General features: G+C 42.6%; 58 protein-coding genes (1 of these 58 running past the window's edge). 27 read left to right on the forward strand and 31 right to left on the reverse strand.

Annotated features, from left to right (window positions below; genetic code table 11):
- Positions 1-129: 129 nt before the first annotated feature.
- A complete protein-coding gene (locus CWC03_RS00005; RefSeq protein WP_138580071.1) occupies positions 130-1,500 on the reverse strand; it encodes a TIGR03503 family protein in 1,371 nt (456 codons plus the stop codon).
- A gap of 98 nt (positions 1,501-1,598) precedes the next feature.
- Positions 1,599-2,309: a DNA polymerase III subunit epsilon gene (gene dnaQ / locus CWC03_RS00010; protein WP_128726883.1), complete on the reverse strand. Its 711-nt coding sequence runs from the start codon at positions 2,307-2,309 to the stop codon at positions 1,599-1,601.
- A 69-nt stretch (positions 2,310-2,378) separates the two neighbouring features.
- Between dnaQ and rnhA the strand changes: the two genes are divergently transcribed.
- On the forward strand, positions 2,379-2,849 hold the full coding sequence (gene rnhA / locus CWC03_RS00015) for a ribonuclease HI (protein ID WP_045989215.1): 471 nt from the start codon (positions 2,379-2,381) through the stop codon (positions 2,847-2,849).
- Between the two features lie 61 nt (positions 2,850-2,910).
- On the opposite strand, the gene CWC03_RS00020 is transcribed toward rnhA, so the two are convergent.
- Positions 2,911-3,660 (reverse strand): class I SAM-dependent methyltransferase, encoded by a 750-nt coding sequence (locus tag CWC03_RS00020; RefSeq protein ID WP_045989216.1) that lies wholly within the window; start codon positions 3,658-3,660, stop codon positions 2,911-2,913.
- A gap of 52 nt (positions 3,661-3,712) precedes the next feature.
- Here CWC03_RS00020 and gloB point away from each other — a divergent pair, with 52 nt between their 5' ends.
- Together gloB and CWC03_RS00030 are read left to right on the forward strand one after the other, a co-directional pair.
- A complete protein-coding gene (gloB, locus tag CWC03_RS00025; RefSeq protein WP_138580072.1) occupies positions 3,713-4,480 on the forward strand; it encodes a hydroxyacylglutathione hydrolase in 768 nt (255 codons plus the stop codon).
- Between the two features lie 226 nt (positions 4,481-4,706).
- A complete protein-coding gene (locus CWC03_RS00030) occupies positions 4,707-6,281 on the forward strand; it encodes a lytic transglycosylase (protein ID WP_138580073.1) in 1,575 nt (524 codons plus the stop codon).
- Between the two features lie 76 nt (positions 6,282-6,357).
- Here CWC03_RS00030 and CWC03_RS00035 read toward each other — a convergent pair whose 3' ends face one another.
- The 3 genes from CWC03_RS00035 to CWC03_RS00045 are packed head-to-tail and all read right to left on the reverse strand — an operon-like array spanning position 6,358 to position 7,852.
- A complete protein-coding gene (locus CWC03_RS00035; protein WP_138580074.1) occupies positions 6,358-6,801 on the reverse strand; it encodes a flavodoxin in 444 nt (147 codons plus the stop codon).
- On the reverse strand, positions 6,801-7,535 hold the full coding sequence (truC, locus tag CWC03_RS00040) for a tRNA pseudouridine(65) synthase TruC (RefSeq protein ID WP_138580075.1): 735 nt from the start codon (positions 7,533-7,535) through the stop codon (positions 6,801-6,803). Before truC ends, CWC03_RS00035 begins: the two co-directional genes overlap by 1 nt.
- Positions 7,535-7,852, reverse strand: a complete 318-nt coding sequence (locus CWC03_RS00045; RefSeq protein ID WP_138580076.1) for a YqcC family protein — start codon at positions 7,850-7,852, stop codon at positions 7,535-7,537. The genes truC and CWC03_RS00045 overlap by 1 nt, the downstream gene beginning before the upstream one ends.
- Positions 7,853-8,010: 158 nt before the next feature.
- Between CWC03_RS00045 and CWC03_RS00050 the strand changes: the two genes are divergently transcribed.
- Positions 8,011-9,039: a DUF3549 family protein gene (locus CWC03_RS00050; protein ID WP_138580077.1), complete on the forward strand. Its 1,029-nt coding sequence runs from the start codon at positions 8,011-8,013 to the stop codon at positions 9,037-9,039.
- Entirely contained in the window at positions 9,040-9,345 is a 306-nt protein-coding gene (locus CWC03_RS00055) for a DUF3301 domain-containing protein (RefSeq protein ID WP_010370922.1), read from the forward strand.
- Between the two features lie 75 nt (positions 9,346-9,420).
- Here CWC03_RS00055 and CWC03_RS00060 read toward each other — a convergent pair whose 3' ends face one another.
- Both CWC03_RS00060 and CWC03_RS00065 read right to left on the reverse strand, forming a co-directional pair.
- Complete coding sequence (locus tag CWC03_RS00060; RefSeq protein ID WP_138580078.1) at positions 9,421-9,768, reverse strand: DUF805 domain-containing protein; 348 nt, start codon at positions 9,766-9,768, stop codon at positions 9,421-9,423.
- 911 nt (positions 9,769-10,679) lie between these two features.
- Positions 10,680-11,312, reverse strand: a complete 633-nt coding sequence (locus CWC03_RS00065) for a nucleotidyl transferase family protein (protein WP_138580160.1) — start codon at positions 11,310-11,312, stop codon at positions 10,680-10,682.
- A 274-nt stretch (positions 11,313-11,586) separates the two neighbouring features.
- Between CWC03_RS00065 and CWC03_RS00070 the strand changes: the two genes are divergently transcribed.
- The 3 genes from CWC03_RS00070 to CWC03_RS00080 all read left to right on the forward strand — a co-directional run bounded on the left by CWC03_RS00070 (position 11,587) and on the right by CWC03_RS00080 (position 12,919).
- Positions 11,587-11,814: a DUF2789 domain-containing protein gene (locus tag CWC03_RS00070; protein WP_130163707.1), complete on the forward strand. Its 228-nt coding sequence runs from the start codon at positions 11,587-11,589 to the stop codon at positions 11,812-11,814.
- A gap of 71 nt (positions 11,815-11,885) precedes the next feature.
- A complete protein-coding gene (locus CWC03_RS00075) occupies positions 11,886-12,146 on the forward strand; it encodes a hypothetical protein (protein ID WP_138580079.1) in 261 nt (86 codons plus the stop codon).
- Positions 12,146-12,919: a Zn-ribbon-containing protein gene (locus tag CWC03_RS00080; protein WP_138580080.1), complete on the forward strand. Its 774-nt coding sequence runs from the start codon at positions 12,146-12,148 to the stop codon at positions 12,917-12,919. The genes CWC03_RS00075 and CWC03_RS00080 overlap by 1 nt, the downstream gene beginning before the upstream one ends.
- A 28-nt stretch (positions 12,920-12,947) precedes the next feature.
- Here the strand turns inward: CWC03_RS00080 and syd are convergent, their stop codons facing one another.
- The gene (gene syd, locus CWC03_RS00085; protein WP_138580081.1) at positions 12,948-13,499 is read right to left on the reverse strand and encodes a SecY-interacting protein; all 552 of its coding nucleotides are present in this window, start codon (positions 13,497-13,499) and stop codon (positions 12,948-12,950) included.
- A 119-nt stretch (positions 13,500-13,618) separates the two neighbouring features.
- Here syd and queF point away from each other — a divergent pair, with 119 nt between their 5' ends.
- Positions 13,619-14,464: an NADPH-dependent 7-cyano-7-deazaguanine reductase QueF gene (gene queF, locus CWC03_RS00090; RefSeq protein ID WP_138580082.1), complete on the forward strand. Its 846-nt coding sequence runs from the start codon at positions 13,619-13,621 to the stop codon at positions 14,462-14,464.
- A 50-nt stretch (positions 14,465-14,514) separates the two neighbouring features.
- Here the strand turns inward: queF and CWC03_RS00095 are convergent, their stop codons facing one another.
- The 4 genes from CWC03_RS00095 to CWC03_RS00110 are packed head-to-tail and all read right to left on the reverse strand — an operon-like array spanning position 14,515 to position 21,591.
- Positions 14,515-15,375: a peptidylprolyl isomerase gene (locus tag CWC03_RS00095; RefSeq protein ID WP_138580083.1), complete on the reverse strand. Its 861-nt coding sequence runs from the start codon at positions 15,373-15,375 to the stop codon at positions 14,515-14,517.
- Between the two features lie 2 nt (positions 15,376-15,377).
- The gene (locus CWC03_RS00100; RefSeq protein ID WP_138580084.1) at positions 15,378-16,199 is read right to left on the reverse strand and encodes a transporter substrate-binding domain-containing protein; all 822 of its coding nucleotides are present in this window, start codon (positions 16,197-16,199) and stop codon (positions 15,378-15,380) included.
- Positions 16,196-19,855, reverse strand: coding sequence for an autotransporter assembly complex protein TamB (gene tamB / locus CWC03_RS00105; protein ID WP_138580085.1), 3,660 nt, complete (start codon positions 19,853-19,855; stop codon positions 16,196-16,198). Before tamB ends, CWC03_RS00100 begins: the two co-directional genes overlap by 4 nt.
- Positions 19,855-21,591: an autotransporter assembly complex protein TamA gene (locus tag CWC03_RS00110; RefSeq protein ID WP_138580086.1), complete on the reverse strand. Its 1,737-nt coding sequence runs from the start codon at positions 21,589-21,591 to the stop codon at positions 19,855-19,857. Before CWC03_RS00110 ends, tamB begins: the two co-directional genes overlap by 1 nt.
- A gap of 239 nt (positions 21,592-21,830) precedes the next feature.
- Here CWC03_RS00110 and CWC03_RS00115 point away from each other — a divergent pair, with 239 nt between their 5' ends.
- The gene (locus CWC03_RS00115) at positions 21,831-22,163 is read left to right on the forward strand and encodes a ribonuclease E inhibitor RraB (protein WP_039496902.1); all 333 of its coding nucleotides are present in this window, start codon (positions 21,831-21,833) and stop codon (positions 22,161-22,163) included.
- Positions 22,164-22,179: 16 nt separating this feature from the next.
- On the opposite strand, the gene radD is transcribed toward CWC03_RS00115, so the two are convergent.
- The 3 genes from radD to pyrC all read right to left on the reverse strand — a co-directional run bounded on the left by radD (position 22,180) and on the right by pyrC (position 25,544).
- Positions 22,180-23,922, reverse strand: a complete 1,743-nt coding sequence (gene radD, locus CWC03_RS00120; protein WP_138580087.1) for a DNA repair helicase RadD — start codon at positions 23,920-23,922, stop codon at positions 22,180-22,182.
- A 111-nt stretch (positions 23,923-24,033) separates the two neighbouring features.
- Entirely contained in the window at positions 24,034-24,339 is a 306-nt protein-coding gene (locus CWC03_RS00125; protein ID WP_138580088.1) for an H-NS histone family protein, read from the reverse strand.
- A gap of 167 nt (positions 24,340-24,506) precedes the next feature.
- A complete protein-coding gene (gene pyrC, locus CWC03_RS00130) occupies positions 24,507-25,544 on the reverse strand; it encodes a dihydroorotase (RefSeq protein ID WP_138580089.1) in 1,038 nt (345 codons plus the stop codon).
- Between the two features lie 185 nt (positions 25,545-25,729).
- On the opposite strand from pyrC, the gene CWC03_RS00135 reads away from it, so the two are divergent.
- The gene (locus tag CWC03_RS00135) at positions 25,730-28,090 is read left to right on the forward strand and encodes a bifunctional diguanylate cyclase/phosphodiesterase (RefSeq protein WP_138580090.1); all 2,361 of its coding nucleotides are present in this window, start codon (positions 25,730-25,732) and stop codon (positions 28,088-28,090) included.
- Positions 28,091-28,147: 57 nt separating this feature from the next.
- Here CWC03_RS00135 and metE read toward each other — a convergent pair whose 3' ends face one another.
- Positions 28,148-30,424, reverse strand: coding sequence for a 5-methyltetrahydropteroyltriglutamate--homocysteine S-methyltransferase (gene metE / locus CWC03_RS00140; RefSeq protein ID WP_138580091.1), 2,277 nt, complete (start codon positions 30,422-30,424; stop codon positions 28,148-28,150).
- A gap of 290 nt (positions 30,425-30,714) precedes the next feature.
- Here metE and CWC03_RS00145 point away from each other — a divergent pair, with 290 nt between their 5' ends.
- From CWC03_RS00145 to CWC03_RS00155, 3 genes are all read left to right on the forward strand, one after another.
- A complete protein-coding gene (locus tag CWC03_RS00145) occupies positions 30,715-31,602 on the forward strand; it encodes a LysR substrate-binding domain-containing protein (protein ID WP_010370874.1) in 888 nt (295 codons plus the stop codon).
- A gap of 100 nt (positions 31,603-31,702) precedes the next feature.
- A complete protein-coding gene (locus CWC03_RS00150) occupies positions 31,703-32,467 on the forward strand; it encodes a YdcF family protein (protein WP_138580092.1) in 765 nt (254 codons plus the stop codon).
- 145 nt (positions 32,468-32,612) lie between these two features.
- Complete coding sequence (locus tag CWC03_RS00155; protein ID WP_010370869.1) at positions 32,613-32,984, forward strand: hypothetical protein; 372 nt, start codon at positions 32,613-32,615, stop codon at positions 32,982-32,984.
- Positions 32,985-33,077: 93 nt separating this feature from the next.
- On the opposite strand, the gene CWC03_RS00160 is transcribed toward CWC03_RS00155, so the two are convergent.
- From CWC03_RS00160 to CWC03_RS00180, 5 genes are all read right to left on the reverse strand, one after another.
- The gene (locus CWC03_RS00160; RefSeq protein WP_138580093.1) at positions 33,078-34,703 is read right to left on the reverse strand and encodes a methyl-accepting chemotaxis protein; all 1,626 of its coding nucleotides are present in this window, start codon (positions 34,701-34,703) and stop codon (positions 33,078-33,080) included.
- A 218-nt stretch (positions 34,704-34,921) separates the two neighbouring features.
- Positions 34,922-35,113, reverse strand: coding sequence for a hypothetical protein (locus tag CWC03_RS00165; RefSeq protein ID WP_010378936.1), 192 nt, complete (start codon positions 35,111-35,113; stop codon positions 34,922-34,924).
- A 36-nt stretch (positions 35,114-35,149) separates the two neighbouring features.
- Positions 35,150-35,317 (reverse strand): DUF1328 domain-containing protein, encoded by a 168-nt coding sequence (locus CWC03_RS00170; RefSeq protein ID WP_010378934.1) that lies wholly within the window; start codon positions 35,315-35,317, stop codon positions 35,150-35,152.
- Between the two features lie 10 nt (positions 35,318-35,327).
- A complete protein-coding gene (locus CWC03_RS00175; RefSeq protein ID WP_138580094.1) occupies positions 35,328-35,774 on the reverse strand; it encodes a PA2169 family four-helix-bundle protein in 447 nt (148 codons plus the stop codon).
- A 165-nt stretch (positions 35,775-35,939) separates the two neighbouring features.
- Complete coding sequence (locus tag CWC03_RS00180) at positions 35,940-36,824, reverse strand: mechanosensitive ion channel family protein (RefSeq protein WP_138580095.1); 885 nt, start codon at positions 36,822-36,824, stop codon at positions 35,940-35,942.
- Positions 36,825-37,060: 236 nt separating this feature from the next.
- Here CWC03_RS00180 and CWC03_RS00185 point away from each other — a divergent pair, with 236 nt between their 5' ends.
- The 5 genes from CWC03_RS00185 to CWC03_RS00205 all read left to right on the forward strand — a co-directional run bounded on the left by CWC03_RS00185 (position 37,061) and on the right by CWC03_RS00205 (position 40,033).
- On the forward strand, positions 37,061-37,624 hold the full coding sequence (locus CWC03_RS00185; RefSeq protein ID WP_138580096.1) for a BON domain-containing protein: 564 nt from the start codon (positions 37,061-37,063) through the stop codon (positions 37,622-37,624).
- Between the two features lie 61 nt (positions 37,625-37,685).
- Positions 37,686-38,261, forward strand: a complete 576-nt coding sequence (locus CWC03_RS00190) for an outer membrane beta-barrel protein (protein WP_138580097.1) — start codon at positions 37,686-37,688, stop codon at positions 38,259-38,261.
- A gap of 764 nt (positions 38,262-39,025) precedes the next feature.
- Complete coding sequence (locus CWC03_RS00195; RefSeq protein WP_138580098.1) at positions 39,026-39,355, forward strand: hypothetical protein; 330 nt, start codon at positions 39,026-39,028, stop codon at positions 39,353-39,355.
- Positions 39,356-39,357: 2 nt separating this feature from the next.
- Positions 39,358-39,795: a phage holin family protein gene (locus CWC03_RS00200; protein WP_138580099.1), complete on the forward strand. Its 438-nt coding sequence runs from the start codon at positions 39,358-39,360 to the stop codon at positions 39,793-39,795.
- Positions 39,779-40,033 carry a hypothetical protein gene (locus CWC03_RS00205; protein WP_045989359.1) on the forward strand — a complete coding sequence of 85 codons (255 nt, stop codon included), beginning with the start codon at positions 39,779-39,781 and terminating at the stop codon, positions 40,031-40,033. Before CWC03_RS00200 ends, CWC03_RS00205 begins: the two co-directional genes overlap by 17 nt.
- 28 nt (positions 40,034-40,061) lie before the next feature.
- Here CWC03_RS00205 and CWC03_RS00210 read toward each other — a convergent pair whose 3' ends face one another.
- From CWC03_RS00210 to CWC03_RS00235, 6 genes are all read right to left on the reverse strand, one after another.
- Positions 40,062-42,014, reverse strand: coding sequence for a response regulator (locus CWC03_RS00210; protein ID WP_138580100.1), 1,953 nt, complete (start codon positions 42,012-42,014; stop codon positions 40,062-40,064).
- 109 nt (positions 42,015-42,123) lie between these two features.
- Positions 42,124-42,573: a response regulator gene (locus CWC03_RS00215; protein ID WP_010378908.1), complete on the reverse strand. Its 450-nt coding sequence runs from the start codon at positions 42,571-42,573 to the stop codon at positions 42,124-42,126.
- Entirely contained in the window at positions 42,563-44,047 is a 1,485-nt protein-coding gene (locus CWC03_RS00220; RefSeq protein ID WP_138580101.1) for a sensor histidine kinase, read from the reverse strand. Before CWC03_RS00220 ends, CWC03_RS00215 begins: the two co-directional genes overlap by 11 nt.
- The gene (locus CWC03_RS00225; protein ID WP_128726920.1) at positions 44,044-44,259 is read right to left on the reverse strand and encodes a histidine kinase; all 216 of its coding nucleotides are present in this window, start codon (positions 44,257-44,259) and stop codon (positions 44,044-44,046) included. Before CWC03_RS00225 ends, CWC03_RS00220 begins: the two co-directional genes overlap by 4 nt.
- 15 nt (positions 44,260-44,274) lie before the next feature.
- Positions 44,275-45,678, reverse strand: coding sequence for a sigma-54-dependent transcriptional regulator (locus tag CWC03_RS00230; protein WP_138580102.1), 1,404 nt, complete (start codon positions 45,676-45,678; stop codon positions 44,275-44,277).
- Between the two features lie 79 nt (positions 45,679-45,757).
- The gene (locus tag CWC03_RS00235; RefSeq protein WP_138580103.1) at positions 45,758-47,368 is read right to left on the reverse strand and encodes a diacylglycerol kinase family protein; all 1,611 of its coding nucleotides are present in this window, start codon (positions 47,366-47,368) and stop codon (positions 45,758-45,760) included.
- 360 nt (positions 47,369-47,728) lie between these two features.
- Here CWC03_RS00235 and CWC03_RS23725 point away from each other — a divergent pair, with 360 nt between their 5' ends.
- Positions 47,729-47,968, forward strand: coding sequence for a hypothetical protein (locus CWC03_RS23725; protein WP_138580104.1), 240 nt, complete (start codon positions 47,729-47,731; stop codon positions 47,966-47,968).
- A 108-nt stretch (positions 47,969-48,076) separates the two neighbouring features.
- A complete protein-coding gene (smrA, locus tag CWC03_RS00245; RefSeq protein WP_138580105.1) occupies positions 48,077-48,658 on the forward strand; it encodes a DNA endonuclease SmrA in 582 nt (193 codons plus the stop codon).
- A 27-nt stretch (positions 48,659-48,685) separates the two neighbouring features.
- On the opposite strand, the gene CWC03_RS23865 is transcribed toward smrA, so the two are convergent.
- A complete protein-coding gene (locus CWC03_RS23865) occupies positions 48,686-48,820 on the reverse strand; it encodes a hypothetical protein (RefSeq protein WP_282961445.1) in 135 nt (44 codons plus the stop codon).
- 136 nt (positions 48,821-48,956) lie between these two features.
- Entirely contained in the window at positions 48,957-49,883 is a 927-nt protein-coding gene (locus CWC03_RS00250; RefSeq protein ID WP_138580106.1) for a 2-hydroxyacid dehydrogenase, read from the reverse strand.
- Between the two features lie 116 nt (positions 49,884-49,999).
- Between CWC03_RS00250 and olsF the strand changes: the two genes are divergently transcribed.
- The 6 genes from olsF to CWC03_RS00280 all read left to right on the forward strand — a co-directional run bounded on the left by olsF (position 50,000) and on the right by CWC03_RS00280 (position 57,099).
- Positions 50,000-51,721 carry a bifunctional ornithine lipid synthase OlsF gene (gene olsF / locus CWC03_RS00255; protein ID WP_138580107.1) on the forward strand — a complete coding sequence of 574 codons (1,722 nt, stop codon included), beginning with the start codon at positions 50,000-50,002 and terminating at the stop codon, positions 51,719-51,721.
- An 83-nt stretch (positions 51,722-51,804) separates the two neighbouring features.
- Positions 51,805-52,287, forward strand: coding sequence for a TlpA family protein disulfide reductase (locus CWC03_RS00260; RefSeq protein WP_138580108.1), 483 nt, complete (start codon positions 51,805-51,807; stop codon positions 52,285-52,287).
- A gap of 109 nt (positions 52,288-52,396) precedes the next feature.
- Positions 52,397-54,460 (forward strand): TonB-dependent receptor plug domain-containing protein, encoded by a 2,064-nt coding sequence (locus tag CWC03_RS00265; protein ID WP_138580109.1) that lies wholly within the window; start codon positions 52,397-52,399, stop codon positions 54,458-54,460.
- A gap of 60 nt (positions 54,461-54,520) precedes the next feature.
- The gene (locus CWC03_RS00270) at positions 54,521-54,799 is read left to right on the forward strand and encodes a peptidylprolyl isomerase (RefSeq protein WP_010378882.1); all 279 of its coding nucleotides are present in this window, start codon (positions 54,521-54,523) and stop codon (positions 54,797-54,799) included.
- A gap of 92 nt (positions 54,800-54,891) precedes the next feature.
- Positions 54,892-55,155 (forward strand): GrxA family glutaredoxin, encoded by a 264-nt coding sequence (locus CWC03_RS00275; RefSeq protein ID WP_010378880.1) that lies wholly within the window; start codon positions 54,892-54,894, stop codon positions 55,153-55,155.
- A 129-nt stretch (positions 55,156-55,284) separates the two neighbouring features.
- Positions 55,285-57,099, forward strand: coding sequence for a DEAD/DEAH box helicase (locus CWC03_RS00280; RefSeq protein ID WP_138580110.1), 1,815 nt, complete (start codon positions 55,285-55,287; stop codon positions 57,097-57,099).
- A gap of 54 nt (positions 57,100-57,153) precedes the next feature.
- On the opposite strand, the gene CWC03_RS00285 is transcribed toward CWC03_RS00280, so the two are convergent.
- Positions 57,154-57,671, reverse strand: partial view of a M90 family metallopeptidase gene (locus tag CWC03_RS00285; protein ID WP_138580111.1) — the 3' portion only. 313 nt of this gene lie beyond the right edge of the window; 518 of the gene's 831 nt are visible here — the last part of the coding sequence; its start codon lies beyond the right edge, outside the window; the stop codon is at positions 57,154-57,156.

Here is a 57,671-nt window from a genome sequence, read left to right on the forward strand (position 1 = left end):
CCAACTGAACTACCACTCCGCGTCATATTCTTGCAGTGTTTGCTGTAAGGTGTGCTCCCTGACAGCGGCGTGAATAATACGAATGACCCCCTCATGAGTCAACCGTTTTTTGAAAAAAAACCGTGTTTTTTAGTTATCTTTCATTGAAAGGTTCAAAATATCACCTGATTTATCATTTTTTGAACCATTACCTGCTGCGTTATTTTCAGATGGCCCTAAATCATCAAGATCAATGACTTCTTCGGTTTTCTTAAATGGGTTTTTTAACATTGGTACTTTTAACTTAATTGGTTTTTTTTGCACAAAAATGCGAATAACTAACCCACCAAGCAATAATACAACTAAGTTACCAGCAACAATAATACTGACTAATAGGGCTGTGCTTATAGTCGGCTCTGGTTCTGGAGCGGGTTGTTTCGCTGCTGGTAACGCAGCGGCTTCCAACTCAGGCACTTTTTCAATGGGCCTTTCAATTTCAAAGTTATAGTTTGGCAGCGTAGCCATAAACTCACGGCCATTGATATTTTCACCAAATGCAGAGATTTCAATGCTATAACGACCCCAGTCATAATTCTTGATTGGTAGCTGACGATAAAGTCGCTCTTCTGCATCTAAAGTAAACATCTGCTCTTCACCATTGGGGTAAAAGATTTTACCTTGTAACAAGATAGTTTCTGGCTTTACAACCGTGTCGTCTAACGTGATAGTAAGACCATGTTCAAGCTCGTTTTCGCCCGCAAGCATCAATTCAAAGTTGAATGGCGGCTCAGCAATAACAATGGGAGATTTAATCACTCTTCTTTTTAGAATGGGCGTTTCAATGAAAAATTCTGGCTGCCACTCCCCTGCTGGAAAATTTAATTTAAACTCACCAGTAAAAATTCCATCCAAGGGCCTTTCATCAAACTCGCGACCATCATCTTTAAAGTCGGTCACGCTTTGCGTACCTGCACCAAAGTTGGCATATTCATCGTTATTGGTACTAGAGAACTCTACATACAAAGTCACGACATCCCGAAAGTAACCTACCTCTATCGGTTTGCCATCATTGGTCACACGACCTGTTACCTTCAATACTTCACCACGGAACAATAACGGAGGCAAAGCTTCAACTTCGAGCTCAATGTCACCCAATACCATAATGCGGCTGTTTTTTTGGATCTGTCCGATAACTTGCCAAGGGCCTGGCGTCGGGTTTTTTAGAATGATCAAGTCATAGCTGACTTCGTCGTACCATTGCAGCGCATCATTATCTAGCGAACTGGTCGCATAATATTTACTGCCATCAGGCTTCACAAGTACCACGGCAGGCGTGCCAGGTGCGCGAAAAAACAGTAAAGTAATCTCTTCAATATTATAATCAATGCGAAAACGGTTATCTAAAAGAGGGATTTCATTTACCTTGCCGTCCCGCTGTAACATCGTTATCTGTGGTGTTTGAGCGCCAACAATCGTACTTACTAGCAGTACAAACCCCAAGATAAGCTGTTTTAGATTCATGCATTAACCCTACGTTGCCTTGATGGCCTGAGTGATCTTTTTGGGATAAAGCCCTTAGTTAAGCATCTACCCCATCCCAACGATACCGATTGTATTCATTATTGTTGCCACAAGCTTTGTCCACAAGCTTTGTTTACAAGCTCTAAACGTTCTGTATGTGCTTGTTCTTCATCGGCAGAAGCACGTAAAACTTTAAGTGCAGGGCGATTACTGTCTAAACGAATAATGCCACCGCCTGAGCTAGCCTGCTCACCTTTATTTTGGTTCGCCAAATTGAGCTTTTTTTGGCCTCCCGTCATCGACAGGTAAACATCAGCAAGGATCTCGGAATCCAGCAAAGCGCCGTGCAACGTACGCTTTGAGTTATCGATATCATAGCGACGGCACAGTGCATCTAGACTGTTCTTCTGGCCTGGATGAAGATCCCTTGCCATCACCAAGGTATCTAGCACTTGGCAATAGTCATGGGTCGCCGGAAAGCCTTGATTTAGCTTAGCAAACTCGTGATCCATAAAGCCGACGTCGAACGGCGCGTTATGAATGACAAGCTCAGCTCCTTTAATATAGTCAAAAAACTCTTGCGCAATTTGATGAAAAAAAGGTTTATCGCGTAAAAATTCATTGGTGATACCGTGAACATCAATGGCTTCTTCTTCAATATCACGTTGAGGGTTGATATATACGTGGAAGTTATTCCCCGTTAGTCTGCGATTGACTAGCTCAACACAACCAATTTCAATGATCCTGTGCCCTGCTTTAGGATCAATACCTGTGGTTTCTGTATCCAGTACTATTTGCCGTGTGTGCATATCGTTGCCCGCTTAACTTTGCTATTATTTTGCCCTATTCGCACATTTTACATAAAAATAGGCAATTCAGTGCAAAAAACCGTAGAGATTTATACCGATGGCTCGTGTTTAGGTAACCCAGGTCCAGGTGGTTATGGTGTTTACCTTTCCTATCAAGGACATGAAAAAGAAATGAGTGCAGGGTATAAGCTCACAACCAATAACAGAATGGAAATGCTTGCAGCCATTGTTGCACTCGAAACATTAAAGCGTCCCTGCGATATTATTCTGTATACCGACAGCCAATATGTTAAGCAAGGCATTGAGTCTTGGCTTGAAAATTGGAAAAAACGCAATTGGAAAACCGCAGCCAAGCAACCGGTAAAAAATGTCGATTTATGGCAAAGACTGGACGCTGCCACCAGCCGACATACGATCCAATGGCGCTGGGTAAAAGGCCACGCTGGAAATAAATACAATGAGCTTGTCGATGATTTAGCGCGAGAAGCGGCTTCAGGTTCAAACCTACTTGTAGATGAAGGCTACGAAGCCGGTATTTAATACGCCTCTAGGAACAGTGTTCCTGTACCTACTCCATCAATGGTTACCTTAAGTCACAAAGCTAATCTTTATCTTGGCAGGTTTGCCTGAGCCCAGCTCCTTTCACAGCGGGTGTCCACTTAGGCTTTACATGCCACTTGGGTTTGATTGGAGTGAGCGGCATCACCCGCTTTCTTGCCACCAACATATACACGCTTCCCATCGGCTTTAAGTAATGACGACAAAAGCGGCGCCATGGCGCAAAACGAGAAAGCCTCGAGCCTCGCGCTAAAGACGCATAGATAAAGCGCTCGTCACCAACAATCTCAAACCCGAGTAAATCTAGCCAATCCTTCACCCGCGATGGAGTAAAGAAGCGCCCTGACCAAGGGAGTTTTTCTTTACTAAAGGGAAGCATTTGTGCCACGCCACATAAACTAAACGGATTAAAACCTGAGATCACAATATAACCACCGGGAATAAGCGTGCGATGGGCTTCGCGTAGAATATGATGCGGATCAGAGTGATATTCTAAACACTGGCTTAAAATACAAGCATCGACTGAGTTTTCGTAAAAAGGTAGCTCGTCAATTTCAGCAAACACCCCGACATGCTTGCCTTGCGGGGCAACACAAACTTGATGCTTAATCGGGCTGGCAGAGGTATTCATTTGACCGCTCAAACAGCCGAGTTTTAGCATGTGGTAACCAAACATTCTTGGTAGCCATTCATCCAGTCGTTTTTGGATCCCTACTTTTAAATATTCACCGTGAGGAAAGTCTTGCCACTCATCGGGTTTGGGTCCTTGTAGAAAACTTAACGCTGGTTTCATTTACTAAGCTCGTTATACTGGTGTTATTAATCACTTTATAGAGCATTGCGTTATGGTGCAAGTCGATGCAATCAAAGCATTTGATGACAATTATATCTGGCTGATAAAAGACCCTCTAAGTTCAAACTGTTGGGTGGTTGACCCCGGTGATGAACAACCTGTTTTAGATTACCTCGCCAAATTTGATTTAACACTGCAAGGCATATTAGTCACCCATCATCATTGGGATCATACCGATGGTATTGCCCCGCTTTTATCACATTTTCCTAGCTTAACTGTGTACGGGCCTAAAGATGGTAAATATAAAGGCATTACTCATGGCCTTAGTGAACACGATACGATCACACTTTTCGATACCACGCTGAACATTATTGCCACCCCAGGCCACACGTTAGACCATATCTGTTACGTTAATGATGAACTGGCTTTTACTGGTGATACGTTATTCAATGCAGGTTGTGGCAGGCTTTTTGAGGGAACACCTAGCCAAATGTGGCACTCCTTTGAAAAGCTACTCACACTACCTGACACATGCAAAGTGTATTGCACGCACGAGTATACGCTCGCGAACCTTGCTTTTGCTGAGGCTGTTGAGCCCACTAACCAAGCACTGATCCAGTATCACCAACAAGCAAAGTCATTACGTGCCAGTAACGAGCGCACAGTACCTACAACAATTAAACAACAAAAAGCAATCAATCCTTTTGTACGTGCCGCGAATGAAACCATCCTCACCCATGTTCCACCACAATTTATCACGTCAGAAAATACACCAGAAGCTCGCTTTGGTGCACTGAGAAAATGGAAAGATAACTTCTAAAATATTCAATAGTGACCTAATGTAACGCCAAAATGACACTTTTTTGGCGCACTTACATGGAAAGTATTGAATAAGTTATCCATTTTCTTAGCAAAACCGCCAAAGATGAGCAAATCTAACGATTTTTAGGAAGTCGAAATAAAATAATAAAGAAGCTTTAAATGCTGATACAAACTCGGTAATATTGCCGAGTTTTTGTCCGAACCCCAAGCAAAAGAACGCATTTATGAAAAAGCTCGCCTTTATTATTGCATCAACAGCAATATTAAGTGGTTGTGAAATCACACAAGAAACCCCATTGGAAGCTGCAACTGAACAAGTGAAGCAGGCCAACTTAGATCACGCGAGCCCTTATGATATCTCTCAAACACTCAGCACCTCATGGCAAGACGAAGATGAAGAGGCTGTGCCTGTATTTGACGATGTATGGGAGCGGATCCGTTATCAGTTATCTATCGAAGTACCGCAAAATAGACCTGTGGTCGCCGAACGTAATTACTATCAACGTCACCAAGCCTATTTAGACCGTATTGCAAAACGTGCAGAGCCTTACCTCTACTACATTGTTGAAGAGGTAGAAAAGCGCAATATGCCTGTTGAGATCGCGTTATTACCTATTGTGGAAAGCGCATTCGATCCCTTTGGCTATTCACACCGCACCGCTTCAGGTATTTGGCAATTTATGCCTCAAACAGGTGAACGCTTCAACCTCAAACAAAATTGGTGGTATGACGGCCGTCGCGATATTGTTGCATCAACGCAAGCGGCACTTGATTACCTCACCTATCTCCATAAAACGCTGGAAGGCGACTGGTTAAACGCAATTGCTGCTTATAATTCAGGTGAAGGTCGATTGCTCAGAGCAATCCGAAAAAATCGTAAAAAGCATTTGCCCACCGACTTTTGGTCTCTCGATTTACCTCGCGAGACCACTGCGTATGTTCCTAAATTACTTGCTTTGTCCGACCTATTAAAACGCTCAGATGAGTTTAAGGTCACGTGGCAACCTATCATCAATGCCCAAGTAGTTGATACTGTTGAAGTCGGATCACAAATTGATTTAGCGCTTGCCGCTGAGATGACTGATATTTCTTTAACTGAACTCTATCGCCTCAATCCAGGTTTTAACCGTTGGGCCACCGATCCAGATGGTCCACACCAGTTATTATTACCTATGGAAAAGGTTGACACTTTTCAAGAGAAATTAGCTAAAACAGAAGTAAAAGATAGGCTGCGTTGGCAATATTATACAGTGCAAAAAGGAGATAGCCTGTCGGTCGTTGCGACTAAATTTAATACTAGTATCGGCGCCATTCGCTCACTCAATAGCATCGATGGCAATATGATCCGTGTTGGCCAGAAGCTATTGGTGCCACTCAGTGATGGCGAATTGCAAAGTGAGCATTTACCACCAGAGGTGCGCCTTGCCGCCAACAAAGTGACCAAGAAAAAGCTCAGCCACACGGTAAAGTCAGGCGATACATTGTGGGATATCAGCCGCGAATATGATGTTACCGTTAAGCAATTAGCTAGCTGGAATAAGTTAAAAACCAATGCGGTTTTACGCCTTGGACAAAAGCTTACCGTCTTTAAAGATGAAAAGGCAGCGACTCAAACCGTCCTCGTCAACACCGAGCGCACAATCACTTACAAAGTGCGTAAAGGCGACTCATTAGCACGAATCGCCACTAAATTTAACGTTAGCGTGAATGAAATCGTCAAATGGAACAACCTGACTGGACAGAAGTATCTCCAGCCAGGTCAAAAGTTAAAACTGAAAGTTCAGACGAAACGTGTTTAGCGCTAAGACAGCGAGTTTAAAAATAAAAATCCAATATCCGTGATGATATTGGATTTTTATATATTGAAGATAAAACCTAAAGGTTTTTTGCCAATGCTTGAAGCCAAGGCTCAGCAGGCTCCCAAGGCTCAAAATATTCACAGGCATCGATGTCTAAGCGCGGTTGTGCCCGAGTGGCGTTCAACTCTTCAATCAGGGCATCAATTTGTTTTCCTGCACCACAAAAAGTATCGCCATAACTAGAGTCCCCCAATGCGACGACCGCTACTTTTTTGCCCGTTAGCATCGGAAATTCGCTTTGCATTTGCAAAAATAAAGGCAACAAGTTATCGGGAATATCACCAGAGCCGGTGGTAGATGAAATAAACAAAATGTTTTCAGCTTGCGTTACATCAGTGATGGAAGCTGGTTCAATAACACTTGCCTCATGACCCGATTTATTCAAAAACTCAGCACTGTCATGTGCCAAGTTTTCAGCATTGCCGTACATACTTCCTACAAAAATGGAAACTTTTGCCATTATTTATAATCCTTCTCGTTATCTGACCAACCGAGCTGAGCGAAGACAGCCAATGCTTCTTCCCCCAAATCCGCGGTAATTGAAATCGTCGTGTTGGTATAAGGATGTACAAATTCCAATTTAGTTGCAAATAACATCAATCGACGTAAGCCAAAATGATCGACAAAAAAGTGGTTGTGTTTATTATCACCGTGATTAACATCACCAATAATCGGATGTGCTAAATAGTTGAGGTGACGCCTGATTTGGTGTTTTCTACCCGTTTTAGGAAAGCACTCCACCAATGAGTAGCGGATACTTGGATACTTACCAAGAGGAATTGGCAAGCTACCCTGCAATAAACAATTTATCTGTGTTTGCGCCTCCTGCGGAGCTTTATCCTGACAGGCAAACTTATCAGCGATTTTATCGAGCTCTTCTTTGAGTGGTCTGTCGACGAATCTAGATTCAGGCGCAAACCCGCGAACAAGCGCTAAATAGCGTTTTTGAATATTACCGCTAATAAAGACTTCATTCATGTCTCGCGCGGCCTCAGAACTTAGCGCAAATAGCAGCACCCCAGATGTTGGTCTATCTAAACGGTGAACGGGGAAAACATGTTGACCAAGTTGATCACGCAGCATTTGCATCGCAAATTGTGTTTCTCGCTTATCCAAAAATGAGCGATGAACCAATAACCCTGACGGCTTATTTATCGCAACATAATGCGCATCTTGATATAAAACCTCAAGCATTACGCGCTCTTTGCAATTGTATTATCAAGGTTTTTTAAGCACTGGTGCACCGCATTAAAATAAAGGTGTTCACTCAGCACCATTTCAGCCATTGGCGCAATCGCCATATCTTCCGGTAATGCTTCATCACTTTCTACCATTGTTCGCATTTTGCCCAAGAATACAAATTGCAACCACTGCGCGAAGGTCATCGTATCGCAGCAAAATGGCTCTGTTGAGGTAAGTGCCTTAGCCGAAATTGGCTCATCTTGCCAAAGACCCGTTGCTTTTAAACAAGCCTCTAGTTCGTCTAACTGAATCAATAATTCCGAGTTCATCGGTTCTGTCTCTTTTTCAATTTTTTACATTATAGCAATTTGCATTATTTAGGAGCTAGCCAATTCTCTCAAGCGCACCTTTTTCATAGGCTTATCAGCGCCCCCAAAAGTAGCTATAATTGCCGCTATTGAAAATATAAGTAACATATAGAGCATTCATGACAGCGCAAATTTCAACTTTAGGTGAATTACTAACAAACGCCGGTACCCAGTGGCGAGTCTATGATATGGGTCGACGTATCACAAAAATAGATAAGAAGCAGTTTGCGCAAATCGAGAATACTCAAGCCCCTTATCCGTATCCGCTTGGTGGTCATGCCATCATGGCAATTCAATTTTGGGATAATGAGGCGACAGTTGATCCTTATGTTTGGTTTTTAAAATTTCCACTGGATGAGCAAAGCAAGCTCATTATCGCCAGCCGAGACCACTTTGCCTCCATGGTACTCGAAGCATTAGGTACACAACTCACGGGCGAAGCCGCTCAAGGGAAGCTCGATAACAACCCTTATGTCTTCACACCAAATGCGAACAAACTCGCTGCATTCAATGCGCTATTAAAGCGTGAACTTAATCGCCCAGCTTCTCAATATTACGAGCACGCCGAACTCTATTTTTCTGGCAAGCTTGGATTTGAACGCTGGCAAGAAATAGCGCTACAAGGAATTGCTGATTTTGCCCTACGTCTAGACCATGGTCATAACGCGAGCAACCTGCAACAGGCTTGGTCTGTTTTGCCAGCAGAAGTTAAAGCCCCATTAGCCGCAATGCTTGAGCACGTTACGGTCTCAACACCACAAACCGAAGACTTTTTAGCCGCTTTAACCCGCGCATGCAACGAGCAGAATAAAGACGCCGTAGTCACCAATTTGCGTGCAATGTCGGGAAGTCACGCACTTGGTCTAATCGCACAAGCAGTAGACACCATTTTAGCATCCGAGTTGAGATCAGATGCCGATTGCTTACTCACTATTGCAGGGCGTGCTTGGGAGACACTAACCGACCAGCAAAGGCTTTTTATCTATATGGAAAAAGCCGCTGAGAATAATCAAATCAATGGACTTTTCAGCAGTATTTTCGCAGACTTAGTTGCAATACCTATGTTACGCCCACATGTTTTAGGGATTATTAGGGCAGAAAATCGCAGTGAAACTCTGTCTCGTGCAATTGGAAGGTTATTTTCTTAAATGACAACACTTTGGCTTTTTATCATCGTATCATCTGGTATCGCGCTATTTTGGTATAGTCGCCAGATAGCAGAAGCGGCAAATAGGCATGCACAGCATCAAGCTGAAAGTTTACAGGTGCAACTGTTAAGTGTTGCCTGTATTAAGCGCCGTTTTGGGGTATTAAAAGACGGTAAACTTGGAATAAAAAGCCAATTTATGTTTGAGTTTAGTTCAGATGGCGAGTCAGCCTATCAAGGTAAGCTTTACTTAGAAAATGAGCGATTAGTCAAAAAAGAATTGCCCGCTTATAAAATCGCAAGTTAATTCGGTAAGTGCGAAAGTAGGCACTTAAATTCATATGAATACAAGTGCCTACTCTGAATTTATAGTACGACTATTTTAAACATATCCTTTGACGCTTGGTCCGTAGTCGTTTTCACCAACCTCACTATCCATGGTGGTGAAATATATCATCACTAATAAACCGACAATAGGCACAAAGCTCACAAGCAGCCACCAACCCGAGCGTCCAGTATCGTGAAGACGACGAATAGATACGGCAACCGTCGGTACTAAAACCGTCAAATAATAGATACCTGTCAAAAACAGGGTTCCAAAAAGTCCGTCGACAATCCCAATTGCAAAGCCTATCAACGCATTTATCAAGATAAACATCCAATATTCTTTGCGTCTTGAACGTCCACTAAAATCGGAATATCTTTTTAAAACTATTAGATACCATTCCATTTCTTTTTCCTTAGCTATTGCGCCAACATCGTGCACTAAAAATAAGACTAAAATGAGAGTGGAATGATCTAGCAATGAGATCGAAAGGTAATAATGAAACTGCAAGCGGAAAGTATTGAAAACTTCAACTTAGTTACTAGGAAAATAAATATCAAATTTACAAACGCCACAAAAAACTAAGGCGCTAGCCTATTTGCTGCGCCTCAATCCTGACGATTATCCCAAGAGGTATCCAATTCCTCTGCTTTACAACCCAAAAGCAATCCGCCAATTCTTCTTCCCCTGAACGGGTATGTACTCCGACCTACCCGAATCTCATCCTTGTGTCATCCATTAGCACTTCCAGTGCATCTCCATTTTAGCTCTCTTGGCCTCCACTTCGCTTCCCGCGCTCCAATGCCACCTTGGCTCCGCTTCACATAATCCTTATGTGCTCCCTATACATTGTTACGTCCAGTGTAACCCATCCACTTCACAATCATCCAGATTGTGCTCCTTCATCCTAGAGCCTTGCTCATCCCTCTTTACTCTTCCTTGCTCCACTACGCTTCCCGCGCTCCTTGACACTCCATGTGTCTCCTTATCCCTAGTGAAGCTCCGCTTCACTCTCGCTTCCTCGAGTTCCTGACCTTCCTTGCCCTATGCAATACATCCTTCTCTTGTTGTCAAATTCCTTATCCTTTGACGCTGAGCTCCTGCTCTTGTGTTTCCTTACATTGTTAAGTTTACGGGGATTGAGCATTTTTGTTAGATAGCTAGGAACAATCTTTTTTCTGTCATTTAAAAGAAAAGTAAAACAATTCATTTAAAAACAAAAAGATAAACAAAAATAACACTACAAATTCGGTACTACAAAGCGCCTTTACCCACATTCTCGTACGAGATCTCTCACAGGGTAATTTCCATTGTTGCTATTTGCTCTTAAATAACAATGTGCCTTCTACTGAGCTAAACTCCATATTTTGTAAGATTTGATAACCATGACCCGCAAAAAACTGCGCGTGTTCTGGCTTAGTAATAAATACTGCCATCCCTTTCGTTTCTTCACTTTGTGCAATTAAATCATCCAGTGCGGTGAGTAAATAGTGACCATAGCCAAGCCCTTGAACATGTGGGTCAACGGCAATTAGGGATAAAAAGTGACACGGCTCCTGCGTTTGCAACGCTTGTCTAATCGACTTTTCTTTATCGATAAGCTGTTGCGTTTGCAAATACCCTGCGCTCATCATAAGTCGTAATCGCCAATGCCATTGCCGATTTGCACCCAATTCATCACTATTTGCAATAACACATGCTACCGCGACCAATCTATCTTGATGATATAACCCCACCATAGGCTGACCCGTTTGGCCAAATGCTGAAAGCTCTTCACGTATTAAAGATCTGAGTTTTTTTTCAAAGGTGGCTTCTTGTTTTGCCTCCAATACCTGCTTGAGTAGCGGATCATCATGGTAAGCCTGATACAACACACTCGCGGCTACATTGATATCTTCTGGGTTTAAATATCTAACGGTTAATTCATGCTGAGAAGTTTCTACTGACATCATGGTTCCTTATTATTGTTACCCCAAGCTTATGATATTCATATCAAAATACTACTAAATACCACAGCCTCAGAACTTTCTGTGTACTTTAATAATGTACGGCTACTCGCTAGTTATAGATATTGATACAAGTCACTATTTATTCAGTCGTGAACCGGTATATTTACCATCGTATTAGTCATTATGATTTTTATCGATGGTGACTTGCTAAAGGTTTTACAACCACCTTTACTATAGTTAGTGAGTAAAATTCAAGCAAACGAGGGAGAACGAAATGGATACTAGCCGCCACACTATGAGTACTTTATTTGCCCAACTAGGGCTGGACAACAATCCCGAGGCGATTGAAGGGTTTGTCAAACAACACCGCCTTCCTGACGATATGCTGTTAAGCCAAGCACCATTTTGGAATGAAGGACAGCGTCACTTTATTGAAGAATCGCTGAAAGAAGACGCCGATTGGAGTGAAATCATTGACGAACTAGATGCGATGTTAAGATAGTTAAAGCAATCGCTCCTTGCGTAACTTGGTGCTATGATCCACTCCTATAATTAAGGCGTTTAGGAACCTCTATGCACCCAGCTGTTGCCAGAGCTATCAAAAAATTAGTCGATAGTGGAAAGACTCCAACCGTCGCGCTAACAAAAAGCAAATTAACTCAAAGCGTCGCAATGCCAGACGTTATCTCAGGCATTGCTGCGTACAAACAAGACCCTACTTGTATTGACCACTATCAAGAGGTTGAAGAGGTCGTCAAAACAAGTTCACAAAGCCAATTAGATAGAATTGAAGCTAAGCTTGATAAGCTCATTGCCTTATTGGAGAAGTCGTAGTGTTTGTTGTCGACTTAACTTTTGATTGCTATGAGGAAACCACTTTAGATGCTGCCGAGCAGGCCATCAACCATGTAGTCAATGCGCTTCGCTTTAATGGTCAAATCATTGGTGACGAATTTCCAACCGTACTTAAAGATGGTTATTTCATTACTCGCGTGATGTGTCCAGAAGAAGACGCTTTGCATCCATTAAACCATAGCCCTTTTGTGAAGTTTGCGATTGACCAACTACAGCAATCAGGCTTGCTTGCACCTAAGGTCAAAGTTTTTGGGCAAGATATACATGCCAACAGCGCTGATGCCTGTCATGAACCGTCAAGCTACATTCTCTACACCACATACGTGCACACTTGTAGCCCACTGTATTGTGGCGACGACTTTTTACCAGTGCCTCTATATAAAATCCCAGCTATCGCTAATGGTGATTACAAAGCACTGATCAAATGGAAAGAAGATTGGCAAGCCTGCGATCAAATACAGATCAATGGCGCGACTCGCTGCGAGTTTGCGGCACTGGAGGAAATTTCCAGTACGGGTAGCGATTTGTTTAGACGTGGTATGGATTTAAGCAAACGTATTCGCTACCTCACGAAAAAGCCGGTTTACTATTATCTGTATCGTGTTGGCGGCGAAAACCTCGCCGCAGAAAAAGCAAGAAAATGTCCAAGTTGTCAGGGAGACTGGTTGCTCGAGGAGCCATGGTTCGGTCTCTTCGACTTTCGCTGTGAAACTTGCCAATTAGTCTCGAATATTTCGTGGGACTTTCAATAAGGAGCGCAAGCTCCTTTTTACCAACGGGTTATATTGGATAGTTGACGGTCAGTTTTTCCACAAACTCTGCGATAGAATCAGCCAAAACATGATGCTGTTTTTTACCGACAAACTCTAACCCAACTTGACCCGTTTCGACATCGACCGACACCAATAAGTCGTCTGCGTCTGTTAAGCCAATAAACACGGTTTCAGGCTGTTTGAGCCTGCGCTTCATCAAAATATGGCCGGTGATATTTTGCTGCAAGCGCTCGAAATCATCTTCGTTCCATGCTTGCAGTAGTTCAATTTGCTTGCCCTCAATAAATGCTACGATATTGCCAGCAAAAAAATCACCATACAGTCCGTTCAACCCCTCAGGAAATTGCGTTTCCAGCGCTCTGGCCAAATCATTTAGATGTCCCGCTGGCGAGCGCTCTACCGCTAGCCATTTTATCTCGTTAAGCTTGTTAGGTTCACCCTGCTCACATGGGCTCGGCCAACTTTCATCATGCTCGGTACTCGGTAAATCTTTAAAGGCCTGTTGGTGATAATTTACATAGGCTTGATGCAAGCGCGCCATATTTACGGGCTGAGTCATATATAAAGCTCTCTTTATTTTTCTCACCACGAGCTTAATATTTTAATTAAGCAAATTGCTATTAATCCCGAGGTGAACATTCGTTATAATGACCGCATTGTAACGAGATTTGAATTAACATGACAGACTACAGTAACTCACCAGAGCTGCAATCTTCAGTACTTGGTAAAGCCACAGAATATGCCAGTGTTTATACACCAAGCCTGCTGCATCCGATTGCACGTAAACTCAATCGTGACCAAATCAGTGTTGATGAATCCGCTTTGCCATTTAAAGGTGAAGATACCTGGACAGGCTATGAATTGTCTTGGCTCAATAACAAGGGTAAACCTCAAGTTGCGGTTGCCAGTTTTGTGTTTCCTTGCCAAAGCTCACATATCATTGAGTCGAAATCGTTCAAACTTTACTTGAATAGTTTTAACCAAAGTCGCTTTGATACGATGGAAACCGTGCGCCAAACGCTAGCTGCGGACCTTTCCACGGCATCAAATAGCCAAGTTAGCGTGACATTATATGGCGCAGACGAATTCGATTGTCTTCCTTTCTCGCACCTCCCAGGTGAGTGTATCGATGAGCTGGATATTGAAGTTGAGACCTACACACCAAATAGTGACTTACTAAAGCTTGCCTCTGATGAAGTGGTTGAAGAAACGCTTCACAGCCACTTACTCAAGTCAAATTGCTTGATCACCTCACAGCCAGACTGGGCAAGCGTAGTGATAAGTTACCGTGGTAAGCAAATCAACCGAGAAGCACTGCTTAAGTACCTGATCTCATTCCGTGACCACAACGAGTTCCATGAACAATGTGTGGAGCGCATTTACTGTGAGCTTTGGCGCACTTTTAGCCCTGAAAAATTATCGGTTTATGCGCGCTATACTCGCCGCGGCGGGTTAGATATCAATCCATATCGTTCGAGTGAACAAGATCAAACTCCGTATAAGGTAAGAACTAACCGACAGTAAAACGTAAAAAGCCATGTTATCACATGGCTTTTTATCACATCTAAGTATTGCTATTTATCGTCTTCCATTTCAACTGGGACGGGGACCGAACATATATCGGTGTGATTTGGCGTATCAACAAACCAATCCCCCGCTCTATTTTTACGTGCAGCAATTAGCGACTCAAAAATCGGCGTATCTGTCTTTAACCTTTTAAAGGAAGGTGCACCTTTTACATCAGCCAATACCGTAACACCTTTGATAACATTGAACGCTTGTCCCGCAACCGGCTTACGATCTAGATGCTGAACATGCTCCATTCCCGATAACAACTGCCCAAACACGGTAGTGTTTTTGTCTAGGTATCGCTGCGGCGTCAACGTGATGTAAAACTCAGTACCGCCACTGTTAATATCGTTGGTTCTGGCCATGGCAAACGAACCAACACAGTGTGTCATCCAAGTTTTGGTTCCAGCTTCATTTTGTCCTACAGCAAAACCATTTAAAAACCCGGTACGTGGCGCGTAGCCGTCTACTGCACCCAAAGGTGTGATCTTCAAGGTTGATTCAGTGCTATGATAAAATTCTGCAGCAATCGCTTTTTTTCCTTTTTGTGGCATTTTCTTCTCCGACATATCGCCGCCTTGGGCCACAAAGTTTTCCACAAACCGATACATACTCAAGTTAATGTAAAAGCCCTCTCGCGCTAACGCTTTAATATTGGCCACATGATTGGGCGCAAGTTCAGGGTTAAGCGCGATATAGACCGATCCTGTTTGTAATTCTATTTTAAGAATATTTTCAGGGTCCAGCTGCTGCCAGTCGTTGCCTTTAGCCTCAGCAACGACTTCCGATGGTGACTTTGAATAAGGTTTTGCTAAGACAAGAGATGAACTTATAGCAAGTGCAATGAGTAGTAAGGCTTTTTTCATTATTATTTTCCTTGTTTATACCAATAAAATGGCACCTCCAACGGCGCACTGGGTGGCAGGTTTGGATTGTCTAATTCTATGACTGTTTTGTTTTTAAGATCTAGCTTTTCAAGACGAGCGGAAAAGTGTTTTAAGAATAACGCCTCAAATCGGCCATCTTGCAGTGCGCTTTTGAGACCTTTCTCAATTTGGCTATGGAGCAACGAATTGTCGTGAGAAACAAAAAAATATACCGCCGAAGGGTAATAAAACACCACATGCTGATCTGCGACCAAGTCCGTGTCACTAAGGGCAGCTTCAATACTTACTAAATCGCTTGGCAACACATCAAAACGTTTTTTCAACAACATGTCGTAACCACTGTCTTCTTGTGAAAAAGAGGTCACACTGAGACCATTACGCTCAAAAATCTGATGGTCTGGCCAATCTCTGCGTAAACCAAAAGTAACTCGGCGCAAGTCGCCAATGTAGCGTACTTCACTCAGTAAAGCGTAATTTTGTTTATGCACTAAAGGAATGCGATAACCTAAAATCCCTTTCACTAAGGGAATGCGAATTGCTCTCGCGGCCTTTTCGCGCTGTGAGTTAGTCACTAACCAACTGACATCCAGCCCCCCTTTTTCTCCGAGCAGGCGCACCGCCCTGTCTTGAGAAGGGATGCTTCTCACTGATACGAGCCTTGATGACTCTACTTGGTAAGACAAAGCTAAAGTGAGCAATTCTATAATATATGGATCAGCACCAGCGCTAATTCTAATTTCCGTTGCTTCTTGTGCTTTGAGAGGAAGTATCACAAAACCTAGAGCGAGCCAGAGAAGTTTCATTTGTCATCCCAGTCAAACTTGTATAAGAAGTCTATACTGTTGTACAAACCGCTTGTGGCTTCAACATAAAACTTCGAAAAAACACGATAGCGCAACGCAATTTCATTGATGGACTCAAACACCCCAACGCGATAACTCACCTGAACATTGGGGGTGATGTAACCTGACACCTCAACTTGTGTATCGTCACCACTGCCTTTTGCTGATAGATTAACATCCGAAAGTCCAAGTGACTCACCCGCCTTACTAAAGAATCCTTCACTGCGGTCAATTCCCTGTGAGAGTAAAAACTGCGTGAGTAGCGCATTATTAGAGGTTTCAGACTCCCCTAAAGGCTGGCCGTTAAGTAGGTATGACAGTGCCTTGGCTTGATCCATTGCAGGCTCCGAGAATACCGTCAAGCGCGGCTTAGCAATGTTCCCTGTGAGCTCAACACCAGCTATCACATCGTTGGCTGTTGTCGCAGGGTTTCGAATAGCTCGAATGTTCAAATATGGTTTATCTAATGCGCCATTGAAGCCAATTTGTCCTGTACGGATCAACAAGTCTTGGCCAAATGCACGATATTTCCCCTCTCTCAATTGCAACTCTCCCGTGGCTAACATTGGCGACTCAACTTGCTTATCAATTTCGATTGCACCGGTAACAAAGCTATCTAACCCAAGCGCTTTCACCCTAAAATTATCTTTAACGGTCAGTTTTAAATCTATTTCATGTTGAACTGGCACCTGCATCTGCTTTTGCACCTTAGCATCAACAATGACTTCATCGTCGCTTGGAGATGTGACTCCCTCTGGCAGAGATTCAATGTTTACTCGGCCAAACGGCACCACAATTTCTCCAAGTATTCGCGCAATTTTATCTTTATAGGCGAGTGTTAAATCCGGGCTTGCGGTTAGTTCAATCTGCGAGTCAGGCTGCACATAAACATTCTCGCCCTTTATTTTGACTTCGGCAGAGAGCTCGGGTGACCAATAAGCTTCGCCAGTAAGTGCCACCTTGCCACCTTTTGCTGCAGTTAACTCAGCCTCTAATTGAGCGGACGTGGTATTAAAATCAAGATTGATGTGCCCTTTATCGATTTCCACAGGCAAAGAGTCAGAAGACATAAATAAGCGCTGAGCAGTTAGTTTACCTTTCACTTCAGGGGCTGTGAGGCTACCTGAAATATTAATATCCCCTAACACTTCCCCTTGCAGGTCAAAGCTTTGTTCCGTTACTCGGTTTAGTAGCGCTGACAACTTAGCCAACTCAATTGACTCTATTTTTACGTTACCTGCTAATTGGGGGGATTGTTTATCTAACGGCACACGCGTATTACCACTGAACTTACCTAAAGTCTCGGAGGTCATGCGCCAATCAGCGTGAATTTGCTTGTTATTGGTTTTTAATAACGCTTTAAATTCAGCGATTGAAAATGTTTGCCCATGAGTCGTAATGCCGGCATCAACAATGTTCAACTCGCCATCGGCTCGTGTTACTTGGCCGTTTTGCCACGCAAGTTTAGCCACGGCCTGAGTTTCACCGGTTATTTTGAGCTCTGCTGGCAACCAAGTTTGTAGTTTAGCGAGTGCCAGCTTCTCCAGTTTAACATCGGCCTGCCCTTGTGTGCCTTGTTGCTCAGCTGCAAAACACAAATCGGTATCACCCATCTGCCAACACTGCTTTGTAATGCGCTGACTGACATCACTGATCACAATTGCGGCAGGACTTTGCAATGCTATCGTTTGCCCTTGAGAAGTTACCTCACCAGACGACAATTCCCCCTGCCAAGTAGACTGCTGAATCTTGCCATTGACTTCAAAGCTTGCCACCACTCGTTTATCACGAATATCCAATGTCGCGTTATGTTGCTGCTGATTGCCTTTCACAGCTAAACGAATGTCTTCAACCATTTCAGAGTCAACAATCAAACGGTCTAGTGCCAGTTTAATTTGCCCTGTCATTTCATTGGCAATATCGACCGTACCTTTCGTCGTTAAGCCGTGTAATGCAATATTCTGGTAGCGCACAGAGTCAAACTTAATATCGGTCTGAATACTCGGCTTAAGGTGGTCACCCTGAATAAAGATTTCACCACTGCCCTTTAAGTCAGCAGGGATAAGTGTATTTGCAGTTTGTTCAAACTGAAAGTCAATATCGAGGTCTAACTGCTGACCAAGCTCACCGCTTACCGTCAGGCTATTTTTGCCATAATTCAGGCGTGCATGGCTAAACTCACCTAGTAGGCTCTCATCCACAACGACCTTAACGTCCGCATTAAGCGGGGTACCCGCTACTTTACCATCGAGCTTAAAGCGCTCAACATTAACCTGCCACTGCTCACCTTGACTGATAAAATCAAGCGCGAATTGACCTGCCAACATATCGTTTTCCGTAAGCCCTGCATCGTATTGCACTAGCCCTAGTAATCTATCGACGGGTAGCTGAGAAAAGTCCCCGTTCACTTTACCCTTCAATCCTTGCGACCAGTTCACTTGTCCCGCTATTTGCGCTTGTGCTTTTTCTAGCTGAAGCGCTGCTTTAGCTAGAGTAAACGCTTGTAGTCCACCTTGCCCTTCAAGTGTCGCGGTAACATCACCAAACTGCACAGTATTAACAGCGAGTGAGCCTGACAAATTATATTTTGAGGCATCTCCGCTCAAGCCGAGTGTCGCGCTTTTTAAAGTCGTAGGCTCCGACGGAATAACTAATTTATCTATTTGACCCTGTAAATCAAATGGCCAGTTTGTCGTTGTCAAATCTACATGGGCTTGCAGTTTTGCAAACGCCACCCCCTCGGTATTCAAAGTAAGCGTCAGCTCGTGAGGTCGACCCGCCAGTGTTAAACTGGCTAACCCCTGTGGTGCACTCAAGGTTGACCTAAAATCAATAGTCCAGTCGTTAAGCAAGACTTCCGCCGCTGCTGATATAAACCATTCTTTATAGTTAAGCTGAACTTGCTCCACGTCCACATTTTCAGCCACTACAACTTGAGAAAGCTTGATATTCTCAAGCGTCTGCTCATCTATCGCGAGGTTGTTAATCTTTAACTCGCCGAGCTCAGCGGTTAGTGGCAGGTCTATCTTAGGTAGTTGGAGTGGCGCTAATGCATTAAGTGGTGCCGACGATTTTGTAGGCACTGGCTGATCGGTTGCCTTTGTGGTCAACTTCACGCTGTCTAACAGCAAAAATGGGACATTAAAATGTGAGCCAGAACCTGAAAGCTGCGTGTCTAAGCCTTGCAATTGCACTGTAATATCGGGCGTTTCCAACGAAAATTGCTGAACTTGCGCACGTTTTATTGCAATTGGCCGTGGTAACTCAACTTGGCCACTTTCAGTAGTTTCCGCTTCGTTGACACTTTTTTGCTTTTGTACAATCGCTATCGCTTTTGCGTCTAGCGCAATGCAAACGCTGGCACAGGTTAACCACTCAACAGTAACTTTGGTGTCTCTAAGGCGAATATCGATATCGTCATTGTGATAACGCAACGTAAGGTTGGCACCAGATAATAAGCGCTTGTCTAAACCATCAATTTCTAAACCTGAAACCGTTTTATTCGCTACCCAAACCAGCAGCTGTTGCCCAGGCAAGGTAAAGCATAAGCAAACCAACAGTAAAAATAGGCTAATAATGGCAGTAATGATTTTGATTCTTAAGCTTCTAAACTGCATTAGATTTCAGGTCCTATAACAATACTGAGACGCGTGCTTTTACTTTCTTTGGTCAGCCCCCAAGCATGGTCGAGCCGGATTGGACCAACGGGAGTTAAATAACGGAAACCAAACCCAGCTCCAACTTCCCAAGCGTCCGAGAAATCGTTCGTTGCAGTACCCGCATCAACAAATAAAGCAGCTCGCCAACTTGGATGGAATTGATAATTATATTCCACTGTACCAGTGGCTAAATACCTGCCGCCAAGTATGCGACCTTCGTCATCGCGAGGGCCGACAGATTCATAGGCAAAACCACGGATACTTTGATCTCCCCCAGCAAGGAAACGATGGGTAAACGGAATTTGGTCAATATCTTTTGTCACAATCGCCCCTAAGTCTAAGCGACCAAAAAACAAGTGCTTGGTTTCAAAGCTTCTTAGCCATTCATTGTTCCATCTCACTTTCAACATATTTGCAGACGATAGTACAGAATCTGCCGCAGCTTCAATGGAGATCAGGCGCTCATTACCCCAATACGGTAGCGCGCCACCTTTACTTTCTTTCTTTAAGTAGCTAATGCCCGGGATTAACATTTCCGTACGCTGCTTTTCGCCTAACTGTTCAGTGGTTTCGTGTTCACGTTTCAAAAACGCCGTTCTCACCCACTCGTCATCCGTTAGCCATTGTCGCTGTACCTGTACGTTCCAAATCCGGCTGTTGATCCCTTCCGTTACTTCATCCTGCACCTTATAGCCGCCTAACACACGCCACAAATCGTCGTTAGGATTGTCTACGGGAATGGTATAACTGGCAGTGATATCTTGTTGCTTTTGCGACAGCCTCAGATTGGACTCAAAGGAATGACCATCCTCGGTGATCCAAGGTTTAGTCCACTTAAAACGGGTTTTTGCACCCACATCATCACTGTAGCCAGCACCCACTTCAAAGCTATTTGCGGGTTTGTCTTCAACACTCACCCGAACTGGGATCTGATCGCTCGTCCGATCCTTTAACAGCGGATAAACCTTTATCGCACTAAAATAAGGAGTGGCATTTAAAGACAGATTAAAATCAGACAAGAGGCTCGCTTCAAACGGCTGCCCTTTCGAAAATGGGCTTAGCGAACGTATATAGTTAGCCGCTTTGGTGTTTCCCTCAATAGCAAGGTCGCCAAATTGATAACGTTTACCAGTGTTGAGCAGCAGTCGCACGCCAGCATAGCGATTCGCTTTGTGAACAAGCAATTTGGACTCTTGCCATTGATAATCAAAATATCCAAGTTCTAGTAGCTCGCTTTCAAAGCGGCTTTTCATTGCTTGATAATCACTATGATTGACTTGCTTGCCAATTTGGATCGGTACATCCTTGATAAGCGAAACTAAATCCGCATTGTCCCTACCCGCACCCACAAGCTCAATATTAATATCTTTCCATTTCAGTGGTGCTTCAAGTTTGACTTCGGCTATGACGTTTTGCCCTTCTCCACTGAGTTGAATATCAAAATGATAATAACCTAAAGCATGCAAAGCGCGACGTATGTCCGCACGCACCTCTTTCATCACCCGAGGGACTTTTGGCTTGCCTTTGTAAGATTTTAAAAAACCAGTGATGTTGTCTTCTACATCGCCGTTTTCGACTTTGACTTCAATGCTGGAGATTTTTACTGATGCAGGACGAGACTCAGCACCTGCGTTAAACGAGGAAAAGCAGAACAAAAAAAGCGCTAGTGTTAAACAAGAGAAATACGGCTTCATTAAAATAAAACGACCTAAATATCGCGACTTATGGGCATTGATAACGCCATTGTGCTTGTGAAAATGGATACTGTAAAACGACTTTTCAGAGAAAGTGCAATTTTACTGAGCTTAAGCTGAACATAGGGTGTATTTTGTTGTAACGCGGTAGGTTTTATCGCACATTTATTTACATTCATCCTTTTTATTTTCTTGCAGATGACGGACAATAGCAGTAATTGAACCTGCAGAGTGAAATTATGCAATTTCCAAATGATGATAACGGTGAGCTTCTAGCTGAGATTGCCGCTGCTGGCGTTGATCTGACGCAAATGCAGAATATCGATTTTTATATTCTTTTCGAGCAAGCTGATGATGCTAAGCGTTTCATTGGTGCGATTGAGAAAGACGAATTAGCACCGAAAACCCAGTTACAACAATGTCCTGACACAGGCGTTTGGGAAGTGATCACCACGGTAACTATGGTTCCGATGCACGAGCTGCTGAGTCAGACGGAGCAATACCTTGAAAGCATAGCCAATGGTTATGAAGGATATGGTGATGGCTGGGGCTTAATGGCCTCAGAAGAATAAATTTACTACAGAAAGGCTAACTTTTGTCAGCCTTTCTGTAGTTTCCTTGATAATCAAACAGCTTTTCAGAAACCTGCCAACCAAACTTCTTGTGTAATTTAGCAATCACGAAATCCGGTGCAATCAAATCAGTATCTATCACTTCTTCAGCTGACTGCCATTTTACGGATGCCGACGTAGATTTTCGCCGCTTTGCAAATTGCTGGTGGAATATAAATAGACTCTTTTGATTAGAAAAGTCATAGATTTCACTACAACTTGCCCCATCCTCATCAAAGTAAGTAATTTTTAATTTATTGCCACTGAGCACTTCACCACATAGTCCACTGCAGCGTAGCACCATCGCATGTTTTAAATTCAGTGCTGCACGCAACTTATCATCTGGGTCGGCCATTATTCCGCTGCACTGATGGCATTGCCTTGCAGCAATATCATTTTCCGCACCGCATTGCTCACACTCTTTAAACTTAAAACGATAATCACATTGCTGCGAGTGACCTTCATCGTCTTCAAGCAATCCCTGACAGCGCCTGCCAAAATGCTCTATTAGCTTGCCTTGCTCGTCTACCTTGCCCCAGAAAATATTGGCAAAACCACAACCTGGACACAGCACCTGTACGGGCTCATTGTCTGAATTTGGCTTTTTACTTCCTACTTCAGGTGCAAATAAGTCAAAGTCATTGCCTGCATAATCAATGACAAAGCAATCTTCTTTGTTTTCGTCTAACCTAAGTCCTCTGCCTACAATCTGCTGATAGAGGCTCACGGACTCCGTGGGTCTCAAGATAGCGATAACATCAACATGGGGCGCGTCAAACCCGGTAGTCAGAACAGAAACATTCACTAAATACTTAATTTCTCTATTTTTGAACTGGACGATAAGTGCATCTCTCTTGGCAGATTTGGTTTCACCCGTGATAAGCGCACTATATTGCTTAGGTAAATAGCCGAGAATTTCTTTCGCATGCATAACCGTCGCGGCAAAAATCATTACTCCAGCTCTATTTTTACTGAGCGACAGTAAATGAGTGATAATGCTCTTTGTTGCACGGGTTTGTGCTTGTAATAATGTATTCATATCAGATTCTGAATAACGTCCAAATGAATCTGTACTTAAACTAGAAAAATCATAATTCTCAACGGCAGGATCAATTTTATTAGGCGGCGTCAGATACGAATTTTTTATCATATACCTAAGTGGTAATTCGTAAATACACTGCTTAAATGGTGAATCAGCTTTTCCTCTAACAAAACCGTGATAATGCTTATGATATATCCACCCCATCCCCAAACGATAAGGTGTTGCTGTTAAACCCAGTAACTTTAGTTCAGGATTAAACTGAGCCAGTTGGTTTAAAATTTGCTGATACTGACTATTATCTTCCCCACTCACTCGGTGACATTCGTCAATGATAACTAATGAATAAAATTGATTGAGTTGTGATAAGTTTCGAGACAATGACTGCACACTGGCAAAAGTCACCTGGTGCTGTAACGACTTTTCTTTTAATCCAGCAGAAAAAATACTCGCTTGTAATCCATAGCTTTTATATTTTTGTGCATTTTGCTCTACGAGCTCTTTAACATGAGTCAATACTAATATTTTGTGCTTCGCAAGTCGTGCAAGCTCCGCAATCACGAGACTCTTTCCGGCGCCTGTAGGTAACACAATGACAGCTGACTCGCTTGATCTGCGAAAGTGATTCAGCGTATTTTGTACCGCTTCTTGTTGGTAAGGTCTTAAAACGTAAATAAGCACCTCAGGATATAAATAATTAAGTCAAAAAAGGCGTATCCATAAGATACGCCTTTTATTTAGGCTATTTTAAAAAGCTGTTCAATACCGAACAACCTTCATAATAAAGTATTGTTAGATTAGATAATCATCTAGGTTAACACCTTGGAATACTTTAGGTGTTTTACCACGGCCAGTCCACTCAATTACTTTACCGTCTTTTTCAATACGGTATTTTGCTTTTACTTTAGAACGACGGTCAGCTGGCGTAGTGCCTACTAAATCATCAAGCGTAAGTCCTTTTTCTTTCAACATAGCCAATACTTCTTCTTTAGCCTGCTGTTGTTCCTTTTGCTCGTCCAGTGCTCTTTGAATAAGCTCTAACGCTTTTTCCAAATCACCGTAGCTTGCATTTTTAATAAAAGACTTGATCTCACGCATTGATACTCTCTCAATTAAGCTTCGTTTTAATATTTATATTGAATACTATATTAAAATTAATAAAAAACAAATTGTATTCTATGAATTTTAATTTTGTTACGAAAAAAGCGCCATAATGGCGCTTTTTAGTTAGAATTAAGAAGATTTAATTACATTTTGTTTAAATCTTATTCAACTTTCCAATCAATTATCGACCCAGCTTTAATTGGCACAACCGTCCCTTCACCTAATTTGTATGTATCAGGCACTTGCCAAGGAGACTTAGTCAGCGTAATGGTATCCGTATTGCGTGGTAAGTCATAAAAGTCCGGACCAAAGTGACTCGCAAAACCTTCTAACTTATCAAGCGCATTAGCATCTTCAAATGCCTCTGCATATAGCTCAATTGCGGCATGTGCAGTGTATGCACCGGCGCAGCCACATGCAGCTTCTTTTTTATCTTTCGCATGAGGGGCTGAGTCTGTGCCCAAGAAGAATTTTTTGCTTCCGCTTGTCGCCGCTTCAATTAGCGCCTGTTGATGCGTATTACGCTTTAAGATAGGTAAGCAATAATAGTGAGGACGAATGCCACCGGCCAACATATGATTGCGGTTATAAAGCAAATGATGAGCTGTGATAGTTGCAGCAACGTTGTCAGGCGCTTGATTAACAAAATCAACAGCGTCTTTTGTCGTAATATGTTCGAGTACAATTTTTAACGTTGGGAAGTTATCAACAACTTTGGACAGTTTTGTCTCAAGGAATACTTTTTCTCTATCAAAGATATCAATAGAAGAGTCCGTCACTTCACCGTGCACGAGTAGCAACATACCAACTTCTTGCATCGCTTCGAGCGCTGGATATACATTTTCAATATTCGTTACACCCGATGCTGAGTTTGTCGTTGCACCGGCTGGATACAACTTAGCAGCAACAATATGACCAGTTGCTTTCGCTTTTTTGATTTCTTCAGGAGTCGTGTTATCCGTAAGATATAACACCATTAGCGGCTGAAAGTTACCTTGAGGATTAGCAGCCATAATGCGGTCTCGATAAGCCAAAGCAGTCTCTGTGCAAGTTGCTGGTGGTACCAGGTTTGGCATGATAATCGCGCGGCCCATGTAGCGACTAATATCTCTTACCGTGTCGACCAAGACATCACCATCACGTAGGTGCACATGCCAATCATCTGGTCGTGTAATCGTTAGCGTTTGTTTGCTCGTCATTGCTCTCTTCCACTGCTGAATTTGCCCGATCATAGGCTGCACATAGGTGTTAGTAAAGTTTTTCAGGCCAACCGCAGATTATTTCATTTTATAAGTTTACTTTTAGCTCGCTTTCATTTTTCACAACATTGGTAAATATGTACAATTTAAGTTAACTTAGTAGCATCTTTTCATGAGAAATATGTATGCTATCTGAGAACCAAAAATTAGAATCAAAAACTGAGCAGCTTAGCATCATTAACCAGTTTTCTTCGTCGCTGCTGCATCTAACCAAACTTGACGAATTATTTGAATACGTTACAACACAGGTCGTTAATCGACTGGGATTTGTAGATTGTGTTATCTATCTCGCTGATCCTTATCAAGAGTATCTAGAAGTCGCTGCAAGTATGGGCGTTTGCCATGCTAATGGGGATTATCGTGTTGAACAAACAAAGATAAAAATTGGTTCAGGTATTACCGGGCAAGTCGCAACGACTAGAGCACCCTTTATTTCTGGAAACGTCGCCGCTCACCCTATGTATATTGCAGATTTACGTCCAGCCATGTCAGAGCTTTGTGTACCCCTTGAGTATGACGACCACTTAATCGGTGTGATTGACTGTGAGCATCCAGAGGCTGATTATTTTACCTCTGCGCATTTACAAATATTATCGACGGTCGCACATTTACTCAGTGCCAAAATCCATCAATTACGCACCTTAGAAAACCTCCAAACCACGATTACCCAGTTGCACCAAGCGCAGAATTTAGAAAAATCACTACTGAAAATTGCGAACATCACTTACCGCTTTGAGAACCTTGAAGCTTTTTATGATGACTTATATAAAATCATTGCCTCTCAGCTTTGCGCCGAGAACTTCTTTATCGGTCTTTATGATACTCAACAGGATATTTTAGAAATCGATTATTTGATTGAGGGAGGCGAAAAGTGTAATGCTCACCAAAAAGTATCAAAAGATCAGATTAAGCATACCGCATCCTACTATATTCTGAAGAACCAGCGACCACTGCTATGCGATAACGATCAATTTAGAGCGCACGTTACGCGGGGTGATTTTAAGATGGTGGGTCGCTCGCCACGCTCTTGGTTAGGCGTACCATTTTTGGTTAATGATCAGTATCAGGGCGTGATTGTGCTGCAAAGCTATAATAACGACCAAGCTTTCGTGAATCATGATTTATCTATTCTGACTTATATAAGTCGTCAAGTCAGCATGGCCATAGACCGACAGCTTTCAAGGCAAGCACTAGAGCATAGAGCTCTACACGACGATTTAACAGGTCTTGCCAATCGCTATTTATTGTTAGAGCGGATCAAACATGCCATTTTAAGGCTTGCACGAGTCGAGTCCGCTAATTTGCACTGCCTGATCTATCTCGATTTAGACAGATTTAAAAGCATTAATGATTCACTTGGCCACGATGTTGGCGACCATTTCTTGATTGCTATTGTCGAGATGATAAATGGCTGTATTCGCAAAACCGACACCTTTGCGCGGCTTGGGGGGGATGAGTTTGCGATTTTTATGGAAAACGTCCAAGACAGGCAACAAGTCACTCTGCTGCTTGATAGGATCACCACAGCTATAACCAAGCCCCTTCATATAGATGGTCATGTTCTGCAAGCTTCTGGTAGTATTGGCGTTGCGTTCACTGACAATGAATCCGATAGCGCAATTAATTTATTGCAACAAGCAGATGCCGCCATGTACGAAGCAAAATCTTCGGGTCGGGGTCAGGTCTGCTATTTTAATAATGCCATGCGCAAGCGTCTAAAACAGCAAGCCGATATTGAAAATGATCTACAACATGGCATAAAAAACAATGAATTTGCGCTATATTATCAGCCAATATTTTCTCTAACGACTGGCGCTATTGTTAGCTTTGAAGCCCTCGTCCGTTGGTTTCATCCTAAAAATGGGCTCGTTTCTCCAGATGCTTTTATTCCAATTGCAGAGCAAACCGGACAGATCATTGAGCTTGACTTACATTTGTTGGAGTTGGCAGCCAAACAACTCAAACGTTGGAAAGCGCAAAAGTTGCCGAAGACTCGTGTTACCGTAAATGTGTCATCGCGACATTTCGCAAGCTTAGAATTCGTAGATACAATTCAGCAACTTTATCATCATTATGAGCTTGCACCTGGCTCTTTATGTTTGGAAATCACAGAATCTGGATTGATAGCAAACCTCGCCCTCGCAACCAAAATTATTCAAGGATTAGAATCCCTTGGAGTGAAGCTTTACCTTGACGACTTTGGCACCGGTTACTCAGCTTTAGGTTATTTGCACCAGCTCCCCATTCATGTGCTTAAAATTGATAAGAGCTTTATTGATCAACTCACTGAAAGAGAAAACCCGCTAGTTGATGCGATTTTGAAGCTTGCACAATCACTTAACCTGACCGTTGTCGCTGAAGGTATCGAGCTCGAAACTCAGTGGCAGCTATTAAAGCAAAAAGGCTGTCAATTTGGTCAAGGCTATATTGTTTCTAAACCATTAGCCGCAGATCAAGCAATGGCATTTTTACTGAGTAGAAACTAGATACACTCGCCACATACTTCACTGTATATAAACAATGAGGTATGTGGACTTTTTAGATTAACTTTTCCCTAATTCGCTTCTGAGCTCCTTGGTCGCTGTCACCATATTCTCAAGTGCAGCCCGAGTTTCCGGCCATGCTCGGGTTTTTAGCCCACAATCTGGATTCACCCATAATCTTTCTACTGGGATTTTCTTCGCTGCTTTGTGAATTAAGTCTTTTATCCAAGCCACTTCAGGGACGTTTGGCGTGTGAATATCATAAACGCCAGGTCCAATGTCATTGGGGTAGTCAAAATCTTCGAAGGCGTCGAGTAACGCCATATTTGAACGTGACGTTTCAATTGTGATCACATCAGCATCCATATCTGCAATGGCGGCGATAATATCGTTAAACTCCGAATAACACATATGCGTATGGATCTGTGTTTCGTCATTCACACCACTTGCGGATACCCTAAACGCGTACGCCGCCCACGCTAAGTAGGTTTGCCACTGACTGACTTTGAGTGGCATCCCCTCTCTAAATGCAGGTTCATCGATTTGGATCACCTTAATCCCTGCATTTTGCAAATCCACCACTTCATCTCTCAGTGCTAAAGCGATTTGATTCGCGATGCTCGGCTTGTCTAAGTCATCTCTGACAAACGACCAAAATAAAATAGTCACAGGCCCTGTTAGCATGCCCTTCATCGGTTTTTTGGTTAAGCTCTGTGCATAACTCGTCCAATTAACTGTCATTGGTGCTGCACGCGAGACATCTCCCCAAATCACAGGGGGCTTAACACAGCGCGAACCATAACTTTGCACCCAACCAAACTGAGTAAAGGCAAAACCTTCGAGTAATTCACCAAAGTACTCAACCATATCATTGCGCTCTGCTTCGCCATGAACCAGCACATCTAAGTTAAGCGCTTCTTGTTCTTCAACGGCATAACGGATCTCCGCTTCCATCTGGCTTTGATAAGCATCAGCACTCAACGTACCCGCTTTATAATCACGTCGCGCCTTACGGATCGCTTGGGTTTGTGGGAAAGAGCCTATCGTTGTGGTTGGCAATAAGGGTAAATTTAGCGACTGTGCTTGTTTTTTAATTCTGGTTGCGAATTCACTATTGCGTTGGGCGTCTTTTGCTGTAAGCGCTGAAACACGCTGCTGCACCTCATTATTATTCACTCGAGTAGAAGTCAAACGCGCTTTTACAGGCTTAGAATATTCGACCAACTTGGTAGTATCACGCAGCTCCAATGCACTTTTCAATAATGCCAGCTCTTGCCCTTTTTGTTTGGCAAATGCGAGCCAAGACTTTAACTCGCTGTCAAGCTGTTGCTCTTGATCTAAGTCGACTGGCGTATGTAATAATGAGCATGAAGGAGCGAGCCAGAGATTATCACCGCGACGTTCATGAACCTGAGCAAGTTGCTGATATACACCCTCGAGATCCGAGCGCCAAATGTTACGACCATTCACAATCCCGAGAGACAGTACGCTGTCTTGCCCAACGACTTCCTCTAGCGCAGCCAAGTCGTAGTTTGCCGTTACGCAGTCAAAATGCACGCCTTCTACGGGGTAAGACTGGATATCTTCAAGATGCGCTTGTACGGAGTCAAAATAACTGGCCAACAACACTTTTACTCCTTGGCCGCTCAAGGCATCAACACTTCGGCGCAGCGCGTTGCGATAAGCATCGTCGATTTCCAATGCTAAAATAGGTTCATCAATTTGTACCCACTCAACGCCTTGCTCTGCAAGCTTGCCTAGTACCTGCTGATATACAATCAATAACTTATCTAGTAAAGCCAATTTATCAAACGCTTGACCAACGCATTTAGCTAAGTAGAGATAAGTTACCGGGCCGACCAATACGGGTTTTGCTTGGTAGCCAAGTAATTGTGCTTCCTCTACTTGAGTAAATAACTCCGTCCAAGTCAGGGAAAATTCCTGCGTTTGTGTTAACTCAGGGACGATGTAATGATAATTGGTGTTGAACCATTTTGTCATTTCACTTGCAGCACACGCACAGCCGCTAGGTGCTCGACCTCTGCCTATCCGAAACACAGTATCAAGATTTACCGACTCATCATTTTTATGACGATTAGGAATAGCGCCGACAAGTAAAGAAATATTCAACACGTGATCATACCAAGCAAAATCGCCTACAGGGAGAAGGTCAACACCAGCGTCAGCTTGCAATGCCCAGTTTTCTGCACGAATACGCTTTCCTTCCGCGATTAAGTCGTTTTGCTTTAAATCGCCTGACCAATAGCGTTCTACTGCAAATTTAAGTTCACGTTTTTTGCCTATGCGGGGAAAGCCCAAGTTATGTGTTAATGCCATAATTAAAAACCCATCCAGATGTTTAGATGTCTAAAATATAGTTTTCATGTTTAAAAACAACAATTGATGCTTTCTCAGAGTTCACATGAATAAAATTAAATTGTAATTTTTTGCAAAATTTTTACAGAAGTAGTGACAACGCTGTCATTTTTAGTGTTATAGTGGATTAGTGAATTTTTGAACAATTCACCACAGGTATTTAGACGTCTAGACATTGATAATAACTAAATAGAATCGTAATATTGAGAAAAGCTGAGATTTGCTCACTTCAAATATGAGAATTGTTGATAATGATTGATATAAAGCACCTAAAGACTATCTCCACCTTGAAAGAAACTGGTTCTCTTGTGAATACTGCGCGAGAGCTATTCCTGACTCAATCTGCTTTATCACATCAGATCAAAGATCTTGAAAGCAAACTCGACTGCCAACTCTTTGAGCGCAAAACGCAGCCGGTACGTTTCACCCCTCAAGGGATGTTATTATTGGAACTTGCCAACGATGTTTTACCTAAAGTTGAAGCAACCAAGTGTCGTTTGAAGGAAAGCCTTAATCAGCCTATCTCGCAACTTAGATTAAGCGTGGAATGTCATGCATGTTTTCACTGGTTGCTGCCAACAATTAAAGAATTCAATACCTTTTGGCCTGACATTAAAGTCGATTACGAGCGGGGCTTTAGCTACGACGCTATTCCTGACCTTATTGAAGATGAGCTGGACTTAGTGCTTACCTCAGACATTCGAGAACCAGAACAATTGGAATACGCGCACCTTTTTGACTTTAAATTAAAGTTAATCGTTGCACCAGATCACGAATTGGCCAAGAAGGCCTATGTCACAGCACTCGACCTAAAAGATGAAACCATCATTTCCTACCCTATTCCACGAGAGCGCCAGGACATATTTAAGCACTTCATTCAAAATGCACGCTTTGACGGCACGCTAAAAACCGTCGATCAAGGTTTATTAATCTTCCAACTCGTGAGTGCAGGTATGGGGGTTGCGGCATTACCGGACTGGTTAGTAACCCCCTATGAAAGCCAAGGATTAATTAAATCTATTCCTCTAGGTGCACTTGGGCTAAATCGACCGATGTATTTAGCTATGAAGAAAAGCATGAAAGACAACCCTGTTTATCGCCATTTTCTCAATACTTGCCGCAAAACCACCGCAAGATAATATACTGGGCTCTTTTTGAGCCCTTACTGTTATACATTTCTACAGCTTCAATCTCATGCTAGCATTGTGTTAGGCTAATCTAAATCTAGGACATGTTTAAATGTTTGAAGTCAAAAAGGTTATCGGTCAACTACTGATGCCTTTACCGTTATCTTTGGTTGTACTTATGGGGCTTATGCTTTTTATCTCTAAGACGCGTAAAAAACCTTATATTGCAAGCTGGTTCGTCTTACTCACCACTTGGGCATTGTCGACTCCTTATATCGCACAACATATTATAGAGTGGGATACAGGCACTCTCGCTGCATTCAATCCAAGCAAGCACGACAACATAGATAAAATCGTTGTACTTGGCTGTGATTTATATCCTGATAAATCTCTCCCCAGCAACGCCCAACTTGGCAGCTGCGGCCTAGCTAGGTTAGTTGAAGGCGTAAGACTTGCTAATACTTACCCAAAAGCCCAACTGTATGTCTCTGGTTACGGCTATGGCCATGCAACAAGCGCGGGACTTATGGCAAGAACCGCACAGAGCTTAGGTATTCCCGCTACACGTATTAAACAAAATCCCAATGCCAAAGACACCGCGGACGAAGCAAAAATGCTTGCACCTTTGCTAGTCGATTATGACGTTGCATTGGTCACATCTGCTTCGCACATACAGCGTGCAAAAAACCTATTTGAAGCACAAGGCATAGAAGTGGTCGCTGCGCCGACGGAATTTTATAACTTCAAGCAATACCCACTAAGCAGACAATTTATACCAAGTCATAAGGCCTTAGAAATAGTCACTCGGATTTGGCACGAACAGGTTGGTAGTTTATGGATCACTCTCCGGCGTGTCATTGACCCTGAGGCACTTTAAACGCCGAAAAAGACACCAAAATCAGGCTAAAGTTCGATAAATTGGCGCTGAAAAACGTAAAAAATTGAAAATTTGCGTAAATATGGGTATAAATAGAGTTTAATCTTAACCCGCGTATCCGCGTACAACACGACTAGGATCTACGATGAGTAAACTAGATAAAACTGAAGTACTAAGCGCTTTCGAAGCTGCGTACGAAGCTGCACATGGCAAAAAGCCTGAGATCACTGCAAAGCCAGGTTGGTATAGCATCGATGGAGGCAAAAACATGCGTCTTGCTGAGGTAGCTGAATTAACAGAAGAGCTAACTTCAGGGTCAGCTGTAGCAAGTGAGAAAACGCAGGCGCCTGCCAAAAAAGCGAAAACGACTAAGAAAGCGCCTAAGGCTGCAGCTGTAAAATCAGCGAGCTTTACTATCGTTACAGAAAACGAAGAAGGCTTCAAAGCGGAAGAACAGTGGATTGCTGAACTAGCAGCAAAAGATCACGACTGCCGCTTACCTCGTGGTGTTGTGTAATACCCGTTAGTGTAACAACAGCTCCAGAAATAAAAAAACCTCGTAATGACGAGGTTTTTTTATTTCTTTAATTCTAGAGCCTGTTGATCTTTGCTAAACTTTAAACACTAACACTTGGCTATTTAGCTGCTCAGCCAGCGCTTCTAAATCATTACTTACATCGGCATTACTCTGAGCATTTCGGGTAATCTCAGAAATACTGCTACTGAAGTCATTAATATTTTCGCTGATTTCCGCAACCACCGTTGTTTGTTCTTCCGTTGCTGTTGAAACCTGAATGTTCATACCAACGATTTCATCCACTGCCTTGTCTATATCAGTCATGATTTGAGCTGACTCGTTAGCCCTATCCACTCCCGCAGCTGCGCTCGATTGGGCGCTTTCCATGGATGAAACTGCATTTTGTGCCATGCCCTGTAACTTACTGATCATATCCCGGATCGATTCTGTGGCTTTTTGCGTATTATGTGCCAATTGTCTGACTTCGTCGGCAACAACTGCAAAGCCTCGACCAGACTCTCCGGCCCTCGCAGCTTCAATTGCAGCATTCAATGCCAAAAGATTTGTTTGTTCTGCAACACCTTGGATCATTAACACAACTTGGTTGATTTCATTAGACTGATCGTTCAATGCTTTAATCAACTGTGCATTATCTCCAACTTCATTAGCCAAGCGTTCAATAGCTTGAATATTTTGCGATATTACACTCATTCCTTGTTTCGCTAGCTTACCCGACATTTCAGCCTTGTTCGCAGTGTTCATCGCACTGTGTGCAACCTCCTGTATTGCACTACTCATTTCCGTCGCCGCGGTTGCTATCATTACAGTTTGCTGTTCTTGCTCTTGTGAGGTGCCTGCAATCGACTGACTAATACCATTCAGCTCGTTAGAGGTCGTAGAAAGGCTTTTTACGATTGTGACTAAATTGGTTACTAGCTCATGTAAGCTAGACACCATGGTATTAAAGTCATTCCCTATCTCACTCAACTCATCTTCCCCTTCAACCACTACACGCTGAGTTAAATCGGCATCTTTTGCAATATTACCAATGCGTAAACGCAAGCGATTGAGTGGCTCATTAATTGACCTGAATATCAGCATGCCAATCACGACCATAACTATCACAATAATGAAGGACGAAGCGATCATAGCAGTTTTAGTCGCACTGGCTTCTGAGCGCCCTTTATCTCTCAGCAAACTTGCTTCGGCAAGCTGTAATTCAATCAACGCAGTATAACTTTCACTTAATGGATCAAATACGGCGTAAAGGTCATGCACAAATTTATCGTAAGGAATTTCTTCGAATGTATTGGCATTTACTCTGCTGGTATAATTAGCCAACAACTGTTTAACGGTAAGCTCTGCAGCCTCAACCTGTTTGACAAGCTCTCGTTCTTCATTTGTCAAATCGGTCGCTAAATATTGTCGCCATTCGTTTTCCGCAATTTTCTTAGCTTCGTCGATTTGCTTTAATGCTGCATTATTTGATAGTTGATGACCCCGTAACTTATGAAAAGTATCGACAATAACAACAGCATAATTATCTGACACCACTTTTATTTGCCTAAGTGGTACCACTCTGTCGTCATAGATATGGTCAATGTAGCTGATAAGGTTGGATAATGTTCCGATGGTGAAGATGGTAGCAAGAATAAAAAACACAGCAGGTATGCCCGAAAGCGACAACAATCTGCTTTTAACTGAAACCCTATTTAGCATAGTCTGATTTTTATTAAGTGAACATAGAAATAAAGTATTACTCAAAGTTCGTAGATTACAATATTAATTGCAAATTAAGCAGCGTGCCCTTGATGTGCATCATATTTCTATACTGTGTCTACTCCTTTTTAGGATATTGATTTTTAAACCTATTACAAAAAAGAGGAGAAGCTTTTATCGGCTTCTCCTCTTACGTTCCACGTCGAAACTGTTTTTGCTTAACACTCTTCGTTTTCAGCGTTCAGGTTCTCTTTTACATCTTCACAGGCATCTTCTACACTGTTTTCCACTTCCTGAACCGTTTCATCGAAACGCTCACCCGCATCTTCTGCCGGACCCTCACTACAACCAAAAAGTGCCAAAATTGAAACAAACCCAAATGCTTTTGCTAATGTAATTGCTGATTTCATAATCTATCTCCTAAACCGTTTTACGTTAAATCCCTTTTACCTGGGAGCTCGTGCTTTGCCAAAAATAAACGAAATAATCATAAAGGCGATAAACACAAAAAATAGAATTTTCGCCATACCTGCCGCAGCGCCCGCGATTCCAGTGAAACCTAACACGGCTGCGACAAGTGCTAGGAATAAAAACATTACAGCCCAACTCAACATAACATCCTCCTTAGGCAGTTAGCTCTTGCAACTGCTTCATTTGATCGTGACAAGCTTGCATTCTGGTTTGAATTTGCAGTAATACACTCTTGCATTTTGGTGGAAGCTCTTTATTCAGCGCTTTATCAAGCTTGCTTAGCACTTTGTCTTCCACCTCTTCTAGTTGAGAAATGTAGGTGTGTTCTTTATCAGTACTCACCATGCCAATCAACTTAGTGTATGATTCACGAATGTCGATGCTAAGCGCTGAATCAGTCTCGATTTCACCTTCGTCGATAAGAACAAATGGTTGAAGATCTGAGATTGCTTGCGCTTTATCTACAATCATTTGGTCAAATACTCGGTTTAGTTCGATATTATCTAGCTTCTTTTTAGCTTCAGTGTAAAAATCAACACCACCATTTAATACTTTAATGAGCTCTTTTACCGGCTCCATGTCGTAATTTGAATCTGCCATAAATAACTCCTTTCGTTTCAATGTGTAATAAGTGCATTATGCAAATATTATTTTCTGTCACTTTCACTAATGCAGATTAAATGCCAAATTATAAACCGTTATTTTTCAAGGAATTTTAATATAAAGCTCCAAAAACCGATGAAAATATTACAAGCTAGATGTAAATTATTCCTGTGATAATTGCGCACTCAAGGTTGCGCTTCCCTTCGCATTGAAGTCCAGCGTCCTAATTGGGAAAGGAATTAAGATATCGTTATCAGCTAACACACGATTAATGGTACAAATCGCTTTGTGCCTGACCACCATGAAGCCGGGATCGGCTGGGTAGTCTATCCAAAACCACACGAGTAGATTGATAGAACTATCACCAAAAGATTCGGCGTAGACATCCGTTTCTTTTTGGTTTACCACAAAATCAAGCTTATTAATTGCCTCGATAATTACCTCTCGTGCTTGCTCTGGGTCGTCCGCATAGGAGATGCCAACAGGTACTTCTATTCTTCGTTTACCAAGTTTAGTGTAGTTTTGTAATTCATTTTTAAAGAGAATTTTGTTGGGAATATAGGACAGTTGGCCGTAAAAGTTCTCTACTAAGGTATTTCTCAAATTGATTTTACTTACCGTACCAAAGCAATCCTTGGTTCTGATAATGTCACCGACCATAAAAGGTTTTCTGACTCCCATCACAAATCCAGCAATGAGGTTCTCTGTCATGTCTTGGAATGCAAAACCAATGGCAAGGCCTATGATCCCAGCCCCGGCTAACAATGACATCACGGCGCCTGATAGTTTGACTATATCTAAAGCGAAGAAAATACCGATAGCAATAATGGAAACTTTAAATATAGAGCTAATAAGAGAAGCGACTTGTTCGGTCTTTATTGCTTTTCTTATCGCTTTAGAAAACCAAACCGATGATATTTTAGCTAGAATCGTAAAAAATATGATAACCATTAAGGCTAGGATCATATTGGGCAGTAATTGCACACCCGCTTCAAGCCAAGAGATTAATTTATCATTAATTAATGTCCAAAACTTTTCTAAGTTCATAATCACACATTCCTATATAAGTACTTAACAAAGTTAGGATGCAGTAATCATTCCTAGTTATATTAATTAGCGGTTCATTAAAAAGGTAATTATTACAAAGTAATATACACATTTTCTCGGTAAATTCTTCCTTCCCGTTTACATAAAAAATAAAAACACCTTACTTTTCAACAATTTAAAAACTGGCACAACAGCTGCAATAAGTAATTCGACTACGAAATTAAAGGAGTTTAATTATGAAAAAGACATTAATTGCAACTGTACTTGTATCTTCACTTACTGCCGCTTCAGCATTTGCAGCTGATAATTCTTGGGAAAAAGAAGCAAGCGATGCTTGGATTGACGGTAAAGCAGAAGCGACATTGCTTTTCAACGGTGAGCTGAACAATTTTGACATTAACACAGATGTGAAAAATGGCGTTGTAGTGCTAACCGGTAAAGTGGAACATTCTGTAGATAAAAAGTTAGCTGAAGAGCTTGTATTAGGTATCGACGGCGTAAAAGAAGTGAAGAACGACCTGACTATCGTAGATATGTCAGACGAGCGCAAAAAAGAGCGTAACTACGAAAGCGATAGTGGCTTTACTGACGCAAAAATCGCAACAGTAATTAAGTCTCGCTACCTGTTTGACACAGATGTAGATGGTACTGACATCGATGTCGATGTGGAAGGCTTAGTCGTAACACTAAATGGCCATGTTGGTAGCGAAGCAGAGCGCAAACTTGCTGTGCAAATCGCGAAAAACGCCAATGACGTTAAAGATGTAAAAGATAACCTTCGCGTTACTAAAAAATCATAAGCAATTTTGATTTGAGGGGGCACTCCCCCCTCCCATACTTATATTGATTTAAGGAGTAAAGATGAAACAATTAACGATTGCCGCTGCGCTACTAGCCTCTCTTGGTCTTGCATCAACCGCTGCTCACGCGGAGTCTGATTTTGGACTAGATGATTATAAAATTTACACAGGTATCGGTTACGGCCAATACTCTTTTCAGTGGGAAGACCGTGAAAACGACACTTCGTTTGACGATGACTCGTCTATGTTAAAAGCGTATGTGGGTACAAAAATAAATCCATATTGGAGCTTTGAACTTGCCTATGAAAACTTCGACGAAGCTAGTGACATTGACAACTCTGCAGAAATCGACGGTATTTCTTTATCTACGCGTATTTCAGCCCCACTAAATGAACACTTCTCGGTATATGCAAAAGGTGGTTGGCTTGAGTGGGATGCCGATATCTACGCGGACATTCCAGCTGTAGGTCGTGTTTCATCTAACCTTGAAGGTGGCGACTGGCTTTACGGTGCTGGCGTGGAATTTCATCTAAATGAAAACATCAACATGCGTTTAGAATATACACGCTACGAACTTGAAGAGGATATCGATCCAGATATGGACGTAGCTGCTGTCTCTATCGAGTATCAATTTTAAGCAGTAATTATGGCTAATTTATAGCCTCCCAATTATTTCCCCTTTGACTCAGTCCTGGCTCTTCCACAAAGAGTCTGGTTTTGGCGCTACCTCTTGGTGGCGCCTTTTTTCGGCTTTACTTTACCATATTAAGTAAATCGCTTTATATTTTACTGATCCCTACTTCTCTGCTCAGCTGATATTTATTGAGCAGTTTTTTCTATGAGCAAGCTCTGTCAGCTCACTCTCTTCTAACCTGAAGTCAACGTTAAACACCGATTAAACAGCGGTGAAGTAGACTTGAAAATCAATTTTTTTGTCACCACTTTAGAGCTGGATTTATATAATCAACACATAGTTATAAGATCTGAATTACTATATTGAGCTCGGAGGTTATATGGAACTTTCTCTCTATTTCGACTTTATGCTTTATATCTTGATCGGCATAAGTGCCACATTGGGGTGCTTTGCAGTAGTAAATATTTTTGCAACGTGGATCAGTAAAGTTCAATTCCGAAAGCATCGTTATCCCAATAATCACAGGGGATTCCAATAATTTGGCCTATGGTTAGTGCTTTCTCGCGAGAAAAAGAAAGCACTAACTTTAGCTAGCCTCTACTCACGTTACATAACACCCTGTACATCTTCCATGAAATATTTACAGCCCTTGTAACTATGTATCAATCACAAATAATAAAAAATCTAATCCTTTGAATTTATTGAACTTTAATTATGGCAAACCCTTTGCATTGAAAAGAGTGAACTAAACGAATAAGGAGTAGTTTATGAGTAACCAAGCAAACCAAGCACAGACAAGTAACACAGCAAAACCACAATCAAATGGTCACGACTCTAGTCACCCAGTTACGGATCAAATTGCAGACACTTTACATGCGTCAGTAGACTCACTGCACGCTTCAGCGTCTCGCACTGAGACCTCACTGCGTGAAAAAGGTCATAACTCAAGCGAAGTCATTGGTGCCAAGCGTAAGGAGTGGGAACGTGCGTGGAACACATCAGGTATCAAAAAGTATGCAACGGAGAACCCAGTAAAGACGGCTGGTATCGCATTTTCACTCGGTATGTTGGCAACTATGCTGTTAAGGAATAAGTAATCATGCAAGACCAAGCTCAAGTAAGAGACCGTCAAGCAACAGCTCACGAGCGCACACCAGCGCTCGCTGAGCTTAAAGACTCTGTGTCCCTATTATTCAATAGTTATCAGCAAATCGCAGAAGCACAAATAAACTTATTAGGTGCCAAATTTAGAGCTAATTTAAAGACTTTATGTATTGCACTCGGGTTAATTCTGTTCTCTTTAATTTTAACGGCTATGGTATGGGGCAGCTTGCATGTTTTATTTGCTTACGCCTTAACCTACGCAGGCCTAAGCTGGTTTATATCGGCCGGTATCGTACTTACTATCAATATTGCAATGATTTATTACCTAATCATCACAGGGCTAAAGCTCTTTAACAACAGTATAAACGACCTGACGTCTGGATTTTATACTCCAGTTGCTAAGCAGGAGGGCAGTAATGACGAAGCTCGCTGAATTCATCACTGATAAATTGCACCAAGAAGTGGTAATTGAGAAGAAAAAGCTCATTACCGCTAAACATTTTAATCAACTCACTCAAGTGAAAGCTAAAAAGGTATTTACCGGCGCGATTAGCTCTCCTCAAGGGTTAGGCTTCATGTTTATGTTTGGCGCACTCAGCGCTAAATATGGCAAGTTTGGCGCACTAAGAAAGATCGTACTTTTACAAAGAATAGCGCAAGGTATCATTTAACTCCTTGCGCTATTCTTCGGCTCTCTATCTAAACCAGCTTTTCTTTAATTTCCTTTAGATCCACCAGTGTAATAGGCTTTAACAGCACTTCATTTACTTGTGACTCGGCCAGTTTTTCCGGCTCTGGGTCAAAACCACTAGCAATCACGATATGCTGATTAGGATCTTGTGCTTTAATCTCTCGTGCAAGCGTAAGCCCAGACTTATCGGGCAGACCTATATCCAGTAAAATCGTGTCAAAGCGCCCAGAACCAACAAAGTGCTGCCAACAAGTTTGCGCGCACTCTGCCGTAACTACATTCACTTGCAGTGAATTAAGTAATAGCTTAAGTAGGTTGCGTGTATCTGCGTCGTCTTCTACCACTAAAAACTGCAAAGTACCAGTAGTTTGCTCCACATCATTGCTAGATGTCGCCAACTCGTCACTCAAGTAGTGGGCTAAATATTCTCCTAATTCAGAGACATTAACAGGCTTGCTCATCATATCGCTAAAGCCAAGCGCCATTAATTCTTCTTTTGTGCCTTTTTGAGCGGCCGCTGTGAGTGCGACAACAGGTAAGTCAATACCACGCTCTCTGAGCGCCACGATAGTATCTCGGCCGTCCATTCTTGGCATGTGCAAGTCCATAAAGACTAAGTCATACTTATCTGGATTATCATTAAGCATCGTAAGCGCTTCAATACCATCGCCTGCAATTTCAGCCGTTGCACCTGTTTGGCCAATCAAAGTACGCATTAACATCTGGATCTCAGTAATATCTTCAACGATAAGAATATGCCCTTTTAGATCCGATGGGAGCGCGTTATTAGCTGTATTTTGCGTTTTATCTAATACAAGAGGAGCAAGTGCCGCACCATCTACCTCCTCTAGATCGATGCAAAAACCAAATTCACTCCCCTCTCCCAAAGTCGACTCAACCGCCAGCTCACCGCCCATCAATTTAATGAGTGCTGAGCTAATGGCTAACCCAAGACCAGCACCCTCATCTGTGCGTGTTGTAACGTTCTGTACTTGTTCAAATGGCTTGAATATACGTTTAAGCTTCGCAGAGGGAATACCAATACCCGTATCAATTACCTTGAATTCAAGCTTTGCATCCGCTTGTAACGTGATCTCGACTTTTACAAAACCAGAACTCGTAAACTTAATCGCATTATAAATAATGTTGATAAGTACCTGTTTTAGCCTTGTTTTATCGACCTTTACATCTTGAGGGAGTGGCGTTTTAGCTTCAATACTAAAACTCAAGCCTTTTTTCGCGGCGGCCATTTTGAACAAACTATACAAGTCACTAAGAAAGCTACTCAAGCACGTTTCTTGTTTATTGAGCTGCAATCGGTTTTCTTTTAGCTTTGACAGATCGAGCACATCATTAAGTAAATTAAGTAGATGCTCGCTGTTATTATTAATAATAGATAGCTCTGGCTTAACATTTTGTAATTCCTCCCGAGATAACAGGAGATTGGTGTAGCCCAAGATAGAAGTGAGTGGCGTTCTTAGTTCATGACTTAAATGAGCCAAAAAGCGGTCTTTCGCTCGACTGTCAGACTCTACTCGCAATCGCTCAAGGCGCTCACGTTCAAGCTCTTTCCGTGCCAAAGCATAACGGATAGAGCGAATAAACCGCGCGCTGCTTATTTCTGACTTAAGCACGAAATCTTCAGCGCCCGCTTTCAATGCGTCGTTATCCAAGACTTCATCCGATTGTCCCGTTAACATGATTATCGGCGTATGAACCTGTCTTGCTTTGGCTTCTTTTAACACACTTAACCCGGTTTGCGGGCCTAACTGATAATCCAACAAGCAAAGATCAAAGCCATTGCTCTCCAGCGCTTCTAGAGCTTGGTGGTATTGGCTCTGCCAAACGAGATTAAATTTAAAGTTAGGGATCGACTCCAAATAATCTAAGGTTAAAATATAATCGTCTTCGTCATCTTCAATGAGTAACACATTGACTTCACTGACTGACTCCTTTGTCATATTGGCCTCCGTAAATGAAGTGGTAGTAACTCGTTTAGGTCGTCACGATAGGCTGAAATAAGTGTAGGACGACTTGGAGTGAGCGCTTGCTTGCACAAGCGCGATAGGGTTAATTTGGCAGTTCTACTATTTCAATCCAGTACTTGCCTAAATGCTTCATCAAATCAACTAAGCCATCAAAATCAACAGGCTTAGTAATGTAAGATGCAGCGCCAGAGTCATATCCTCTTAGCTTATCTTCCTCCTCTTTGGAGGTAGTTAAGATCACTACAGGAATAGAGCGCAGTATTGGGTCCTTTTTAATTTCTTGTAGCGCTTCTCTACCATCCATTCTTGGCATATTCAGGTCAAGTAAAATGAGATTTGGTCTTGGGTATCGTTGTTTATCAGTAAACTCACCCTCATTCCTCAAATATTCCAAAAGCTCAACCCCATCCTTAACAAATTGAAACGCATTGAGTACTCGGCTCTCTTCTAGCGCATCCTGAGCTAGCAAGCGATCATCTTCGTCATCATCCGCCATCAGAATATGGATCGGCTGAGTTTTTTTATAGTTCATTTTTCAGTTCCTGAATAATTGGTGTTGGTTCAACGAGTAATGTGATCGTGAATTTAGCACCTTTACCATCTTCACTGGTTGCTGAAATTGCCCCACCGTGCCGCTCAACAATACGTCTGCACACAGTTAAGCCAATCCCAGTACCAGCATATTTTTTTCTGTCATGTAGTCGTTGGAAAGGCGAGAATATTTTATCAGCATATTCAACGTCAAAACCAACGCCATTATCTTCCACTACAAAAGTATAGGCATCTTGGCCCACCAATTGGCTGTTTTCAACTGAAATCGTAATAACCGGATCACGTCCGTCTACTCTAAACTTGATAGCGTTAGAAAGTAAATTTAAAAATAGTTGGTGTATTTGGCTGGCATCACATTTTATTGTCGGTAAAACGGCGGCATTCACACTTGCATTGCTGTCCTTGACCGCAATTTCTAAATCTTCCAACACAAACTGTAAAACTTGATTGAGGTCTTGCTCTTCAAATGGTTTTGCTCTGGTGGTCACTCGAGATAACTCAAGCAAGTCGGTGATAAGTGTTGACATCCGCTGCGCAGCACCTGTCATCCGGGCCAAATAATCCCGGCCCTTGTCATCCAGGTATTCACCATAGTTTTTTTCGATGCGATCACCAAAAGCGCGGATCTTTCTTAGTGGCTCTTGCAGGTCGTGGGAGGCTACAAACGCAAAATCTTCGAGTTCTCGGTTACTACGATTTAGCTCTTCAGCGTAATGTTCTAACGCTTCAGTACGCGCCTGTACCTTTTCTTCGAGGTGGTCATTAGCTTGCTCTAACTCGCGCTTAGCTTGTTTGGTACTGCGCAGATTCGCGACCAATAGTAGCAATATGGCAAAAATCATCGCAGCACTCAATAACGTAAATACCACAATATTAGTTTGAGCTTCCTTTCGTACCCGTTTTAACTGATTTAATTGAATGGCTCGAATATCCACTTCCGCGGCCATGATACGAGTAAACTCTTCCCGTAAGTCGCCACCCGAGTCAGCGGCTCGGTCAAGTAATAAAGCTTCATTACCCGTATCGGTATTGCGTGCAACAATTATCGTACTTTGCAAGGTTTTAAATCGCCTCTTCACGCCGTCAATATAGCGATTTATCTTTTGCTGTTGCACATCACTTTCGGAGTGATTCTGAGCAACCTTGGCTATACTCTCGTCAAGGCTTTGCAATGACTTTTCAAACGGCGCTAAGTCACTTTCTTTATTTGAGATTAAAAACGCTCGTTGCCCAGCCTCTGCATTTAACATCGCAATATGCAGCTGATCCAGAGACATCATCACTTCGCTGGTGTTGCGGATACTCTCTTGAACTTGGTTTAACTCTTTAACATTGTTAAAGCCGATCAGGGCATTGGACGCTACAAGCCCTACGCTCACAATCACGGCAAACCAGATGAAGCTCAATTTATTGCTTAAGTTCATAAAAGCGCTAACTCTGGGTTTATTGTTCACTCATTATTTCCTTGCTCCACCAGCGTTTGTAACAACTCGCTGCATTCTTTAGTTGCCTTAATAATCGTGTTAGCTATCTCGATTATCTGTTGCTGAGAACCGGGTTGTTCAGCAATAAGCTTAATCAACTCTGAATTCATTGAAATTTGATTCAAAGGTTTGCGTGCGTCGTGCACTAATTTCGCAAGCTCACCTTGACCATGTTGTGTCATTGTTCCTCCCCGAAATTATGACTGTGTTTCTCCCTCATAGGCGTTTAAACGGTTGTAGAGTGTTTTTGTACTGATCCCAAGCATTCGCGCAGCTAGTGTCTTGTTACCTTCTACTGATTCTAACGTCTGGTAGATCAGCTCTCTTTCTACTTCTTCAATCGTTTTACCTGGCTTCATTTCTGGCGTTGCTACTTGAATCGCATTTGCTCTACTTGATGTGCCCGCCTGTGGCGGAATTGGAGTGCGATTTAACTGCGCATGTTCCACCATGCGTTTAGCCTGTGCGAATGGTGAGGCGAAGTTCGTATCAAATACTAAGCTATGGTCATCGTGGTCCGCCATAATATAGGCACGATGAATAGTGTGCTTGAGTTCTCGTACATTCCCAGGCCAATCATATTCAACCAAGCGGCTCATATCCGCTGCCTTGATCACATATTGACTATTACCTTTTTTATTCAAACCTTGCAAAAAATGCTCGGCGAGTAAAGGGATGTCTTCTTTTCTCTCTCTGAGTGGTGGAATATGGATTGGAAATACCGCCAAACGAAAATAAATGTCTTCTCGCAGTACATCATTGGTAGCAATATCTTCAACGCTACGGTTAGTCGCCGATATCACCCGGCAATTTACTTTTATCGGCTTTGTGCCTCCGACTCGTGTCACCGTATGTGTTTCGAGTACACGTAGCAAGTTTGGCTGTTGCTCGATCGGCATTTCGGTTAATTCATCCAAAAACAAAGTGCCATTCTCTGCTTGTTCAAATACTCCGACTTTTTGAGCATTTGCTCCCGTAAACGCGCCTTTTTCGTGACCAAATAGTTCGCTACCGATCAAGTCTTTCGGGATTGCACCACAGTTTACGTTAACCAAGTCCCCCGTCACCGCGCTAGCATTGTGAATTGCACGGGCAAACATTTCTTTACCAACGCCACTTTCCCCCATCAACATCACGTTTGCGTCGGTGCTTGCCACTCGCTCTATCATCTTATATAGATGCTTCATTTTGGCAGACTCACCCAGCAACACACCAAAATGTGCTTGACTCTCTGTTCGCTTGGGTTTGTTCTTCGAAGGGCTTAACGCATTCCTAAAATCATCCGCATCAACGGGCTTAGTGAGATAATTCAATCCATCATGACAAAGCTGCGACAGGGCTGACTTTACTGATGGATGTCCCGTAACCATAGTTATGGGTGTACGGATCCCCGCAGCTCTAATTTCATCAACTAGATGTAAACCACTGCCATCTGGCAGCATAAAATCAAGAAAGATATGATCAAAGCTTTGCGTTTCTAGCCATTGTCTGGCCGACGCCAAATCATTCGCTAGGCAAGCATCATGCCCCAAATATTCGACAATGCGACAGGCCAGCTCTGCAAAATCATGATCATCATCTACTAATAAAACGGTTTTCAATTGAGTCCCTCTCTCAATGCTCCAATAGTGTTTCCACTTTTGATTTTTATCTCACACACTAATGAATAGCCGAAAATACCTAATTCGGAACCATTACGTTCAATGCATGTTTCTGGATCACTATTTCAATATTTTTCGCACTTAGCACTTCACCATCTAGTGCAAAGTGTTGTTCTTGTTCAAATTCTATATTTATCTTTTCGCACTGCTCAGTGCGAATATTAGAAGGTTTGCCGTCTAATTTAGGTAAAATAAGTTCGGCTACCGTAAAATTCTGCGCACCATCCGGTTCAACCGGCAAAATAGTAATATCTAGTTTGCCGTCGTCATAGATTGGCTCTCCATGACCTTGAGCAAGAATGGTGGTTTTAGGTGCCGCATTCGCTATAACCAGACTAACACAATCTATTTGAGATTGCTCAGCACCATCAAAGCTGACTTTAAAATTAAGAGGTTTATTCTCACTTACCGCCTGCCAAAGACCTCGAATGTAGGCGAGTTGCCCTGAGCTATTCTTTTCTTCACGCCCAGCCTTTTCGATCATTTCCTGCCCAAATCCAATTGCCGCAGCTAAAAGTGCGGTGCGGCCATTACAGTTCATTATATCAATAGGTTTAGTTTTACCCGCTAAGATTGCTTCACAGGATCGGTTAATGGGATCTATTTTGGACAGTGAGCCGAGTAACACAGTCGCTAGAGAGTTGGCAGTTCCTAAAGGCAAAATACCAAACTGGACATCACTTTGATGCACACCATGAGCAACACTTGCCAATGTGCCGTCACCGCCCCCTGCAATAATGATATTTGGCTGTTTATCAGACAGTATTCGTGTAGCCAAAGCAGCAACGTCTATCTCTTTCTCTGTAAAGTGAATGGATAAGTTATATTTTTCCGTCAGCATACCGACAATGTCGTTTTCATAGGTAAACCATTTACCTGATCCTGATACAGGGTTAATGATTAATGCCGCCTGCTCACTGTGGGTAAAGTTTTGACTGTGATGTAGCTTTGTTAATCCTTTTAGCTGATGCTTGTTTAACCTTGCCGTTTCACGGCGGTTTTGGATTTTCTCCAGTGCTTCACGGACGGTATAATCGGGGTTGGTTGCAAGCAAATATGCAGTGCAAAAGAACACTGAGCGTCCTCGGCCTAACGCACAATGCACCACAACCTTTCGCTTTAATTCATGCTGTGCTGCTATCCATGCCATGCCATGTGCTAATTGCTCTGAGGTGGGTGCTTGATGATCTAGCACCGGAATATTGAGGTAATGTAGGCCTTGCTGCTCCGCAGACCAGTTTAGACCATCAAATTCGGCAGTTACGTCTAAAATAGCCTCTATCCCTTCTGCCTTGAGCATATCCACATCGCTTGGGAATAACCGACAAGCAACAAATAAGTCATCAGTGAGCGGTTGAAATGCATCAACAACATCTCTGCCTCTTTCGATTGCATTGTATAAATGCACACAGCCTAAGTAAGGCCAAAATAGCCAAGTTATATACCAAGGAATTTTGCCTGTGCCGTGCTTTCTAAATATGTAAGGATAGTTAGTTGCATAAGCAAAAGTAACTAAAGAAATAGAGACGGTAAACCATGCAAGCGGCAACATTAGCCAAGATCCTATACTGTGGACCGTCAGGGCGGCTAAACAGAGGCTTGCAAACAGGTAGTACTTGAGCATTTTCATTGCCTTTCCTTAATTATTTTTGTCGCCTACGGCTTTTTATTATCGCCTTATGCGGAATTCTCTTAGGGTTGTACATATGTAACTAAGTATAGGTATGCATTTCTTAATCTGCGCTGATTCATCAACTTGTTTATGATAATCATAAACATACTTAACAATAGCTAAAACTATTCACAAGGAAATAAAAAGTGCATCTGGGTATTTTTAATGACTTATGCAGGCGTCGCTACATAAGTATTCAGGCACCATTAATCCATTAAAATTTCTAATGTGAAAATCATAAAATTTATCAGTTGAATGAAGCATAAATGATCACCATAATGGCGATCCTTTAAACGCATTTGGAGAACCAAACAGACAATGGCAAACGAGCTCGACTGGCTACTTAACTTAATATTACTTACTTTAGGTTTTGGTGCCTTTTTTATTAACCATAAAACGCTACTAAGAGTAGCTGCTGTGTGCGCATGTAGCGTACTTTTTATCTCGTTTAGCCTAGATCTGATGAACACCAGTGTAATTTCTAACCTTAGCTTGATTTTGATAAATACTTTTTATCTATTCAAAGTCTACACCTTCGGTCAACTGGAAGTTCACTAGTTCTTTGTAGTAACTGGTTCTTGGCGACTAGTTCCTAGCGACTAGTTCCCTATTTCACTTCGGTGCGCTAAAATCATGGCCATCATTGCTTGTTAATGGAGAAGCAGTATGGCCATGACTGATGAAGAACTATTTTTAGCTTCAATGGGCGACGTCACTCCTCTCGCTCAGGACAAAAAAGCAGAATTACGCCGTCATAAGAACGAACCAACCATTTCGCAACTTGCAAAACGCGAAGCCGCCGAGCAAGAGCTTGAGTTTGATCCTAATTACTTATCTACAGAATACGTTGATTTATTAGATCCACACGATCTACTCGCCTATAAAAAATGCGGTGTTCAAGATGGCGTGTATAAAAATCTCAGATTAGGTAAATATCAAGTTGATGCCACCTTAGACTTACATGGCAAACCCTTTCATGATGCTCGTAAGGCTTTATTTGACTTTATTACTGATTGCCATGCAAAAAGCATTCGGGTGTTGTTGTTAAGGCATGGTATTGGCTTAAACAGTAAACCCTTTCCTGCTGTACTGAAAAGCTATACCAATAAATGGCTGCAAGAAATGACACAAGTGTTAGCATTCCACTCTGCATTAAAATGCCATGGTGGTAGTGGCTCTACTTACGTACTACTAAGAAAGAGTGAAGAGAAGAAACAAGAAAATAGAGAGCGTCACGCTAAACGCTAAAAAACAAAAAGCCGAGTATAACTCGGCTTATTTGCTATTTGCGGTGGGTGTCGTCCCCTGAAGTTCATTTGCACTTGCTTGATTAAACCAAGCCGATACACCTAACAAAATAACCGAAACCACAACAAGTGATAATTTCGCGCCACCTTGACTTTGCTTCATGGGTTAGACCTTTTTATTATTGTTTTTTTGTTAAATTAATGCATCATTCACAAACACTCAAGATGTTTTTTTATACAGTAGTTTATACTATTCTCTTTGCACCCTACACTGTGGCCAATTACAACCATTTAATCATTTAGTAACCCTGTTTTTTCTGAACTAAATGAACGAGTGCTCTGCCCTCCTGGCTCGCTAAATAGTTGTTAGCAATTTGCTGCGCAGCCGTATTCAAACTGGTTAATGCGGCAACATGTGGAGTAATGCTAATGTTTGATTGCTGCCAAAAGGCATGTGATGCCGGAAGCGGTTCTGTGTCGAACACGTCTAAAATAGCCCCGCCAAACGTCTCCGTCGCTAATGCATTGAGTAAATCCGTCTCGTTAAGATGGCCACCTCTTGCGACATTAATGAGTACGCAATGATCTGGCGCGAGTGCAAACAGCTGGGCGTTCAATATCCCTTTTGTTTTTTCAGTCAGTGGCAAAAGACACACAAGATAATCAATGTCTGAAAGAAAAGCAGCTAGCTCATCTTGCCCACTGAAGTGCTCAATATTATCCAGTTGTTTTGCAGAGCCGGACCAACCTTTGATTGTAAATCCATTTACGTGTAGCTTATGCGCGACCGCGAGGCCAAGTTGCCCCATCCCCATAATACCAACCGTGCGACCTGCTCTTGCGCGCCTTGGCTTCCATAATTGCTGAGATTGATTGTGCCCGTACTCTCTAACTCTAAGCTTATGGCTTAATAGTTGGCCTAATACATATTCAGCCATGTCATCTGCCAAATTTGGGTCAACGATACGCGCAACTTCTACATGTGGTGGTAATAGTTGCATCGGAATGCTATCAACACCGGCACCATAGGAATGCACTACTTTTAAATTAGGAAGCTGTGACCATAGCGTCTCTGGCGCGTTCCATGCCAGTACAAACTCGACCTCCTTTAATAAGCTAACATCATCAACGGGCCATTCAAGCAAGGTGTGCTGCGGTAACAGTGCTGCTAACTTAGCAACTAACTTGTCATTATTACGACCAGTAACACAAATAAGTAAAGCCATATTGTTCCTTTATTCTCCCGACACACTATCACTGCAAAATAAATGACATACCAATGCAACATGCTTGTCATTAATAGTTTTTACTCTTGCAAAAAAGCGCCAACAGGTGATGAAAAATGATCAGTGTAGATAAAGTCATTGAAGCAAATCTTCCACAACTTGAAAACTCCCCAAAGGTAAAAGGTTTAGTAAAAAAAGGGCTTGGTTATCTCTTGCATGAGCAAGAGTTTGTCGCGTTTGCTGACACCTACCCCCATTTGCAAGGGCTAGAGTTTGTCGAACAAGTGCTCGATGAGTTAGATTTTGACGCTCGCTTTAAACCAAAGCAAATAGAGCATATCCCAAGCGAAGGTCCGGTGGTGATCGTCGCAAACCACCCTATTGGCTCTTTAGATGCACTGGCACTAATCAAAGTGCTGGCGCAAGTACGGCCTGACTTAAAGGTTGTTGCTAATCGGATGTTGATGTCGGTTACACCAATGCATCCGCTACTACTGCCTGTTGATAACCTCTCAGGAGCCAGTAAAAAGCAAGAGTTGGCAAACATTCACAATCATTTAAAGTCTGAGGGGGCGCTACTCATCTTCCCTGCAGGTGAGGTTTCCCGCTTAAGCCCAACAGGCATTAAAGACTGTAAATGGAACTCTGGCTTTTTAAGAATGGCTAAAAAAGCCAATTGCCCCATTCTGCCCATTTTTATCAAAGCGAAAAACAGTCCACTCTTTTACGGCACCAGTATGATTTATAAGCCTTTAGCCAGTTTATTATTGGTCAAAGAGATGTTTAAACAAAGACAAAAGTCGCTAGAATTTGAAATAGGCGCCAGTATTCCTCCAGAGTCTTATCTTATTGATAACCTAAAAGACAAAGAGATAGTCGCACTTATTCGCAAGCAACTTTACCGCCTTGCCAGTAAAAAGCCACTGCCACTCAAAACGCAAACCCCTATTGCAGTTCCAGAAAATCGCAAAGAACTTAAAAAGGCAGTGGAAGCGTGCGAGTGTATCGGTGAAACACCCGATGGCATGCAAATATACGTTTACCAATACACCGGCAGCTCAGTGATATTTAGAGAGCTTGGACGCCTTAGAGAAATTGCCTTTAGGGCCGTAGGAGAAGGGAGTGGTAACCGTCGTGATATCGATAAGTACGATATGCACTACCACCATTTATTGTTATGGGACACGAAACAACTTGAGCTGGTGGGTGCCTATCGCCTTGCAAGTGCCAAGCAAGTGATAGAAGAACACGGGCAAGCCGGGCTTTATACCGACAGCTTGTTTTCGTACAGTGAAGCCATGACCCCATACTTTGAAAAAGGCCTCGAACTTGGTCGCAGCTTTGTGCAGCCCAAGTACTGGGGTCGCAAGAGCCTAGATTACCTGTGGTATGGGATCGGTGCATTCGTAAAGCGCTACCCAGAACACCGTTATATGTTTGGCGCAGTCAGTCTCTCAAACGCGTTACCGGATGAAGCAAAGGCCATGTTGGTGTATCACTACCAACATTACTTTTCAAACCTTGCAGGTATCGCCACGCCGAACAACGAAATGAAGCTAAGTAATGATCAGCTTAACCGTTATCAACACATGTTTAGTGGCGATGACATCAAAGAAGATTTCGCAGAGCTCAAACATATTCTTGCTAATATGGGTGCTCAAGTCCCTACATTATTTAAGCAATATACGGAGCTTTGCGAAGAGCAAGGCGTGAACTTTCTGAGCTTTAGTATAGATCCCGACTTTAACAACTGTATCGATGGTCTGGTACTCGTTGACTTAGCGAAATTAAAAGAGCAAAAAGCGAAACGCTACCTAGGCGACAACCCGTACGGTTAAGCTCAAATACATTGATCCGCTGCAATAAAGATCGCTACACTGCGGTCTTTATTGTTGCTTACTGTTATCACGGGATCATTTGTATGCTCAAGCTACTTGGCCAAGCTGTCATCATTGTGCTGGTGTTTTTTGCCGTCTCAGCCTATCAAGAGAGGAACATGCTTGCCGACTCTGGAGAGCAAACAGCGCCGCCATTTCACCTACCCATTTTACAATCCAAGCAAACTTATTCGTCTATCCAGCTCAAAGGTCAACAAAGTATCGTGTATTTTTTTGCGCCTTGGTGCGGCGTATGTCGAGTGAGCATGCCGAATATTGATAAACTACATCAGCAGGGCAAAGTCAAAGCAGTGGCGATTGCGTTGGATTATCGTTCCACTGAAGAAGTAACAAAGTTTGTCAGCGATCTACAATTAGACATGCCCGTATTACTCGGCAATCAGACCACGGCACAAGCGTATAAAGTGCAGGCTTACCCTACATATTATGTACTTGATGAAGACTTCAAAGTAACTGAGCGCTCTGTAGGTTACTCATCCGAGATAGGGATCCGAGCGAGATTGTAAGAAATTTCATTAAACCGCTTACAGTTAATTACGACTCTCTGAAATTAATCAACAATTATTTCGTTTAGGCTAACGCACATCTTAACAAAGGATGAATAGGAAGCCGACCATGCGCCACGCCCCACACTTTACGCTCAGTAAAATTTCACTCCTCGTGCTTTGCACTACCCTTGCCAATAACGCATTAGCCGATGAGGAGAAAATTGAACACATCGAAGTTATTTACAAACGCAGCTCAGTTATTTCAGAAATTACCGAAGATGCACAAAAACTTGTAGACATGCCAGGAGCTATGGGCGACCCACTCAGGGCTGCTTTTGCTCTGCCTGGTGTTGTTGCCGCGGGTGGTTCAATGGGCGCACCTGCCGTGCGAGGCTCCTCTCCTGACGACAATATCTTTGAAGTGGACTTTATGCCCGCAGGATATATCTTTCACGATTTCGGCAGCTCTATTTTCAACCGCAATACAATTCAAGATTTTCAGCTGAATTCAGCTGGATTTGGTACCAGTTACAGCAATGCCACTGGTGCCGTGTTTGACGTCACGCTACGTAATCCAAAATACCAAGATATTGCCACCACGCTAGATTTAACCATGTTTAACGCAGGTATTTTTGTTGAAGGTAAAGCAACTGAAAATTCCGCATTCTATGTGTCAGCAAGAAAAAGTACCCTACCGCTGTTTTTCAGTGATGGCGAGGAGCTTGAGGACGATGATGGCAAGCCAACAGGGATCACCATTAACGATCCACCGGATGATCACGACTATCAAGCCAAGTGGCTGTGGGATATCAATGCAAATAATACCTTAACGGTAAATATCAATGGCGCGGAGGATTCGGTTGCGGCTGGGTTTTCAGGCGCGTCAGATCTTGCCCTTAAAACCCCAGAATATCAGGGCGATGCTCGCTATATTCGTAAATTCAATAGTCAGAACATATTGTGGGATCACTACGCCAAAGACTTACATATTCGCGCTGGCGTCGGTTATCTCAATCACCAAGCCACTATGCGATATGGTCAACGCGCGACTTTATCTGATGGCTACTTTGAAAATTTTGAAGAAGAACAACTCAGTTATAAAATACGAGCCAGTTATAAGCTAAACAAAGACCAACGTGTCATTGCAGATGCCGGCTACTACGACAAAAAATCCACCTACCGCTACGACGCTTTTAATTACGTTTGCACCGAGTTTGACCCCGACTGTGATCTAAATAAAGGTGAAAGGATTAAGGGCACATCGAGTGCTGGAACAGATTCTGCCTTTATTGGGGTTAATCACGTTTGGCAATTTTCACCAAACTGGCAAAGTGAACTAGGAATAGTGGGTGAATATTATGACTACAGTGACGAGACCATTGTCCATCCACGCCTTGCGCTCAATTACTTCTATAACGATGACACAGTGATCTCAGCCAAGGCTGGCACTTACAGCCGCATTCAAGACCTTGAATACATTTTACCTGTTGTTGGTAACCCAGAACTTGAAGCTCAGCGTTCAACTCACTATACCTTAGGTTTTAAACAGGAGTTGGAAAATGAGTGGTCATATTCCGTCGAGACCTATTATAAAACCATGGATGACCTGCCAAAAAGCGCCCCCTTATCTGAGGTAAACTACATCAATGGGACTTCCGGTACAGCCTACGGTGTTGATTTTATTGTTAACAAAAACAAAACCGATGATTGGTATGGTTGGGTTGCTGTAAGCCTTGCAAAAAGTGAGCGTGAGGATGAGCTAACCGGCGTTAAGCGTGACTATTATGCCGATACCCCTTTTATTCTTAATGCCGTATTTCACTATGACTTTGGTGAAAAGTGGTCTGGAGGCTTTAACTTTACCGCTCGCAGCGGTCAAGCCTATACCCCAATTGTGGGTGTAAAAGAGAATCCTGAATTTGCGGACCGCTACTTACCTGTGTACGGCGACCCATTCTCAGAGCGTTTTGACACTTATCATCGCCTAGATATTCGTTTTGAACGCAAGACAGAGTTATTTGGCCTCGATGGCAAGCTAATCTTGGAGCTAATGAATGCATATGGCCAAGACAATACAGCCTATGTTGACCTTGACTACGATAGAGTCAAATCAATCAATGATTTATATATAGAAGAGGAAAGCGATGACTTTGAAATGCGTCCTTCTATTGGTTTCAGTGTAACATTTTAACTTGCCATAGGCGCGCAAGCTCTGCATGATCGCATTTATTTTTATAATGAGAGTCCCTTCATGCCTAAAGCGTGCGCCTATCATATTTTAGTAAAAACCGAAAAAGAGTGTTTAGACATCAAAGCCAAACTAGCCAAAGGTGCTGACTTTGGCAAATTGGCTAAACAACATTCCCTTTGTCCTTCAAAAAAGCGCGGTGGCGACCTTGGTGAGTTCAATAAAGGGGATATGGTGAAGGCCTTTGACGATGTGGTATTCAAAAAGCCGTTATTTGAAGTGCACGGTCCTGTGAAAACCAAGTTCGGCTTTCACTTGATCAAAACCGTCTATCGGAGTTAATCGCTTTTTTGGATTAATCTCATCATTTTAATTCAATTTACCTTCATGATTAATCCTCTATACTGAAGCTAATCATTTAGAGGAGAAAGAATATGTTTACTGTTATTTTTGGTCGTGAAGGTTGCCCGTTTTGTGTTCGTGCAAAAGAAGTGGCTGAGCGTTTAACGCAAGAGCGCGATGACTTCAATTTTCGCTATGTTGACATTATCAAGGAAGGCGTAAGCAAAGCCGATCTTGAAAAGTCAGCGGGTAAACCTTGCCCTACCGTACCACAGATTTTTATCGACCAAGATCACATTGGTGGCTTTACTGAATTTGAGGCCTATGCAAAAGCAAATTTAGGCCTTTACCAGTAAATTAGCAAAATCACATAGATTAAATTTTAACCAATATCAGGCACATATAAAATAGTGTGATTTTATGCAAGCTTTTATTTTATCTTTCCTGTACAATGCGCGCCTCTTTAAAATAGTTGAGGCGCATTAATGTCAGAACCAGTTACGTTTGAATCTTTAGACCTTTCTCCTGCAATCTTAAAAGCAGTCGAAGAGCTGGGATATAAAACACCTTCTGAGATCCAAGCTCAATGTATACCGTTATTGCTAGAAAGAAAAGACGTACTGGGACTAGCGCAGACGGGTACAGGTAAAACGGCAGCATTTGCACTGCCATTGTTAAACCAAGTAGACGCATCCGTTAAACAACCGCAAATTCTTGTGCTTACGCCAACGCGTGAGCTAGCTATTCAAGTTGCTGAAGCATTTCAGCAATATGCTAAATATACTAAAGGCGTTGAAGTACTAGCGCTTTACGGTGGTCAAAGCTACGGCATTCAGCTAAGTGCTCTACGCCGTGGTGCCCAAATTATTGTGGCAACACCAGGTCGTTTGATTGATCACATCAACCGCAAGACGATTGACCTTTCTGGTCTAAACGCACTTGTACTTGATGAAGCAGATGAAATGCTACGCATGGGCTTTATCGATGATGTTGAAAGCATCATGGAGAAAACACCGGAAGAGAAGCAAACTTGTTTGTTCTCTGCGACTATGCCAAAGCAGATCCAATCAATCTGTAATAAATATTTAGATAACGCTGAACAAGTTAAGATCACTCCGCGTAACTCTACAGTATCTACGATCGAGCAAGTTTACTGGCGTGCAACTGCACACAAAAACAAAGCTATCGTACGTTTCTTAGAAGCGGAAGATTACGACGGTGCTATCGTGTTCGTACGTACACGTAATGACACTGTTCAGCTTGCAGAGCTACTAGAACGTGAAGGCTTCTCAGCTGCACCGCTCAACGGCGACATGAACCAACAGGCGCGTGAGCGCACAGTAGACCGTCTTAAGAACGGCTTGCTAGATATCGTTATCGCAACCGACGTTGCAGCACGTGGTCTTGACGTAGAACGTCTAAGTCTTGTTGTTAACTACGATATCCCACAAGACTGTGAAGCTTATGTTCACCGTATCGGTCGTACCGGCCGTGCTGGTCGTCAAGGTAAAGCAATCTTGTTCGTTAAGAACAACGAGCGTTATTTACTTAAGAACATCATGCGCCATACGCGCTCTGATATTGCACAGATTGAATTACCAAGTGCGAAAGTCGTTGAAGAAAAGCGTATTGGTGCATTAGAGACTAAGATCTCTACAGCGCTTGAGCACAAAGACATTGAGTTCTTCTCAAAAGTCGCATCAGGCCTTGCACAAAAGCTAGAACTGAGCCAAGAAGACTTAGCAGCAGCGCTATTGTGTCTTGCACAGCAGCAAACGCCGCTGAAAGTTGAAGATATTCAAATTCAACAGCGTGAGCGTAGAGAACGTGACGACCGTCGTGGCGAGCGTCGCGACAGAGATGGTAGCCGTGGTGAACGTGGTGAACGCAAATCTCGTAGCCGTGACCGTGCATCAGGTCCAATGGATACTTACCGTATCGAAGTAGGTCGTGATCATGGTGTTCAGGTTAAGAACATCGTTGGTGCTATCGCAAACGAAGCAGATATCTCAAGCAAATTCATCGGTGAGATCCGTCTGTTCAATGAACACAGCACGGTTCAATTGCCGCAAAATATGCCAAGTGATGTACTTAGCCACTTCAAGAGCGTCCACATCTGTCAACGCCCTATGAACATGACTAAGAGCACTCACCCTGCTGACCAAGGTCAGGGTAGAGGTGAAGAGCAAAGAGACCGTAAGCGTAGCTTTAAAGACCCACGTAGTGGCGGTGGTGATAAGCGCCGTCCTGAAGGTCAAAGAAGAGAAAAGCGCGAAAGAAAAGAAATTAGCTTTTCTTAATCGACGCTCTTAAGAAAAAACCGCTCAACTGAGCGGTTTTTTTATTTATATGCTTTAATGTCGTTGCCAATCTCTCGGCTCAAACTGATAGTAGTCTTTTAACAAATTATATAGCTCTGGGTTTTCCTGTTTTAGTTCATGGGGCTTTTCAATAAATGTCTCTGTTACCACGGCAAAAAACTCCGCTTCGTTTGTTGCGCCGTATGAATGAATAGCATGGGGCATATTGTAAGACAGCTGCATTTTTAAGTGCTGGTAAGCCTTTGATAGCACCCTCCCCCAGTCTTGGTAACTCATTCCTACAGGTAACGCAGGCGTTCCATTCGTCGCACCAGTTTGTTGGTCAAGTTGATGGGCAAACTCATGAAACACCAAGTTGTGGCCATCCTCAGGCAATCGATTTCCCTCAAGTACATCGTGCCAACTCAGCACTAAAGTACCTCCAGGCCAAGACTCACCTTGACGAACTGTTTGGTGAAAACTAACCAAACCTGCACCATCTCTAGAGGTTTGTGGCGCGTAATAGCTACTGGGATAGAGTAATATTTCTTTGACGTTGGGATATAACGGCC

The sequence above is a fragment of the Pseudoalteromonas sp. S2755 genome (genome assembly GCF_005886535.1).
Lineage (GTDB): Bacteria > Pseudomonadota > Gammaproteobacteria > Enterobacterales > Alteromonadaceae > Pseudoalteromonas.

Bases quoted from the DNA above. Each gene is read 5' to 3' on its own strand.
- CWC03_RS00035 (WP_138580074.1), bottom strand. From the start codon at position 6,801: ATGGCAAAAGTTTCCATTTTTGTAGGAAGTATGTACGGCAATGCTGAA.
- CWC03_RS00145 (WP_010370874.1), top strand. From the start codon at position 30,715: ATGATTGATATAAAGCACCTAAAGACTATCTCCACCTTGAAAGAAACT.
- smrA (WP_138580105.1), top strand. From the start codon at position 48,077: ATGGCCATGACTGATGAAGAACTATTTTTAGCTTCAATGGGCGACGTC.
- CWC03_RS00260 (WP_138580108.1), top strand. From the start codon at position 51,805: ATGCTCAAGCTACTTGGCCAAGCTGTCATCATTGTGCTGGTGTTTTTT.
- CWC03_RS00075 (WP_138580079.1), top strand. From the start codon at position 11,886: ATGCACCCAGCTGTTGCCAGAGCTATCAAAAAATTAGTCGATAGTGGA.
- CWC03_RS00005 (WP_138580071.1), bottom strand. From the start codon at position 1,500: ATGAATCTAAAACAGCTTATCTTGGGGTTTGTACTGCTAGTAAGTACG.
- CWC03_RS00225 (WP_128726920.1), bottom strand. From the start codon at position 44,259: ATGACACAACATGGTCAAGGTGAGCTTGCGAAATTAGTGCACGACGCA.
- dnaQ (WP_128726883.1), bottom strand. From the start codon at position 2,309: ATGCACACACGGCAAATAGTACTGGATACAGAAACCACAGGTATTGAT.
- CWC03_RS00235 (WP_138580103.1), bottom strand. From the start codon at position 47,368: ATGAAAATGCTCAAGTACTACCTGTTTGCAAGCCTCTGTTTAGCCGCC.
- syd (WP_138580081.1), bottom strand. From the start codon at position 13,499: ATGACTCAGCCCGTAAATATGGCGCGCTTGCATCAAGCCTATGTAAAT.
- CWC03_RS00250 (WP_138580106.1), bottom strand. From the start codon at position 49,883: ATGGCTTTACTTATTTGTGTTACTGGTCGTAATAATGACAAGTTAGTT.
- tamB (WP_138580085.1), bottom strand. From the start codon at position 19,855: ATGCAGTTTAGAAGCTTAAGAATCAAAATCATTACTGCCATTATTAGC.
- CWC03_RS00185 (WP_138580096.1), top strand. From the start codon at position 37,061: ATGAAAAAGACATTAATTGCAACTGTACTTGTATCTTCACTTACTGCC.
- CWC03_RS00045 (WP_138580076.1), bottom strand. From the start codon at position 7,852: ATGAACTCGGAATTATTGATTCAGTTAGACGAACTAGAGGCTTGTTTA.
- olsF (WP_138580107.1), top strand. From the start codon at position 50,000: ATGATCAGTGTAGATAAAGTCATTGAAGCAAATCTTCCACAACTTGAA.
- CWC03_RS00125 (WP_138580088.1), bottom strand. From the start codon at position 24,339: ATGCGTGAGATCAAGTCTTTTATTAAAAATGCAAGCTACGGTGATTTG.
- CWC03_RS00030 (WP_138580073.1), top strand. From the start codon at position 4,707: ATGAAAAAGCTCGCCTTTATTATTGCATCAACAGCAATATTAAGTGGT.
- CWC03_RS00050 (WP_138580077.1), top strand. From the start codon at position 8,011: ATGACAGCGCAAATTTCAACTTTAGGTGAATTACTAACAAACGCCGGT.
- CWC03_RS00065 (WP_138580160.1), bottom strand. From the start codon at position 11,312: ATGTCAGTAGAAACTTCTCAGCATGAATTAACCGTTAGATATTTAAAC.
- CWC03_RS00215 (WP_010378908.1), bottom strand. From the start codon at position 42,573: ATGAACTATAAAAAAACTCAGCCGATCCATATTCTGATGGCGGATGAT.
- CWC03_RS00200 (WP_138580099.1), top strand. From the start codon at position 39,358: ATGCAAGACCAAGCTCAAGTAAGAGACCGTCAAGCAACAGCTCACGAG.
- CWC03_RS00135 (WP_138580090.1), top strand. From the start codon at position 25,730: ATGCTATCTGAGAACCAAAAATTAGAATCAAAAACTGAGCAGCTTAGC.
- truC (WP_138580075.1), bottom strand. From the start codon at position 7,535: ATGCTTGAGGTTTTATATCAAGATGCGCATTATGTTGCGATAAATAAG.
- CWC03_RS00095 (WP_138580083.1), bottom strand. From the start codon at position 15,375: ATGAAAAAAGCCTTACTACTCATTGCACTTGCTATAAGTTCATCTCTT.
- CWC03_RS00115 (WP_039496902.1), top strand. From the start codon at position 21,831: ATGCAATTTCCAAATGATGATAACGGTGAGCTTCTAGCTGAGATTGCC.
- queF (WP_138580082.1), top strand. From the start codon at position 13,619: ATGACAGACTACAGTAACTCACCAGAGCTGCAATCTTCAGTACTTGGT.
- CWC03_RS00160 (WP_138580093.1), bottom strand. From the start codon at position 34,703: ATGCTAAATAGGGTTTCAGTTAAAAGCAGATTGTTGTCGCTTTCGGGC.
- CWC03_RS00165 (WP_010378936.1), bottom strand. From the start codon at position 35,113: ATGAAATCAGCAATTACATTAGCAAAAGCATTTGGGTTTGTTTCAATT.
- CWC03_RS00265 (WP_138580109.1), top strand. From the start codon at position 52,397: ATGCGCCACGCCCCACACTTTACGCTCAGTAAAATTTCACTCCTCGTG.
- CWC03_RS00070 (WP_130163707.1), top strand. From the start codon at position 11,587: ATGGATACTAGCCGCCACACTATGAGTACTTTATTTGCCCAACTAGGG.
- pyrC (WP_138580089.1), bottom strand. From the start codon at position 25,544: ATGACGAGCAAACAAACGCTAACGATTACACGACCAGATGATTGGCAT.
- CWC03_RS00055 (WP_010370922.1), top strand. From the start codon at position 9,040: ATGACAACACTTTGGCTTTTTATCATCGTATCATCTGGTATCGCGCTA.
- CWC03_RS00060 (WP_138580078.1), bottom strand. From the start codon at position 9,768: ATGGAATGGTATCTAATAGTTTTAAAAAGATATTCCGATTTTAGTGGA.
- CWC03_RS00175 (WP_138580094.1), bottom strand. From the start codon at position 35,774: ATGGCAGATTCAAATTACGACATGGAGCCGGTAAAAGAGCTCATTAAA.
- metE (WP_138580091.1), bottom strand. From the start codon at position 30,424: ATGGCATTAACACATAACTTGGGCTTTCCCCGCATAGGCAAAAAACGT.
- CWC03_RS00270 (WP_010378882.1), top strand. From the start codon at position 54,521: ATGCCTAAAGCGTGCGCCTATCATATTTTAGTAAAAACCGAAAAAGAG.
- CWC03_RS00100 (WP_138580084.1), bottom strand. From the start codon at position 16,199: ATGAAACTTCTCTGGCTCGCTCTAGGTTTTGTGATACTTCCTCTCAAA.
- CWC03_RS00150 (WP_138580092.1), top strand. From the start codon at position 31,703: ATGTTTGAAGTCAAAAAGGTTATCGGTCAACTACTGATGCCTTTACCG.
- CWC03_RS00190 (WP_138580097.1), top strand. From the start codon at position 37,686: ATGAAACAATTAACGATTGCCGCTGCGCTACTAGCCTCTCTTGGTCTT.
- CWC03_RS00180 (WP_138580095.1), bottom strand. From the start codon at position 36,824: ATGAACTTAGAAAAGTTTTGGACATTAATTAATGATAAATTAATCTCT.
- CWC03_RS00020 (WP_045989216.1), bottom strand. From the start codon at position 3,660: ATGAAACCAGCGTTAAGTTTTCTACAAGGACCCAAACCCGATGAGTGG.
- CWC03_RS23865 (WP_282961445.1), bottom strand. From the start codon at position 48,820: ATGAAGCAAAGTCAAGGTGGCGCGAAATTATCACTTGTTGTGGTTTCG.
- CWC03_RS00280 (WP_138580110.1), top strand. From the start codon at position 55,285: ATGTCAGAACCAGTTACGTTTGAATCTTTAGACCTTTCTCCTGCAATC.
- CWC03_RS00155 (WP_010370869.1), top strand. From the start codon at position 32,613: ATGAGTAAACTAGATAAAACTGAAGTACTAAGCGCTTTCGAAGCTGCG.
- CWC03_RS23725 (WP_138580104.1), top strand. From the start codon at position 47,729: ATGGCAAACGAGCTCGACTGGCTACTTAACTTAATATTACTTACTTTA.
- gloB (WP_138580072.1), top strand. From the start codon at position 3,713: ATGGTGCAAGTCGATGCAATCAAAGCATTTGATGACAATTATATCTGG.
- CWC03_RS00170 (WP_010378934.1), bottom strand. From the start codon at position 35,317: ATGTTGAGTTGGGCTGTAATGTTTTTATTCCTAGCACTTGTCGCAGCC.
- CWC03_RS00205 (WP_045989359.1), top strand. From the start codon at position 39,779: ATGACGAAGCTCGCTGAATTCATCACTGATAAATTGCACCAAGAAGTG.
- CWC03_RS00195 (WP_138580098.1), top strand. From the start codon at position 39,026: ATGAGTAACCAAGCAAACCAAGCACAGACAAGTAACACAGCAAAACCA.
- CWC03_RS00275 (WP_010378880.1), top strand. From the start codon at position 54,892: ATGTTTACTGTTATTTTTGGTCGTGAAGGTTGCCCGTTTTGTGTTCGT.
- CWC03_RS00110 (WP_138580086.1), bottom strand. From the start codon at position 21,591: ATGAAGCCGTATTTCTCTTGTTTAACACTAGCGCTTTTTTTGTTCTGC.
- CWC03_RS00210 (WP_138580100.1), bottom strand. From the start codon at position 42,014: ATGACAAAGGAGTCAGTCAGTGAAGTCAATGTGTTACTCATTGAAGAT.